General features: G+C 58.4%; 59 protein-coding genes (1 of these 59 cut by a window edge). 41 read left to right on the forward strand and 18 right to left on the reverse strand.

Annotation, left to right across the window (positions count from 1 at the left end):
• Positions 1–642: 642 nt before the first annotated feature.
• The 5 genes from QPM17_RS10940 to QPM17_RS10960 all read right to left on the reverse strand — a co-directional run bounded on the left by QPM17_RS10940 (position 643) and on the right by QPM17_RS10960 (position 5,020).
• Complete coding sequence (locus QPM17_RS10940; protein ID WP_285390765.1) at positions 643–1,494, reverse strand: nucleotidyl transferase AbiEii/AbiGii toxin family protein; 852 nt, start codon at positions 1,492–1,494, stop codon at positions 643–645.
• Positions 1,460–2,515, reverse strand: a complete 1,056-nt coding sequence (locus QPM17_RS10945; RefSeq protein WP_285390766.1) for a type IV toxin-antitoxin system AbiEi family antitoxin — start codon at positions 2,513–2,515, stop codon at positions 1,460–1,462. The genes QPM17_RS10940 and QPM17_RS10945 overlap by 35 nt, the downstream gene beginning before the upstream one ends.
• Positions 2,516–2,813: 298 nt before the next feature.
• Positions 2,814–3,629, reverse strand: coding sequence for a DODA-type extradiol aromatic ring-opening family dioxygenase (locus tag QPM17_RS10950; RefSeq protein WP_285390767.1), 816 nt, complete (start codon positions 3,627–3,629; stop codon positions 2,814–2,816).
• Between the two features lie 17 nt (positions 3,630–3,646).
• Complete coding sequence (locus tag QPM17_RS10955; RefSeq protein WP_285390768.1) at positions 3,647–4,594, reverse strand: glutathione S-transferase family protein; 948 nt, start codon at positions 4,592–4,594, stop codon at positions 3,647–3,649.
• Between the two features lie 3 nt (positions 4,595–4,597).
• A complete protein-coding gene (locus tag QPM17_RS10960; RefSeq protein WP_422732761.1) occupies positions 4,598–5,020 on the reverse strand; it encodes a DoxX family protein in 423 nt (140 codons plus the stop codon).
• Between the two features lie 179 nt (positions 5,021–5,199).
• On the opposite strand from QPM17_RS10960, the gene QPM17_RS10965 reads away from it, so the two are divergent.
• Complete coding sequence (locus tag QPM17_RS10965; RefSeq protein ID WP_285390770.1) at positions 5,200–6,108, forward strand: LysR family transcriptional regulator; 909 nt, start codon at positions 5,200–5,202, stop codon at positions 6,106–6,108.
• A gap of 26 nt (positions 6,109–6,134) precedes the next feature.
• Here QPM17_RS10965 and QPM17_RS10970 read toward each other — a convergent pair whose 3' ends face one another.
• From QPM17_RS10970 to QPM17_RS10980, 3 genes are all read right to left on the reverse strand, one after another.
• Complete coding sequence (locus tag QPM17_RS10970) at positions 6,135–6,344, reverse strand: DUF3565 domain-containing protein (protein WP_285390771.1); 210 nt, start codon at positions 6,342–6,344, stop codon at positions 6,135–6,137.
• A gap of 61 nt (positions 6,345–6,405) precedes the next feature.
• A complete protein-coding gene (locus QPM17_RS10975) occupies positions 6,406–7,551 on the reverse strand; it encodes a putative sulfate/molybdate transporter (protein ID WP_285390772.1) in 1,146 nt (381 codons plus the stop codon).
• Positions 7,552–7,585: 34 nt separating this feature from the next.
• Positions 7,586–8,470 (reverse strand): helix-turn-helix transcriptional regulator, encoded by an 885-nt coding sequence (locus tag QPM17_RS10980; protein WP_285390773.1) that lies wholly within the window; start codon positions 8,468–8,470, stop codon positions 7,586–7,588.
• Positions 8,471–8,584: 114 nt separating this feature from the next.
• Between QPM17_RS10980 and QPM17_RS10985 the strand changes: the two genes are divergently transcribed.
• From QPM17_RS10985 to QPM17_RS11015, 7 genes are all read left to right on the forward strand, one after another.
• Positions 8,585–9,289, forward strand: coding sequence for an ABC transporter permease (locus tag QPM17_RS10985; protein WP_285390774.1), 705 nt, complete (start codon positions 8,585–8,587; stop codon positions 9,287–9,289).
• Positions 9,286–10,029 (forward strand): ATP-binding cassette domain-containing protein, encoded by a 744-nt coding sequence (locus tag QPM17_RS10990; RefSeq protein ID WP_285390775.1) that lies wholly within the window; start codon positions 9,286–9,288, stop codon positions 10,027–10,029. Before QPM17_RS10985 ends, QPM17_RS10990 begins: the two co-directional genes overlap by 4 nt.
• Before the next feature lie 32 nt (positions 10,030–10,061).
• Positions 10,062–10,868, forward strand: a complete 807-nt coding sequence (locus QPM17_RS10995; protein ID WP_285390776.1) for an ABC transporter substrate-binding protein — start codon at positions 10,062–10,064, stop codon at positions 10,866–10,868.
• A 65-nt stretch (positions 10,869–10,933) separates the two neighbouring features.
• A complete protein-coding gene (locus QPM17_RS11000; protein ID WP_285390777.1) occupies positions 10,934–11,803 on the forward strand; it encodes a formate dehydrogenase accessory sulfurtransferase FdhD in 870 nt (289 codons plus the stop codon).
• Positions 11,796–12,383 carry a molybdenum cofactor guanylyltransferase MobA gene (gene mobA / locus QPM17_RS11005; RefSeq protein WP_285390778.1) on the forward strand — a complete coding sequence of 196 codons (588 nt, stop codon included), beginning with the start codon at positions 11,796–11,798 and terminating at the stop codon, positions 12,381–12,383. The genes QPM17_RS11000 and mobA overlap by 8 nt, the downstream gene beginning before the upstream one ends.
• Positions 12,380–12,913: a molybdopterin-guanine dinucleotide biosynthesis protein B gene (gene mobB, locus QPM17_RS11010; RefSeq protein WP_285390779.1), complete on the forward strand. Its 534-nt coding sequence runs from the start codon at positions 12,380–12,382 to the stop codon at positions 12,911–12,913. The genes mobA and mobB overlap by 4 nt, the downstream gene beginning before the upstream one ends.
• Positions 12,897–14,144, forward strand: a complete 1,248-nt coding sequence (locus tag QPM17_RS11015) for a molybdopterin-binding protein (protein ID WP_285390780.1) — start codon at positions 12,897–12,899, stop codon at positions 14,142–14,144. The genes mobB and QPM17_RS11015 overlap by 17 nt, the downstream gene beginning before the upstream one ends.
• Before the next feature lie 16 nt (positions 14,145–14,160).
• On the opposite strand, the gene QPM17_RS11020 is transcribed toward QPM17_RS11015, so the two are convergent.
• The 4 genes from QPM17_RS11020 to QPM17_RS11035 are packed head-to-tail and all read right to left on the reverse strand — an operon-like array spanning position 14,161 to position 18,179.
• Entirely contained in the window at positions 14,161–14,637 is a 477-nt protein-coding gene (locus QPM17_RS11020; RefSeq protein WP_285390781.1) for a DUF6505 family protein, read from the reverse strand.
• Positions 14,634–15,338: a biotin/lipoate--protein ligase family protein gene (locus QPM17_RS11025; protein WP_285390782.1), complete on the reverse strand. Its 705-nt coding sequence runs from the start codon at positions 15,336–15,338 to the stop codon at positions 14,634–14,636. Before QPM17_RS11025 ends, QPM17_RS11020 begins: the two co-directional genes overlap by 4 nt.
• Positions 15,335–16,180 (reverse strand): Mrp/NBP35 family ATP-binding protein, encoded by an 846-nt coding sequence (locus tag QPM17_RS11030; protein ID WP_285390783.1) that lies wholly within the window; start codon positions 16,178–16,180, stop codon positions 15,335–15,337. The genes QPM17_RS11025 and QPM17_RS11030 overlap by 4 nt, the downstream gene beginning before the upstream one ends.
• Before the next feature lie 19 nt (positions 16,181–16,199).
• Positions 16,200–18,179, reverse strand: a complete 1,980-nt coding sequence (locus QPM17_RS11035; RefSeq protein WP_285390784.1) for a 4Fe-4S binding protein — start codon at positions 18,177–18,179, stop codon at positions 16,200–16,202.
• 178 nt (positions 18,180–18,357) lie between these two features.
• Between QPM17_RS11035 and QPM17_RS11040 the strand changes: the two genes are divergently transcribed.
• The 8 genes from QPM17_RS11040 to QPM17_RS11075 all read left to right on the forward strand — a co-directional run bounded on the left by QPM17_RS11040 (position 18,358) and on the right by QPM17_RS11075 (position 25,789).
• Positions 18,358–18,936, forward strand: coding sequence for a DUF3305 domain-containing protein (locus tag QPM17_RS11040; RefSeq protein WP_285390785.1), 579 nt, complete (start codon positions 18,358–18,360; stop codon positions 18,934–18,936).
• Positions 18,936–19,586: a DUF3306 domain-containing protein gene (locus QPM17_RS11045; protein ID WP_285390787.1), complete on the forward strand. Its 651-nt coding sequence runs from the start codon at positions 18,936–18,938 to the stop codon at positions 19,584–19,586. Before QPM17_RS11040 ends, QPM17_RS11045 begins: the two co-directional genes overlap by 1 nt.
• Before the next feature lie 126 nt (positions 19,587–19,712).
• Positions 19,713–20,324, forward strand: coding sequence for a TorD/DmsD family molecular chaperone (locus QPM17_RS11050; protein ID WP_285390789.1), 612 nt, complete (start codon positions 19,713–19,715; stop codon positions 20,322–20,324).
• Positions 20,325–20,649: 325 nt separating this feature from the next.
• Entirely contained in the window at positions 20,650–23,535 is a 2,886-nt protein-coding gene (locus tag QPM17_RS11055) for a formate dehydrogenase subunit alpha (protein WP_285390790.1), read from the forward strand.
• Positions 23,536–23,553: 18 nt separating this feature from the next.
• Positions 23,554–24,162, forward strand: a complete 609-nt coding sequence (gene fdh3B / locus QPM17_RS11060) for a formate dehydrogenase FDH3 subunit beta (RefSeq protein ID WP_285390791.1) — start codon at positions 23,554–23,556, stop codon at positions 24,160–24,162.
• 85 nt (positions 24,163–24,247) lie between these two features.
• Positions 24,248–25,420, forward strand: a complete 1,173-nt coding sequence (locus QPM17_RS11065; protein WP_285390792.1) for a formate dehydrogenase subunit gamma — start codon at positions 24,248–24,250, stop codon at positions 25,418–25,420.
• Positions 25,417–25,542, forward strand: a complete 126-nt coding sequence (locus tag QPM17_RS11070) for a hypothetical protein (protein WP_285391127.1) — start codon at positions 25,417–25,419, stop codon at positions 25,540–25,542. Before QPM17_RS11065 ends, QPM17_RS11070 begins: the two co-directional genes overlap by 4 nt.
• A complete protein-coding gene (locus QPM17_RS11075) occupies positions 25,535–25,789 on the forward strand; it encodes a sulfurtransferase TusA family protein (RefSeq protein WP_285390793.1) in 255 nt (84 codons plus the stop codon). Before QPM17_RS11070 ends, QPM17_RS11075 begins: the two co-directional genes overlap by 8 nt.
• An 89-nt stretch (positions 25,790–25,878) precedes the next feature.
• On the opposite strand, the gene QPM17_RS11080 is transcribed toward QPM17_RS11075, so the two are convergent.
• Positions 25,879–26,655, reverse strand: coding sequence for an FkbM family methyltransferase (locus QPM17_RS11080; RefSeq protein WP_285390794.1), 777 nt, complete (start codon positions 26,653–26,655; stop codon positions 25,879–25,881).
• A gap of 144 nt (positions 26,656–26,799) precedes the next feature.
• On the opposite strand from QPM17_RS11080, the gene phnP reads away from it, so the two are divergent.
• From phnP to QPM17_RS11175, 19 genes are all read left to right on the forward strand, one after another.
• Complete coding sequence (phnP, locus tag QPM17_RS11085) at positions 26,800–27,552, forward strand: phosphonate metabolism protein PhnP (protein WP_285390795.1); 753 nt, start codon at positions 26,800–26,802, stop codon at positions 27,550–27,552.
• Positions 27,553–27,726: 174 nt separating this feature from the next.
• The gene (gene phnC / locus QPM17_RS11090; protein WP_285390796.1) at positions 27,727–28,575 is read left to right on the forward strand and encodes a phosphonate ABC transporter ATP-binding protein; all 849 of its coding nucleotides are present in this window, start codon (positions 27,727–27,729) and stop codon (positions 28,573–28,575) included.
• Between the two features lie 52 nt (positions 28,576–28,627).
• Positions 28,628–29,638 (forward strand): phosphonate ABC transporter substrate-binding protein, encoded by a 1,011-nt coding sequence (gene phnD / locus QPM17_RS11095; RefSeq protein ID WP_285390797.1) that lies wholly within the window; start codon positions 28,628–28,630, stop codon positions 29,636–29,638.
• 88 nt (positions 29,639–29,726) lie between these two features.
• The gene (gene phnE / locus QPM17_RS11100; protein ID WP_285390798.1) at positions 29,727–30,533 is read left to right on the forward strand and encodes a phosphonate ABC transporter, permease protein PhnE; all 807 of its coding nucleotides are present in this window, start codon (positions 29,727–29,729) and stop codon (positions 30,531–30,533) included.
• Positions 30,534–30,626: 93 nt separating this feature from the next.
• A complete protein-coding gene (gene phnF / locus QPM17_RS11105) occupies positions 30,627–31,358 on the forward strand; it encodes a phosphonate metabolism transcriptional regulator PhnF (protein WP_285390799.1) in 732 nt (243 codons plus the stop codon).
• Complete coding sequence (gene phnG / locus QPM17_RS11110) at positions 31,355–31,804, forward strand: phosphonate C-P lyase system protein PhnG (protein WP_285390801.1); 450 nt, start codon at positions 31,355–31,357, stop codon at positions 31,802–31,804. Before phnF ends, phnG begins: the two co-directional genes overlap by 4 nt.
• Positions 31,805–31,807: 3 nt before the next feature.
• On the forward strand, positions 31,808–32,437 hold the full coding sequence (gene phnH, locus QPM17_RS11115) for a phosphonate C-P lyase system protein PhnH (protein ID WP_285390802.1): 630 nt from the start codon (positions 31,808–31,810) through the stop codon (positions 32,435–32,437).
• 2 nt (positions 32,438–32,439) lie between these two features.
• On the forward strand, positions 32,440–33,606 hold the full coding sequence (locus QPM17_RS11120; protein ID WP_285390803.1) for a carbon-phosphorus lyase complex subunit: 1,167 nt from the start codon (positions 32,440–32,442) through the stop codon (positions 33,604–33,606).
• Positions 33,603–34,496 carry an alpha-D-ribose 1-methylphosphonate 5-phosphate C-P-lyase PhnJ gene (locus tag QPM17_RS11125; protein ID WP_285390804.1) on the forward strand — a complete coding sequence of 298 codons (894 nt, stop codon included), beginning with the start codon at positions 33,603–33,605 and terminating at the stop codon, positions 34,494–34,496. Before QPM17_RS11120 ends, QPM17_RS11125 begins: the two co-directional genes overlap by 4 nt.
• Positions 34,493–35,302 (forward strand): phosphonate C-P lyase system protein PhnK, encoded by an 810-nt coding sequence (gene phnK / locus QPM17_RS11130; protein WP_285390805.1) that lies wholly within the window; start codon positions 34,493–34,495, stop codon positions 35,300–35,302. Before QPM17_RS11125 ends, phnK begins: the two co-directional genes overlap by 4 nt.
• A 31-nt stretch (positions 35,303–35,333) precedes the next feature.
• Entirely contained in the window at positions 35,334–36,038 is a 705-nt protein-coding gene (gene phnL / locus QPM17_RS11135) for a phosphonate C-P lyase system protein PhnL (protein ID WP_285390806.1), read from the forward strand.
• Positions 36,035–37,222, forward strand: coding sequence for an alpha-D-ribose 1-methylphosphonate 5-triphosphate diphosphatase (locus QPM17_RS11140; RefSeq protein WP_285390807.1), 1,188 nt, complete (start codon positions 36,035–36,037; stop codon positions 37,220–37,222). The genes phnL and QPM17_RS11140 overlap by 4 nt, the downstream gene beginning before the upstream one ends.
• Positions 37,223–37,232: 10 nt before the next feature.
• The gene (gene phnN, locus QPM17_RS11145; RefSeq protein ID WP_285390808.1) at positions 37,233–37,859 is read left to right on the forward strand and encodes a ribose 1,5-bisphosphokinase; all 627 of its coding nucleotides are present in this window, start codon (positions 37,233–37,235) and stop codon (positions 37,857–37,859) included.
• Between the two features lie 82 nt (positions 37,860–37,941).
• A complete protein-coding gene (locus tag QPM17_RS11150; protein ID WP_285390810.1) occupies positions 37,942–38,988 on the forward strand; it encodes a permease in 1,047 nt (348 codons plus the stop codon).
• Positions 38,985–39,821 carry a transglutaminase-like domain-containing protein gene (locus tag QPM17_RS11155; protein ID WP_285390811.1) on the forward strand — a complete coding sequence of 279 codons (837 nt, stop codon included), beginning with the start codon at positions 38,985–38,987 and terminating at the stop codon, positions 39,819–39,821. The genes QPM17_RS11150 and QPM17_RS11155 overlap by 4 nt, the downstream gene beginning before the upstream one ends.
• A gap of 159 nt (positions 39,822–39,980) precedes the next feature.
• Positions 39,981–40,877, forward strand: a complete 897-nt coding sequence (locus tag QPM17_RS11160; protein ID WP_285390812.1) for a phosphate/phosphite/phosphonate ABC transporter substrate-binding protein — start codon at positions 39,981–39,983, stop codon at positions 40,875–40,877.
• Between the two features lie 57 nt (positions 40,878–40,934).
• On the forward strand, positions 40,935–41,735 hold the full coding sequence (locus tag QPM17_RS11165) for a phosphonate ABC transporter ATP-binding protein (RefSeq protein ID WP_285390813.1): 801 nt from the start codon (positions 40,935–40,937) through the stop codon (positions 41,733–41,735).
• Entirely contained in the window at positions 41,728–42,552 is an 825-nt protein-coding gene (phnE, locus tag QPM17_RS11170) for a phosphonate ABC transporter, permease protein PhnE (protein ID WP_285390814.1), read from the forward strand. The genes QPM17_RS11165 and phnE (QPM17_RS11170) overlap by 8 nt, the downstream gene beginning before the upstream one ends.
• A gap of 23 nt (positions 42,553–42,575) precedes the next feature.
• On the forward strand, positions 42,576–43,802 hold the full coding sequence (locus QPM17_RS11175) for an alpha-D-ribose 1-methylphosphonate 5-triphosphate diphosphatase (RefSeq protein WP_285390815.1): 1,227 nt from the start codon (positions 42,576–42,578) through the stop codon (positions 43,800–43,802).
• On the opposite strand, the gene QPM17_RS11180 is transcribed toward QPM17_RS11175, so the two are convergent.
• Entirely contained in the window at positions 43,799–45,094 is a 1,296-nt protein-coding gene (locus QPM17_RS11180) for a Glu/Leu/Phe/Val family dehydrogenase (protein WP_285390816.1), read from the reverse strand. The genes QPM17_RS11175 and QPM17_RS11180 overlap by 4 nt on opposite strands.
• Positions 45,095–45,364: 270 nt before the next feature.
• Between QPM17_RS11180 and mqo the strand changes: the two genes are divergently transcribed.
• The 6 genes from mqo to QPM17_RS11210 all read left to right on the forward strand — a co-directional run bounded on the left by mqo (position 45,365) and on the right by QPM17_RS11210 (position 51,922).
• Positions 45,365–46,882 carry a malate dehydrogenase (quinone) gene (mqo, locus tag QPM17_RS11185; RefSeq protein WP_285390817.1) on the forward strand — a complete coding sequence of 506 codons (1,518 nt, stop codon included), beginning with the start codon at positions 45,365–45,367 and terminating at the stop codon, positions 46,880–46,882.
• Complete coding sequence (locus QPM17_RS11190; RefSeq protein WP_285390819.1) at positions 46,879–48,048, forward strand: Re/Si-specific NAD(P)(+) transhydrogenase subunit alpha; 1,170 nt, start codon at positions 46,879–46,881, stop codon at positions 48,046–48,048. The genes mqo and QPM17_RS11190 overlap by 4 nt, the downstream gene beginning before the upstream one ends.
• Positions 48,048–48,335 carry an NAD(P) transhydrogenase subunit alpha part 2 gene (locus QPM17_RS11195; protein ID WP_285390820.1) on the forward strand — a complete coding sequence of 96 codons (288 nt, stop codon included), beginning with the start codon at positions 48,048–48,050 and terminating at the stop codon, positions 48,333–48,335. Before QPM17_RS11190 ends, QPM17_RS11195 begins: the two co-directional genes overlap by 1 nt.
• A gap of 2 nt (positions 48,336–48,337) precedes the next feature.
• Positions 48,338–49,735, forward strand: a complete 1,398-nt coding sequence (locus QPM17_RS11200) for an NAD(P)(+) transhydrogenase (Re/Si-specific) subunit beta (protein ID WP_285390821.1) — start codon at positions 48,338–48,340, stop codon at positions 49,733–49,735.
• 9 nt (positions 49,736–49,744) lie between these two features.
• The gene (locus QPM17_RS11205; protein ID WP_285390822.1) at positions 49,745–50,734 is read left to right on the forward strand and encodes an L-threonylcarbamoyladenylate synthase; all 990 of its coding nucleotides are present in this window, start codon (positions 49,745–49,747) and stop codon (positions 50,732–50,734) included.
• 156 nt (positions 50,735–50,890) lie between these two features.
• Positions 50,891–51,922: a lipid A deacylase LpxR family protein gene (locus QPM17_RS11210; protein ID WP_285390823.1), complete on the forward strand. Its 1,032-nt coding sequence runs from the start codon at positions 50,891–50,893 to the stop codon at positions 51,920–51,922.
• Between the two features lie 19 nt (positions 51,923–51,941).
• Here QPM17_RS11210 and QPM17_RS11215 read toward each other — a convergent pair whose 3' ends face one another.
• The 4 genes in view from QPM17_RS11215 to QPM17_RS11230 are tightly spaced (at most 59 nt apart) and all read right to left on the reverse strand, a layout consistent with a single transcriptional unit that may run on beyond the window.
• Positions 51,942–53,744 carry an AMP-dependent synthetase/ligase gene (locus QPM17_RS11215; protein WP_285390824.1) on the reverse strand — a complete coding sequence of 601 codons (1,803 nt, stop codon included), beginning with the start codon at positions 53,742–53,744 and terminating at the stop codon, positions 51,942–51,944.
• The gene (locus tag QPM17_RS11220; RefSeq protein WP_285390825.1) at positions 53,741–54,550 is read right to left on the reverse strand and encodes an ABC transporter ATP-binding protein; all 810 of its coding nucleotides are present in this window, start codon (positions 54,548–54,550) and stop codon (positions 53,741–53,743) included. Before QPM17_RS11220 ends, QPM17_RS11215 begins: the two co-directional genes overlap by 4 nt.
• A gap of 8 nt (positions 54,551–54,558) precedes the next feature.
• Positions 54,559–55,767, reverse strand: a complete 1,209-nt coding sequence (locus QPM17_RS11225) for an ABC transporter substrate-binding protein (RefSeq protein WP_285390826.1) — start codon at positions 55,765–55,767, stop codon at positions 54,559–54,561.
• A gap of 59 nt (positions 55,768–55,826) precedes the next feature.
• On the reverse strand, positions 55,827–56,200 hold the 3' portion of the coding sequence (locus tag QPM17_RS11230) for a branched-chain amino acid ABC transporter permease (RefSeq protein ID WP_285390827.1). Its footprint extends 670 nt past the window's final position; 374 of the gene's 1,044 nt are visible here — the last part of the coding sequence; its start codon lies off the right edge, out of view — the gene reads right to left on this strand; it ends in the stop codon at positions 55,827–55,829.

Below are 56,200 nucleotides of genomic sequence, written 5' to 3' on the forward strand. Positions count from 1 at the left end.
ATGGCTGTTCACGTTGAACCAGAATAGGTGTTCACGTTCGTCCGGAATGGGTGTTCATGATGGGCCGGAATATGCACCAGACAACCCTGTGCCCATAATCGGCTTTAATTGTGCAACTATTGGTTTATAAAGGGTTTTTCAGAAGAGCCCTCGCAACAACTAACTGCTTGAACCGCCTCGTATTACGCCAATCAACACCGTGTTAAAACAGCCCAGATAAGTGCCCTCCGGAGGCAGAGGTCTCAGGTTCGAATCCTGACGGGCGGGCCATATTCCATAGAAGAGCCCACCTCGCGTGGGCTTTTTTATGGAATATTGGTTGCCCGTCGGCTTTGGTGAGAACCTGCGTTCGACAAACTGCGCTAGCAGTTTGGGCGCCGCAGCAAAGCGAAGGCGGGGCGAAGCCCCGAGCAACGCGCACAAAGCGTTGCGAGTCCATCCTGACCTTTCAGGCAATTGCCGAATTTGGCTTTACCTTGAGCCTCTCCCACTAAGTACTGAATAAACTCTACGGGCGGGCAATTATTTTCAAATGGCTCGCGTAAAAACGCAGGCCTTTTAAATAATCCGTAGTTCTTTTCCGAGGGCGTCAGGCACTATTTCCAACCACTCTTGCAGGTGGCTGCGCTCAGAGATTTTGAGTCAATTCCATACATCCGTTACCTCTGAAGCGAAAAGTCCACCAATCAATGCTGAAAAGATATCTGTGGTGGCATTGCCACAGGCATTGCCCGAGTCCCTCACCAGATTGGCCACCAAATCGTCATCCAGCAAGCATTGTAAAAACGCCATTGTTGATTCGCTGGCAATATTTGCAATCTCAGCACCGAGCACGTGAGTTCCTGCCAGCCTCGTGTCCCAGCCATGCGTCTCAAGGACTGCTGCATGCTGTTCGTAAAACCGTTCCATTTGCCCTGGGATGTTCTCGTAATTCGATGCCAGGTAGGCGATATCCGCAGCGTCTTTACGCCTTGTTTGGGCATCCCTTTCTGACCATGCAACCAATTTTAAAAGGGTTAATCCTTGAGGGCTTGCAACAGGTAGCTCCAATTTTGGCTCTTTGTTTACCGTCAACCAGTCAGCATTATCCAGTGCATCCTGAAAACCGACCACGCTCATCTGCACATCCCCAGAAGGCGGCCATGCAATGGTTGAGTTGTCACTTTCAACAGAGCCAAAAGGAAGAATATCAATTGGTGCACCGTGCGGGCCGTGCAAACGATGAGGAAAATTGGTTTTGGTGTAGCCTTCGTGAACCAAGCTGTCTCGAATGCTCTCAAAGCTGGCCCAATCTGGAACCTGCACGGCAAGGTCAATATCCAGTGTTGCTCTTTGGATGGGAGCGCCGTAGGCGTGGTGCATCACCAAATCGCGTGCTGACGCGCCGACAATGATAAATGGCACTCTTTGATCCGAGGCAACACGATTGATGGCTTCGTAGGTATTTAACTGGAGCGGATCAATCTTCCTGGAATCGATCTCTAATCTTGCCATAAAGCCGCTCCGCTGCTTCCAGATTTCGAGGGTCTCCGCTCGCAAGCAGATCTGCATATACAAGAATGTCTGGCGCGACACAGGAATTCTGATACAGGTTATCTGGATCGTAGCGCCAGAACTTCTCGTAAATCTGCAATGTCTCGGACGAATTGACAGTGTTCTCAGGGCTTTTTCGCAGCCTGTGTTCCATCACCAGGTTTTTGAGATTTTGCCGTGGGAGGTAGAGGATGCCTTGTGCTGGAGACAGGTAATTGTCCAATAAAGACGCGCCAACTTCTCCACCCCAGCATCCACCGAAGGCCTCCGGTTTAATTTCCTTCCAGGGCATGTCAGATTTCGCCTGAAACAATCCCATGTCCAGCTCTGGCAGCAATTTTTCCGGGTAAGTCTCAACCCAGCGATCAAGCAACTCCATTGGCGATTCAAGCGACCTTGAGCCTTTTTTCCCATGCTCTCGGACATAGCCCTTGTCTTTCAGGTCGTTCAGAACCCAGCCAATTGCTCCGAGGGAAACATCGCTGGCTTCGGCCATTTTTCGATAGGTTTCTCCAACGAGGTTTGGTTCTATCAGAAAACTGAAGATCAGTTTTAGACCTGATGCGTTGAAGGCTCTGGATATTTTCCGCGGCGAAGTATGGGGAGATGAAGTGCGATTACCTTTTACAAAGACGAAGAAGGTCTTCTGATTCAGGTAGGCATTGCCAGCAGTATCAATGAACTGTACACCAGCATCTCGCAAACGGTCTGCCATATTAGGATTCACGTAGTCAGCAACAAGCAATGCAGGCGAAGGCATTCTTCGAAGCTGAGCAGCAATAGAGCCCACGTTCGACTGCTGCACCCATCGCTTGAACTCGACACTATACTCAACCCCCGTAGAGCCCAACTCGAGAATAGAGCCCTCTGTGTAAGGCATCAGCTCACTCGCGTCACGTTTGTACAGCTCTAAGCCCGTTTCATTATGGAATGCGAGCATGGCCTGATTCAAAAGTTCTCTTTCATTGATTGGTGTTTTCATAGACGCTCCACATCATTGTTCACAAAATAGCACTGTTCATTATTAATGAACAAGAACTTTTGGTGAACATAGATGCAAAGCAGATCTTGCTCGCCCTGTTTCCCAGCCAAACCTCTGCCTTTGCCCATAAATGCAGTGGTTCAATGATTCTGGACACCAACGTAGGTGGTAAGATTGCCACCATAAACGAGGTCTCTGATGACCAGAAAACGACGTTCCTTTACTCCTGAGTTTCTGCCCTATCTCCTCGGCTGTCTTTAATACCTGAAAGCTTATGGAAGTTTGTGCCTTCGGCGGGTTAATCCTGCCCTTCAGCTCTCCAGTAAAACATCCCCGATGTTTTCCCAAGAATGGTTGCCGATATATGCGTGTCACTGGCCCTGTTCGCGAGCCCGTAGCATACATGCAACGGCAGAAGGTGTTCTTCCCGCGGGTGGCAGAAGCGGGCGTGGGGTGCCTGATCCCAGTGAACCAGGCGCTCAGCCCGCTCCGATTCCTTCAGGTTGGTATCGGTGCACGTTTCTTCCAGCCAGTCCTCAAACGCCTGGTTTCGAGCCTGAATCTCCGCCGTGTCTGTCGCGAAAAACGCCTGCATGTTGTGGAACGAAAAACCGGAGCCGATCACCAGCAGGTTGTCGTAGTCCAATGACTGCAAGGCACGCCCAATCGCGAGGTGGGTGCTGGCATCCAGACTGTTGACCAGGGACAGCTGAACGCACGGAATGTCCGCATCCGGATACATCAGTTTGAGCGGCACGAACAGGCCGTGATCAAAGCCCCTTTGCTCATCAAGTCGCGCCGGGATCTCGGCATGCTCCAACGCCTGGCAAACCTGCTTTGCCAGCACCGGCTCACCCGGGCAGGGATACTCTATGGTGTAGGCCTCCGGCGGAAATCCGTAGTAATCGTAGATCAGCTGCGGGTTGGCGCCCGAGGTGACCGTCGGTACTGGTTCCTCCCAGTGGGCGCTGACAACCAGTATCGCCGAGGGCTTTCGAAGCCTGTCGGCAAGCTCCGTGAGACGCTCCACCATTTCACGGTGGCCGGGATCTCCCAGTAGCGGCATTGGCCCGCCGCCATGGGAAATGAACAGCACATCGGTTTCTGTGTTCATGGCGGTTGCTCCTGTGTTCAGAGTTCACCAGGCCCTGCCGGCACAATACCGGTCGGGTTCAGCGCCTTGATGGAGTAATAACCGGCTTTGATGTGATCAAGGTTGACCGTATTGGCAATGCCGTCAAGCGCCAGAATCCGGTGCATGTAGGCGTGCAGGCGCGGCATCGCTCGAAGGGTATTGCGGTTGCACCTGAACAGGCCGTGGTAGGCGGCGTCAAAACGCACCAGGGTCACGAACAGACGTATATCGGTTTCCGTCAGTTGATCACCAAACAGGTACACTCGTCCATCCGCCAGCCGGGACTCCATTTCATCCAGGGCGGCAAACACCCTGTCGTAGGCTTCATTGTAGGCCTGCTGGCTGGAAGCAAAGCCGGCCTGGTACACGCCGTTGTTCAGGTTCGTGTACAGATATTCGTTGAGTCTGTCGATATCCCCTGCCAACTCTTCCGGATACAGATCCGGGCCCTCGTCCACAATCTCTGCAAAGGCATTGTTCAACATCCGCAGAATATCCGCAGATTCGTTATTGACGATGGTGCCGGTGTGTTTGTCCCAGAGCACCGGCACGGTGGCGCGACCGGAGATTTGTGGATCGGCACGGGTATACAGCTCGTGCATATAGCGCGCACCGTTGAGTGTATCCTCCTCCGCGCCGGGGTAGCCGCCAAACTGCCAGCCCTGGTCAGTCAGCCTGGGGTTAACGACGGTAACACCTATCAGGTCCGTGAGGCCTTTTAGTTGCCGGGCCATCAGTGCCCGCGAGGCCCAGGGGCAGATGTACGCCACGTACAGATGATAACGCCCCTTCTCTGCCTTAAAACCACCCACTCCGGTGGGTCCCGGCGCACCATCGGGCGTGATCCAGTTGCGAAAGGGAGAGGCCTGGCGAATAAATCGCCCCGCCTCATCTTTCGCCTGTACCGGCTGCCAGTTGTCTTTCCAGACACCATTTACCAGCATGGTTCAGCCCTCTTTCTGAAACAGATTATCCACTGCAAACCGGCCCGCGCCCTGAATCGCCAGTGCCAAAGAGACCACAAACAGGGTCAGGGCATACTCGTAACCATTGTTGGACATAAACAGACCGTTACCGATGTGAACGGAAAATATGGCCACCAGCATGGTAACGGCCGCAACCAGCGCCGCAGGACGTGTCAGCAGGCCAAGTACCAGTGCCAGACCACCAAAGAACTCGGCGCCGCCGGCCAGTAACGCCATCAGATAGCCGGGCTCCAGGCCGATGCTCGTCAGCCACTGCCCGGTGCCTTCCAGTCCGTAGCCGCCGAACCAGCCAAAGAGTTTCTGTGCACCGTGGGCCGCCAGAATCAGCCCGACCGGTACCCGCAGAATCAGGGCAGCAAAACCACCAGTGGACTGGAACAGCATCTGTGTAATTCTTGAGTTCATGATAGTCACCTCGAATCTTACTCGTTTGGGTTTATCCCGAAGCCTGCGCCTCAGGTGATGGACCTACTGTACTATCACCAAACCAATAGACTAATATGGCTAATGTTGTTTTATTATCAACGTACCATTGATAGTAACCTCGGATACAGGACCAACCAATGGACCGAATCGATGCCATGCGCGCCTTCGTGACAGTGGTGAACGAAGGGACTTTCACCCGCGCCGCAGACCGGCTTGGCCTGTCGCCACAGCTGGTCAGCAAATACGTTTCCCAGCTGGAACAACACCTGGCCGTACGCCTGCTCAACCGCACCACCCGCAGAATTCACCTGACCGAAGCCGGCACCCGCTATCATCAGCGTGCCCAGCAGGTTCTCAACGACATCGACGACATGGAGAACCAGCTCGACGACCTGCAAGCCCAAGCCCAGGGACTGCTACGAGTAAGCGCCCCCGTCTCTTTTGCCATTCGCCACATGGCGCCCCTGCTGAGTGAATTCCAGCAAGCCCACCCGGCCGTCGGCATTGATCTGCAACTGAACGACCGCAAAGTGGATATCGTGGAAGAGGGATTCGATATCGCGCTGCGGATCGGCCACCTCAAAAGCTCCTCACTGATCGCAAAACGACTCGCCCCGGTGAGACTGGTTCTGTGCGCATCGCCGGCCTACCTTGAGCAATACGGCACGCCAGAACGCCCGGAAGAGCTCAGCGACCATCGCTACCTGCGTTACAGTTATATGGACATGGACGCCGGCCACGCGCTTCAGAAATGGCTGCAAGGCAGTGATCGCAAAGACACCGGGGAGATGGTCAGCAACAACGGCGACGTGCTGATAGAAGCGGCGATTGCGGGAGCCGGAATCGCCCTGCAGCCGACCTTCATTGCGGGGGCAGCGATCAGGGAAGGAAAACTGAAGGTTATCCTGCCAGAGCATGAACCAGAGCCCATGGCACTTTATGCGGTGTATGCCCACCGACAATTGCTGGCCAGCAAGGTTCGTAGTTTTATCGACTTTATCGACGGTTTTTTCGGCGAACCGCCCTACTGGGACCGGTTTGAATAACAAACTCCAACGGCAACGCAAGTGAATCACGGCGGGTTATCCGGCGGAGCACCCTCTTCACATTTCCTGCAATCGAGCTCAAACCCCAGCATGGACTTTCTGCCCTCCGCCGAGATGACCCAAGGTCGGTTCACCCAGGGCGGCGTATGGCGCACATGTTGATTGTGGCCACATGCCAGCTGAGCGACCCAGTGATTTTCTTCGTCTTTATGATAGCCAGTGATGGGTTGTTTCATAAGCTCCGGTGGAATTGAAATTCCGGTGAACAGACAGGGATGTGGTTACAAGAAATGTCGCCTAGGCGTCTGTAGCATCTTCGGACGCCACTCCCCTTCCCCGCACCCAGGCAGCCCGAAAGGTCTCAGAAGCCACCCCCGCCAGCAGCCCGAAAAACGGGTCGACCCAGACGGTCACCAGTGCGGTTGCGGCAATGACAGGCCAGCACGATGGTTTGGCGGTCCACAGGCGCTTCGAGAGGGCGAGCTCGACGGCTGCCACGAACAACAGGGCCCCGAGACCGGCCATCGGGATTGCCGCAATCATTGAAAGGCCACCGGGAATAAAGGCGACCAGGAGCAAGCCTGTCCCAAGCAGGACAGGCGCCAGGCCGGTCCGGGCGCCGAACCGGTGGTGCGCGGCCACACCACCCGCTCCGTGGCACATGGGCAATGCACCGAGGGGGACCAAAAAGAGATTGGCCAGGCCCGTGGACACTGACAACCGGGCAGGCGTGACACGGTGTGATTGCTCGCCGAAGTAATCCCCAACCACCAATGCAGTCAGAACGATGGCGTTGGTCAAGGTCAGGGCCAGTTGGGGCAAAACCATCGTGGAAACCGCTTGTTGCCAGTCGTCGATACCTGGTAACTCAGGGAATGAAAATATCACTGAATCAGCGACAGGAAGCATCATTCCCGGCGCCTCCAGCAAAATACCGAGTGCGACAGCGATAATCAGCCCGATCAACGCCGCCGGCCAATTCGGCAACAACTTCAGGGTAATACCCAGTATCGCCAACGTCACTACGCCCAGGGGCAAGGAGGTGTCCATCAAACCGAGACTCATATTCGCCAGCATCAGTCCCAGGCCCAACTGAAGCCCGCTTAACACCGATCGCGGTATAAGACGGGCTGTCCCGTTTATCCAACCGGTCACGCCCAATACCAGCAGTATCACCCCGATCAGCACGCCACTGGCGACCAGGCTCTGGGAACTCACCTGAGTAGTCAGCAACAACGCAGCAACCGCTTTCATGGGCTGCACCGGCACCGGCAGACGGTAATAGAGCCCGGTTGCGATGTAGAACACGGCAAATCCCAGGAGGACCGGTATCGGGGCCAGGCCCGCCAGCCCGATAGCCCCCAGACCCAGCGGGATCAGGGTACCAAGGTCACCCAGTGCTCCACTGGCATCCCGCACCAGATTTTTCTGTACTGAAGGCATGATTAATCCGCCTGTTTGTTGTTATTGTCGCTGTTCAAGCGTTGTAGACGACTTTCCCCAATTCACTGATGTCATAACCGCCAAGCGCCTCGGCGCGCTGGACGAAACGATCACTACCGGCAAACGCCAGCAGCCGCTGCATGGCCGGCTCAAAGTAGTGACGCCGGCGCATGGCCAGATCAAAATGCTCCTGTTGCAGCGGAATAAAAGCCAGGCCCTGGCGCCGCGCTGCAGCTTCGATCCCGACACCGATATCTGCTTCGCCCTGACGAATAGCCAAAGCAAGATCGTCCTCACTGAGAGACGGGTGAGCCGCCCATGCAAGATGCCTGGCGTCGATACGGTGGCGAGCAAGCAGACCCTGCAACAGATGGCTGACGCCGGCATCAGGCTGGCGATGAGCAATACGTATGCCGGGGCTCGCGATGTCCTCAAGTCGTATAATCTGATGAGGGTTATCGGCGGCCAGAAGCAGCCCCTGCTGGCGTTTTGCCCACCGAATCAGCACCAGGTCGCGCATCCCGCTCAACCCTAGCGTAGCAGGATCATTATAGCGCTGGGTTTCCGAGTGCCAGATATGCATCCCGGCGAGCATCGCGCGCCCGTCGACCAATCTTTGCACACCATCGCCGCTGCCCTGACACAGCAAAGCCAGCTCTGCGTTGCTCTCCTTCACTGCCCATTCCAGCAGCGGATCCTGGCTGCCCGCGAGAACCGGCGGAATCGGCGAGCTGACGGCGTCATCGCCCTCCAGATGGTTCATCAACCACAGGTCAATACGCTGGCGGGGAAACAATAGCTTTCCCGTTACCCGCACACAGGGAATAACGCCCTGGCTGACCAGATCATAGACCTTGCGCTCTTTAAGACGCAGATACTCGGCAGCTTCGGCCGTGGTCAGGTAAGCAGGAAGGGGCATCGATCTCTCCTGTGCGGGGAAAGCACATGACTGTTTCTGGCTGCATATATTTCAGCATGCTGTGCAAAGCGTAGTCAGAAACGCCACGATGCTCAATATAAAGGAGGCGCAGTCGTGGAAAAAAATAATAATGCGTTTGATGTGGCGCTGTCGCTACTGTTGAATCTCGACGCTTCGCTCTTTCAGATCGTGGCGCTGTCGCTGCAGGTTTCGATTCTCGCGGTACTGATCGCGGCTGTGCTGGGGTTTCCCCTGGGTGCGGCAGTAGCGCTATGGCGCTTCCCGGGGCGCGGCGCGATGATTGTCCTGCTCAATGCCCTGATGGGGCTGCCACCGGTAGTGGCCGGGCTGATGGTGTATCTACTGCTCTCGCGCGCCGGACCACTGGGTGAGTGGGGCCTGCTGTTTACGCCGGGTGCCATGGTCATAGCGCAGGTGGTGCTGGTGTTGCCGATTCTGGCCGCACTCTCGCGCCAGAAGGTAGAGGAACTTCTGGGTGAATACCGCGAGCAGTTTATTTCCCTGGGCATGTCACGCCCACGAATGATGCCCACCCTGTTATGGGATGCCCGCTTTGCGCTATTGACCATTCTGCTCGCCGGGTTCGGCCGCGCCAGCGCCGAAGTGGGCGCAGTGATGATGGTTGGCGGCAATATTGAGGGTGTTACGCGGGTAATGACCACCTCCATTGTCCTGGAAACCGGCAAGGGCAACCTGCCCCTGGCGCTGGGGCTGGGCATTGTGCTGCTCTTCCTGGTCATGCTGATCAATGCAGGCGCCTACTTGCTGGGCGAACTGACCAGGAGGCGGACCGGATGAGCTCGTTTAACGTTCCTCTACTCGCGTCGTCCACCCTGGTGCCTCCACCGGCGCTGTGCTTTGATGACGTCGCTTTCAGCCACGAGGACAAGGTACTTCTCGGGCCATGCTCATTCAACCTGGATTGCACCGGCCCTACCCTGGTGATGGGCCCCAACGGGGCTGGCAAGAGCCTTCTTTTGCGACTGGCTCACGGCCTGCTCTCGCCCACTCAGGGGCGGGTGGCCTGGTCAGGTCATAAGCGCCCCCGACAGGCAATGGTATTCCAGCAACCGGTGCTTCTGCGTCGCTCGGCCGTGGCCAACCTCACTCACGCGCTGGCAGTGAATAACGTCCCGCGCAGGACACGTGTGAAGCTCGCGTACGATGCGCTTGAGCGTTTTGGGCTCACCGCCTGTAGCAACACGCCGGCGCGCGTACTCTCCGGCGGTGAACAGCAGCGCCTGGCACTGGCGCGCGCCTGGGTGCTTTCTCCGCAGGTGCTGTTTCTGGACGAACCCACCTCCGCCCTCGACCCGGCAGCAATTAAAGCCGTAGAGGCTGCGGTGCGTGAATTCCATCAGCGGGGAACCCGAATCGTAATGACCACTCACGATCTGCATCAGGCCAGACGCCTCGCCGGAGATGTCCTGTTTGTCTCTGGCGGGAAAGTCCGCGAACACACCCCCGCTGAAGCTTTTTTTGACGCGCCCGCCTCGCGAGAGGCGCAGGCCTATATTGCTGGAGAACTGGTCGAGTAAGTCAGCTCTGGACACGACAGGGGACAAACAAAATGAAAAAGATGTTAAGCCTGTTACTCGCCGGTGTGACCAGCATGGGCCTGGCGTTCAACACTTTCGCCGAAGAGTACATCACCCTGGCCTCGACAACCTCGACCGAAAACTCGGGATTATTCGACGCAATTGTACCGAAGTTTGAAGACGCCACCGGCATCAAAGTGCGGGTGGTGGCCGTAGGCACCGGCCAGGCATTTGAAATCGCCCGCCGTGGCGACGCCGACAGTCTTCTGGTGCACGATACCAGCGGCGAGCAACGTTTTATCGAGAATGGTCACGCCAGCGAACGGGCCGATGTCATGTACAACGACTTCGTGTTGATTGGCCCTGCCGATGATCCCGCCAGGATCAGTGGAACGCAAAGCGCCACCGAGGCATTCGCGGCTATCGCCGATGCCGAGGCAACCTTCACGTCACGCGGTGATGACAGCGGCACCAACCGGGCCGAGCTGCGCCTCTGGCAAAACGCCGGCGTCGACCCTGACGGCGACTGGTACCGTGAGCTGGGCAGCGGCATGGGGCCAACGCTCAACACCGCCGCCGCCATGGATGCCTACGTCATGTCGGATCGCGCCACCTGGGTGGCATTTGGAAATCGCCAGAACCTAACGCTGCTTTTCGAGGGCGACGACGTACTGTTCAACCAGTACGGCAGCCTGCTGCTCTCCGAAGACAAGCATCCGCACCTCAAGCACGGTCTGGCCAGGCAGTGGCACAACTGGCTGATATCCGATGATGGCCAGCAAGCGATTGCCGAATTCAGGGTGAAAGGACAACAACTATTTTTCCCGAATGCCAAATAGGCTAATCTCTGACAATCTCCGTAAACATTCCATTCTGCGGCGTCCCTGAAACGGCTATAACAAAAATGATGATTGATCCACTGCTTCCCGATCCCCAAGATCCCCGACTGTCCCGCGCTGTTGAGGGCGTTGATGAACACGGTCAGTCGAAGTCGATCAGCGTTATCGAAGAGCGCCCCCTGACCATCTACCTGAACAGTCAGGAGATTGTCACGGCAATGACCATCGGCGATCACCCGAAATATCTGGCGCTCGGCTTCCTCCTGAACCAGGGAATGCTGAAAGAGACCGACCAGGTCACCGGGATTGATTACGACGAAGAGCTGGAAGTCGTCGTTGTCCGCACCTCAGGTGTCACCAATGTAGAGGACAAGCTGGAAAAGAAAACCCGCACTTCCGGATGCGCCGTGGGCACGGTGTTTGGTGACATGATGGCCGGACTCGACGGATTACAGTTGCCGGACACACCGGTGCACACCAGTACCTTTTACGACCTTTCCTATCAAATCAATCACACCCCCAGCCTGTATATGGAAACCGGCGCCATTCATGGCACTGCCCTGTGCCAGGGGCTCCAGGTTCTGGCCTACATGGAAGATGTCGGGCGCCATAACGCCGTCGACAAGATTGCCGGCTGGATGCACCTGAATAACATCCCCGCAGCTGACAAAGTCCTCTACACCACGGGCCGCCTGACCTCCGAAATGGTCATCAAAACATCCCTGATGGGCATCCCGACTCTGATCAGCCGGTCGGGCTTTACCGCCTGGGGCGTCGATATTGCCCGACAGGTCGGGTTGACGCTGATCGGACGGATGCGAGGCAAGAAATTCACCTGCCTCAGCGGTCAGCACCGGCTGGTGTTCGATCAGGACCTGTCGCAGGTTCCTGATGAAGAAAAGAAAATGCGTCGGAAAGGGGCAGAGCATGAGTGAGTGTGCCGTCATTCTGGCGGGCGGCCAGGCAAACCGTATGGGCGGCGGTGATAAAGGGCGACTGATGCTGGGCGACCGATCGCTGATCCAGCGAGTCATTGAGCGGATCACGCCGCAGGTGGATGCCGTGGTGCTGAATGCCAATGGGGATCTGAGTCGTTTTGATGATCTGGGTTTGCCCGTGGTGGCCGACTCTGTTCCCGGCTATGCGGGCCCGCTGGCTGGCGTTCTGGCGGGCATGGACTGGGCGGCTGAGCAGGGCCATGAGTGGCTGATCAGTGTTGCCGCCGATACGCCGTCATTCCCGCTGGACCTGGCAGAACGCCTGGCCGAAAAGGATACACCGGTGGTGCTGGCCGCCACACCGGACCCGGAACGCGGGAGACTGCCGCAACCGACTTTTGGCCGCTGGCAGGTGGCGTTGCGGCATGAGCTGCGGGCCGCTCTGAACGAAGGCGTACGCAAGATTCGCCAGTGGACGCAGGCTCAGGGTGAGGCGCTGGTGGTTTTTGCAGAGGACGACTTTTTCAACATCAATACACCGGAAGACCTGGCCTGGGCGGAGAAACACCTGAAGTGAACGTCTTAGGCATTGTGGGCTGGAAAAACTCCGGAAAAACCACGCTGGCCGCGGCTCTGATTCGCGAACTGTCCGCCAGGGGATTAACGGTTAACTCCATCAAGCATGCCCACCACACGGTGGATGTGGACCAGCCCGGCACCGACAGTTACAAACACCGGGATGCCGGCGCCCGGGAAGTCCTGCTCGCCGGGGGGCAGCGTTTCGCCATCATGCATGAGCTGCGCGGCGCCAATGAGCCAACGCTGGATGAATTACTGGCCCGTCTGGGGCCCTGCGACTGGGTCGTGGTTGAGGGCTTCAAAACCCATTCACACCCCAAGATCGAAGTGCACCGAAAGGAGAGCTCGCGCGCGCCCCTTTATCCGGAGGACGCGAACATTATTGCAGTAGCGGCAGACTATGCTGCCGATTTTTCGGGGCCTGTTTTCGATGTAAACGACGTTCCCGGAATCGCCGACTTTATTCTGAGCCCAGACAATCATGAACGATACAAACAGCAACGGGATAGCAATGAAACCGCTTCGTAACGACTGCTTTGCCCTGCCACCCGGGGTCAACTGGACGCCGGTGGACGAAGCCCTGGAGCGGTTACGCTCACGCCTGCACCCGGTGGTGGGCGTAGAGCGCGCGGTTCCGCTGTCACAGGTGAATGGCCGAATACTGGCAAGCGACGTTTGCGCACCTCGCGCCCACCCCCCCAGCAACAATTCCGCGGTGGATGGTTATGCTCTCGCGGGACCAATAACCGATGTGCCCTGCGCCCTGCCCCTGATTGATGGCCGGAGTGCCGCCGGGGAACCGTACACCGGCCAGGTCCCCGAAGGACATGCTATCCGCATTCTGACAGGCGCAGTCATACCGGCCGGCACCGATACAGTGGTCCTGGAGGAAGACTGTGAGGTCAAGGACGGGCAGCTGCATCTGAACGGCACGCTGAAAGCGGGCGCTAACGCACGCAAGGCCGGTGAGGACATCCAGGCACAGGAGCGGATACTCACAGCCGCCACCCGCCTGACCCCCACCCAGATTTCCGTCCTGGCCAGTGTCGGCGTCGACTCGGTCGATGTGTTTAAGCGGCTTCGCGTCGGTGTCCTGTCCACCGGTGACGAAGTGAAGCCTGTCGGGTCAGCGGTCACCGATTGGCAGATTTACGATGCCAACCGTCCCATGCTGAGCGCTATGGTCACGCAGCTTGGCTATCAGCTGGTGGACCTGGGCCATGTACTGGACCGGGCCGAGGACGTGAAGGAAGCCCTGGAGCGTGGCGCTGAGCAATGCGACCTGATCCTGACCAGTGGCGGCGTTTCCGCAGGGGACGAGGATCATGTGTCGAAAACCCTCAAAGCCCATGGCGAGATAAGCAACTGGCGCATCGCGATAAAACCGGGCCGGCCGCTCGCGCTGGCCATGTTCCAGGGGACGCCCGTGGTGGGCTTGCCGGGAAATCCGGTTGCCGCCTGGGTCTGCGCACTGCGTTTTGGCGCGCCGGCGATGGCGCTACTGGCAGGGGGGGAATGGTTCGAACCCCGGGGCTATGTCATGCCCGCCAGCTTCTCCAAAAACAAGAAGCCGGGGCGCAGCGAGATGTTGCGGGCGCGGGTCCGTGACGGGCAGGTTGAGGTATTCAGCTCGGAAGGCTCGGGCCGGGTGACCGGCCTGGCCTGGTCCGAAGGTCTGGTGGAGCTGGACGAGAGCGCCCGGCAGATCGAGCCGGGGACGCCCGTGCGGTTTATCCCCTACAGCAGCTTCGGGCTCTGATGCCTTCAGAGATTACTCATTCGTAGCCGCCGTGTACGGCAAAGGCCTCCAGCGAAGCATCTTGTGGAGCGCGGGAGCGGTAGGTTTCCTCAACACCCAGCTCGGTCAGTGAACGGCTGACCATCAGCAGGGTATTTTCTTCGAAGTCCTCGCACATATTGCGCATCTGGTCGATTTCCTCGCAGGCGACGGGGTAGGCAGCGTCGATATCCGGAGCGCCGTAAACCTCGACAAAGGTTTGCGCCAACGTCTGCTGCAGCTGCTCCAGTTCGGCTTCGGTAATGTTACAGACACCCACGAAACTGGCGCGGCCACCCGACTCTATGCTGTACCAACCGTTGGTAAAGGCCTGACGAGCCTTTCCCTTCAGGTCGGCTTCGGTCCAGTTCGAGAACTCGAACCCGCCCGAAATGGCCCATTCGCCGCTGGGGGCAGGCTGTTCGTAAACATTCTCATCGGAAATATCCAGTCGCAGGGTTCGGGCCAGTTTCATGTGTGCTCCACGAATTCAATCAAACTCACTGTTTCAGTCATGACATCCTGGCGCAACAGCATCCGGCCTTTCTCATCCAGCCCGACAAAAATGCCGGGTCTTGGTTGCTCGATCATTTTGCCCAGGGTGTCGCAGCGTGGCCGCCATTCATTGTGTACACGCTCGAACCCGCTGTCCATGAAATAGGTCAGCCACAGAAGCGTGTGTTTGGACCAGCTCTCCAGCAACGCCATGGGCTGGACATCGCTGCACCCTTCTTCCAGCAGACAGGTTTCATTCGGGTTCTGGCCTGGCTCATCATTCGCAGGTAAGAACGGCACTTCGATACCGATAACCAGCCACCTGGGCTGCACTTTGGGATCTGACACATCCGTGGCAAAACGAACGCGACCGCATACCGCACCATTGACCTTGATGCGATCGGGCCATTGAAAGTGCACGGGCACTTCGGGCGGGGCCAGTGCTCCAAGACTCTCGGCCAGACCGATCTGGGCCACATAGACGGCCTGAATGGCTTCTTCCAGAGGCGTTTCCGGCGCCAGCACCAGAGCCGCGCGCAGAGTGTCGGTGGTCTCAGAGTAAAAAATTGTGCCGGAATCGACCCCTGCAATAGCTTGGCTAACGGCCTTGTTAAAAGGGTCCGTGTGCCTGGGCACGGACTGGCCCGACAGTAACGGCGGGAATTGAGGTGACTCGATCATCGGATGGCCTGTGCGTATACATCGGAGGCGACGATTTCATCGGCGATGCGCTGGAAGGATCGCGACTGAGGGCTCTCCGGTTTTGACACCACAATCGGAACGCCGCCGTCCGAGCCAATCCGGATATCCAGATCGAGCGGAATTTCACCCAGGAAGGGCGCTCCCAGCTTTTCTGCTTCAGCCCGGGCACCGCCGGAACCAAAGGGGTGATGTTCTTTTCCACAACCGTCACAGACAAAAGAAGCCATGTTTTCGATCAGGCCAAACAGCGGCACGTCCATCCGGTTGAACATATCAATACCCTTGCGCGCATCCATCAGGGCAATGTCCTGGGGCGTCGAGACCACTATGGCTCCTGCAACGAAGAATTTCTGGCTCAGGGTCATCTGCACGTCACCGGTACCCGGGGGCAGATCCACCAGCAGCACGTCCAGCCGGCCCCAATCCACCTGATTCATCATCTGCTCCAGGGCTCCCATCAGCATGGGCCCGCGCCACACGATGGCTTCGTCATCCGGGGCCATCAGCCCCAGTGACATCAGGGTCACACCGTGATTGCGCAGGGGCAGGATGGTATGCCCGTCAGGGCTGGACGGCCGGCCCGAAACACCCAGCATGCGCGGCTGGCTGGGCCCGTAGACGTCGGCATCCAGCAAGCCCACTTTGAGGCCTTTCGAGGCCAGCGCAACCGCCAGATTGGACGCCACTGTCGATTTGCCGACGCCGCCCTTGCCCGAGGCAATGGCGATGATACGGTCAATGCCCTTCGGGTTTTTGTCCTGCGGCCGGGGCGCGTCGGTACCGATCAGGTTGGATTTTCCGACTTCGGTGTACTGAACCATATTGTGTCCTGCTTGGTTTTTAGCTGTCCAGGTAGTCGTCACTGGTGCGAACCCGGGGGCGCTGGCCCCCGGCCATGGGCGCGGTATCCCCATGGAACTGGGCATTGACGCGACAGTCATCACACATCTTGATGAGCTGGACATTATCAGACTTGCTGTACATCCAGTGCTTGTTTTCCAGCTTTTCAACGATCCGGTTAATAGTGCTGGCGACACCAAAAGGCCTGCCACACTTGATGCACTCGAACGGATCTTCACCGTGCAATGCCCGGGCACTCAGGGCGTCTTTCGACACATCCAGCTGGGGCACCAGGGTAATGGCCGTCTCCGGACAGGTGCTCTCGCAGACGCCGCACTGAACGCAGGCGTTTTCCGTAAACTGAACCTCCGGCCGGTCCGGATGATCACCAAGGGCGCCAGTTGGGCACAGCGATACGCAGGCCAGGCAGAGGGTGCATTTGTCGGGGTCGATCTCAATGGCACCATAGGGTGCGCCCGCTGGCAGGGGGATCGGTGCTTCGAGCCTGTCCTCCATGGCGCCAACGGTGACTCGCGTGATGTCACGGCGGCCACCGACCAGCAAAACCGGTTCACTCACTCGCCCGGCGTTGTCCCCGGCCTCACCAAGCTCCTGGGCTTCGATCACCCGCACCCGGCTGGGAGAGTTTCTGGTACCTGTAAGCATGGCCTGCGCCAGCTCAACTTCCGCAGCAACTGCGCGGCGGTCGATTTCGGTATCCGCCAGGATCAGGACTTCGGCATAACCCGCGCCGAACGCGGCCATAATCTCTGCATGGCCGATACGGTCGACTTGCTCCAGCCCCAGCGGAATCAGATCGTCTGCCAGTCCATCGTGGTACCGTGCCAGGTAAGCAATGGCATCAGCACCGGCGCCCAGGGTATGAATAACCAGGCGCGGGGATTCCCCGGTATGCTCGCGATAGACCCGCGCCATAACGTCCATGGCCTGGGTGATGGCCTCGAAGGGGGTTTCGTTCATAGTGATGGCTGAGGTCGGGCAGACCGCCGCACAGGTCCCGCAGCCGGCGCAAATATCAGAATCGATCTGCACATGCTCCCCGAAAGAAAAAATCGCCTCGGTGCTGCAAACGTCCAGACAGCGGGTGCAACCGGTCTGGTTCGCCCGGGAGTGTGCACACAGGGAAGGTTCCAGGTTGAAATACACGGTTTTCTCAAACTCGCCGACCCGGTCCCTGGCTGTCAGGGCAATACGCTCCAGCTCTCCGGTTTTGGCCGGATCTGCCCAGAAGTAGCCGTTGCGCTTTTCATAGTGGGGAAACGCGGGCGCACCGCCACGCAAATCGATAAACACGTCGCACTCGCTGCGGGCAGTGGTTTTGACCTCACCATACCCAAGGGCGCCACGGCCTGCGGGATTCAGAGCCTGAAGCTTTGCAAACTCCAGGCTGAAGTTACCCAGTGCGCCCTGGGCACCCGTCAACTGGCCTCTGGCCAGGTCGTAATTGGCGGAGGGCAGCTGTATTGGCCCCGCATCATTCACGATACAGGTAACACCCAGTTCGTCCTGTACCAGCTCGGCCATCCTGATGGCCTGCTCGGTGGTGCCGACAATGCAACACACCCCGCTGGACTGAATCGTTTTCACGGGCGCCACGGGAGCCGGCAGCTGAGCCGCGGCCATCAGGGCCGCCTGCTTGGCGTGCAAACGCGCAGGTTTTGCGCTCGATGCACTCCAGCCTGCGCGATCCCGGATGTCGATGGTACTCAGCGGAGCGGACTGCCCGGTTTCGGCCTGGACGTCGTCGCTCAGGCGCTCGAACAACGCGGCCTGTTGGCGGCAGGCAATGAGCACCTCATTACTGCCGCTCAGGTGCTCGGCCGCAATCGTCATATCTGTACCGCACAGTTGATCCACCATGATCACCTGCTCAGCTGCCGCGGCCGTTTGCAGTGCCTCAGGATCAAGAGACTGGGTTTTGTCGCAGGAACATATCAGTAGAGTTTTGTGTGGGCTCATCAGAATTCTGCTCTTCTAGTTATTGTTATACGTACACGTATTCAATGCCGTTCTATCGAGGATGCCACACCCGTTTGTCCTTCGACAATTGAATAATTGGCTAATTGTTGGCGCTCTGCTAGCTTCATAGTAGAGGGAGCCGCCATAAGCCGCATGAAGCGCAGTATAGAGAGCTGTCATGAGTCGTAACGTAGCTAGTTGGAAGCGCGAGCTGAAAGTCGGGGCCGTCGTTCGCCGGTCCCCTGGCGTGACGCAATGGGCGCGTGAGATCTGGAAGCCAGTGGCTGTTATACCCGGCGCTCCAGAGGCATTCTGGAAAGAGCTGGTCCGCGATGGCGAGGTCGTCGATTACCACGCGGGCACTGTGGCGATGGAATTATATCGCGCCGACGTAGAAGGTTACCTGGTATCCCTGAATATGGCCTCCCCCTCCGTGTGGGTGGTAATGGACAGGGACCAGACCAGCCAGTCTCCTTCGGGATGGGTTGTCAGCACCGTTACCGCCAGTGCCCATGAAGCGCTTGACGCTCTGGACAGTGGCGAAAGCATTGTCGAGGCGGTGCCGATTCCCGAGTCCATGGCGGCCTGGATCAAAGAATTTGTCGACATGCACTATGTCGAAGAGCCTTTCAAGAAGCGTCGCCGTGACGAGGTCCGTGTTGATGGTAGCGAGGACGGCAAAGGCGATGCTCGTATTCGTCAGGAAAGCGACGTTTTCCGCGCCCCCTCTGACATGAAAAAACCGAGAGTGCACTGATGGCTGAATCACGATTACAGCGTTGGTCACGCAGAAAAACCGGCGCCAGCAAAGAGGCCGAGCTCCCCCCTCCTTCGACTATTGAGCCCGAGCCATCACCCGAAGAGCAGGAGCTTGCCATCAATGAAGCCCTGCCGGAACGCGAGGTACTGGAAAAGTACGATCTGCCCGACCCGGATGCCATCGAACTGGGTACCGACATTACCGGGTTCATGCGAAAAGAAATTCCGGAACTCCTGCGCCGCAGGGCCCTGCGCTCACTCTGGAAATCCAATCCCGTACTGGCGGTGCTGGATGGACTCAATGATTACGATGAAGATTTCACGGACGCCGCTGTTGCGACCAACGCCATGAAAACCCTGTACAAGGTGGGGCAGGGTTTTGACAGAATACCAGCTGTTGATGACAAAGCTGATGATCAGTCCGGGGATCGGATTCAGAGGCAGGCCGGGGAGCTTGAAGCTGCTGCGCCTGCAGTAGGGGTAGCTGAAAAAGCGCAGGATGAACACGAGCTGGCGGAGAAACCCGAGACCGGAATCGCCGCGGAGGCCACGACCATGGTTGGCCATGGGGACGCCGGGGCACCGCAGGCCGGGACTGAGGCGGAATCGGCGCCACGCTACCGCCCACGAATGCGTTTTGATCATTAGTTTTGGCTATCAGAAGCGATTGAAAGTGTAATTGCCCCCGCACCTGTTTGGGCGTATAAATAATGAACAGGTGTACATAAATTAATGTCGTATCAAGCAAACAACAATAACGTAAAGGACAGAGATTTGAACAACACCGCTGAAGTTCAGTGCCCTCGCTCAATCACCGACGAAGAGCGCGCCCGAGCCCAGATGTATCAGTTGCTCGGTGTCCTGCTGAGCGGCCCGCCTTCAAGCGAGCTTCTTCAGGGGCTGGCATCCCTGCAGGGTGACGACACCACTCTGGGGTCCGCCTCCAGGACACTGGCTGCTCTTGCCGAACGCACCTCACCCGAAGACGTCAACCGGGAATACAACAATCTCTTCATCGGCGTTGGCCGTGGTGAACTACTCCCTTACGCCAGTTATTACCTCACCGGTTTCCTGAACGAAAAGCCACTGGCGGATCTGCGCGGCGATCTGATGGCCCGGGGCATCAAATCCAGTGACGACATCAAAGAACCTGAAGACCATATCGGCACGCTGTGTGAAATCATGGCAGGCATCATTACCGGCGAGTTCGAGTGCGACAGCGGTCTGTCTTCACAAAAAACCTTTTTTGACGCGCACCTGGCAAAGTGGGCGGCGTTGTTTTTTACCGATTTGGAGAGAGCGCAAACCGCGATCTTCTATGCGCCTGTTGGCTCGCTGGGGCGGGCTTTCATGGCTGTAGAGACCGAGGCGTTTGCACTTCAATAACCGGGATCTGCTTGATCCCTCAACCCGGGTGGAGGTGTCCTATGGACAGCCAACAGCGTGATAACAGCCGTCGCCGCTTCTTGCGGATGGCAGCAACAGCAGTTCCAGCTGCCGTTGCCGTGGCAGTAGCACCGAACGCCGCAGCCGAGGTCGTCTCTGAAGACGCCCCCAAAAGCAGCGGTCTACGTGACACTGAACACACACGTAAGTATCTGGAATCGGCTCGCTTTTGAGGAAGCGTGAGTCATTCAAGGTTGCGAAAGGCTCTTGGGTGACCGCATTTCCGGGAAAACGAGAAGAATAAAAAAAGAGAGAGGTACGAGACATGTTGAGGAAGAAAACCAACGGGGTAGCGAAAGGCTCCCGTGCTGGATCTTTACTTTCATCCCTCGCTGCAACGACCATGGACCGCAGGGGGTTTCTGACGGCCTCCGGCGTCGCAGTGGGAGGCCTGGCGGCTTTGTCGCTGCCGTCGACGCGCGTCAGGGCTGCAACCCCATCAACTGAGGGTGGCGAAGTCGTTCGCAAGAAATCGGTGTGTACACACTGCTCGGTCGGCTGCACGGTCGAGGCTGAGGTTCAGAATGGTGTATGGACAGGTCAGGAGCCCGGCTGGGACAGTCCCTTTAACATGGGCGCTCACTGTGCCAAGGGCGCCTCGGTGCGAGAGCACGGTCACGGTGAACGCCGTCTGAAATACCCCATGAAAATGGTCGGCGGCCAATGGCAGAAAATTCCCTGGGATCAGGCAATCAACGAGATCGGCGACAAGATGTTGCAGATCCGCGACGAAAGCGGCCCTGACTCGGTCTACTGGCTGGGAAGCGCAAAGTTCAACAACGAACAGGCGTATCTGTTCCGTAAATTTGCGGGCTACTGGGGCACCAACAATGTTGATCACCAGGCCCGCATCTGTCACTCAACGACGGTCGCCGGCGTAGCCAACACCTGGGGCTACGGTGCGATGACCAACTCGTACAACGATATCCACAACTCCCAGGCGATCTTCCTGATCGGCGGTAACCCCGCAGAAGCGCACCCGGTGTCGCTGCTGCATATCCTCAAAGCCAAGGAACAGAACAACGCGCCGCTCATTGTCTGTGATCCACGCTTCACACGCACTGCTGCTCATGCCGATGAGTACGTGCGCTTCCGGCCGGGTTCAGACGTCGCGCTGATCTGGGGCCTGCTGTGGCACATCTTTGAAAATAGCTGGGAAGACAAGGAGTTCATCCGCACCCGGGTGTACGGCATGGACGACATCCGCGAAGAGGTGAAGCGCTGGAACCCCGAGGAAGTGGAGCGCGTTACCGGGGCACCCGGTGCGCAACTCGAACGTGTCGCACGTACTCTGGTCAACAATCGCCCGGGTACCGTGATCTGGTGCATGGGTGGCACCCAGCACACCAACGGCAACAACAACACCCGTGCGTACTGCGTATTGCAGCTGGCACTGGGTAACATGGGCGTCCCCGGCGGCGGTACCAACATCTTCCGCGGTCACGACAACGTTCAGGGCGCCACAGATCTGGGCGTCCTTGCCGATACCCTGCCGGGCTACTACGGCCTGGCTGCTGGCTCCTGGGCTCACTGGGCCCGCGTCTGGGAAGAAGATCTGGATTGGCTGAAGGGCCGCTTTGCGACCTGGGACAAAGATGGCAAGTCCCGCGCGATGATGAACGAGAAAGGCATTCCCGTGTCCCGCTGGATCGACGGTGTTCTGGAGGCCAAGGAGAACCTGGGACAGCCCGACAATACCCGGGCGATGGTTCTGTGGGGCCACGCCCCCAACTCGCAGACCCGTATGCTGGAAATGAAGGAGGCCATGGAAAAACTGGACCTGCTGGTCGTCGTGGATCCCTTCCCCACCGTGTCAGCGGTGCTGCACGATCGCAAGGAAGGCGCCTATCTGTTGCCTGCAACAACCCAGTTCGAGACCTCAGGCTCAGTCACCGCTTCAAACCGGTCGCTCCAGTGGCGTGAAAAGGTCATGGAGCCGCTGTTTGACTCGAAGGTCGATCACGAAATCATGAAGCTGTTTGCGGACAAGTTCGGTTTTACCGATCGCATGTTCCGCAATATTGCTATTGAAGGCGACGAGCCGGTCATCGAGGACATCACCCGCGAATTCAACCGCGGTATGTGGACCATCGGCTACACCGGGCAGTCACCCGAGCGCCTGAAAAAGCACATGGCGAACCAGCACCACTTCGACAAGACCACCCTGCGTGCAGTCGGCGGTCCGTGCGACGGTGATATTTACGGTCTGCCGTGGCCGAGCTGGGGTACAGCCGAGATGAACCATCCCGGAACTCCGAATCTGTACGATATGTCCCTGCCGGTGTCCAAGGGCGGCCTCACCTTCCGTGCCCGTTTTGGTGTCGAGCGCGACGGCGAGAACCTGCTGGCCGAAGGCGTCTACTCGAAAGACTCGGACATCAAGGACGGCTACCCTGAGTTCACCATGCAGATGCTGATGGACCTGGGCTGGGATGGTGACCTCACGGCCGAAGAGCGTGCCAGTATTGACGCGGTTGCCGGCCCCGAGACCAACTGGAAGACGGACCTGTCAGGCGGTATCCAGCGTGTTGCCATCAAGCACGAGTGCGCACCCTTTGGTAACGCCAAGGCCCGCGCGATCGTCTGGAACTTCCCGGATCCCGTACCGCTTCACCGCGAACCGCTGTACACCAATCGTCGCGATCTGGTCAAAGATTACCCGACCTACGAAGACAAGCACTTCTGGCGCGTCCCGACCCTGTACGAGTCCATTCAGAAGAAGGACTTCAGCAAGGACTTCCCCCTCATCCTCACCTCAGGCCGTCTGGTTGAATATGAGGGTGGTGGTGACGAGACCCGCTCGAACCCCTGGCTGGCGGAACTGCAGCAGGACATGTTCATAGAGGTGAATCCGTACGATGCGAATAACCTGAACATTCGTGACGGTAACGACGTCTGGGTTTCCGGCCCTGAAGGCGCACGCATTAAGGTGAAGGCGATGATCACAGAGCGCGTCGGCAGAGGCGTGGTGTTCATGCCCTTCCACTTCGGTGGACACCTGGAAGGCAAGGATCTGAGGGACAAGTATCCCAAGGGCGCCGACCCCTATGTTCTGGGTGAATCTTCCAACACGGTTCAGACATACGGGTATGACTCGGTCACGCAGATGCAAGAGACCAAGTGCACCCTGTGTTCGATCATGCCGGCATAACAATAAGAGGTGTACAACATGGCACTTGAAGGACAAGCACGAGCAAAGTTTCTTTGCGATGCCGAGCGCTGCATTGAATGTAATGCCTGCGTAACAGCCTGTAAGAATGAACATGAGGTCCCCTGGGGTATCAACCGTCGACGTGTGGTGACCATCGAAGATGGTAAACCTGGCGAGCGTTCGATCTCGGTTGCCTGCATGCACTGTTCAGACGCGCCCTGTATGGCCGTCTGTCCAACGGACTGCTTCTACCAGACCGAAGACGGAATCGTATTGCATTCCAAGGATCTGTGTATTGGTTGTGGGTATTGCTTCTACGCTTGCCCCTTCGGCGCGCCCCAGTTTCCCCAGGCGGGCAACTTTGGCAGCCGGGGCAAGATGGACAAATGCACGTTCTGTGCAGGGGGTCCTGAGGAAGACAATTCGACAGCCGAATTCAACAAATACGGTCGCAACCGTATAGCGGAGGGCAAACTGCCGATCTGTGCGGAAATGTGCTCGACCAAAGCGCTGTTGGCCGGTGATGGCAACGACGTGGCCGATATCTATCGCCAGCGCGTGGTGAACCGGGGTTTCGGTTCAGGCGCCTGGGGATGGGGCACAGCCTACCAGAAGAAGGGCGCTTAGATCGGCCTGATCGTTCCGGGGCCCTTGGGCCCCGGAATTCATTGAGGCAACGAGTTCTTTCTGTTGATTCCGTTGGAGTGCTCTCATGAATTTTAAGATATTCGGTGCCGTCGTCTTTGCACTGACGACACTGATGCTCAACCCTGCCTGGGCACAAGATGCCCCTGAGGTTGATCGGACAAGTACCGGGGGTGCTCAGACCCTGGAAGATATCATGGCCCGTCAGAAGCAACTGGAAGTTGACGAGTCGTTCCGGTCAGAAAACACTGGTGACCCCGCCAACGCTGCTCCGATCAGTGAGCAACTGGGCACTCTTGGTGGACGCTCTCAGGCTGACAGCTGGCGAGGTGTCCGCTACAACGAGATTGACCTCAGCACAGAGGTCAGCGGGCCTGCGGTTGACGTCCTGATCCAGGACGGAGGCATGCCCTGGTACCAGTTACGGGAAGGACCAGTCATAACCTATGGCGGCGGCGCCATCCTGGGCTTTGTGCTACTGCTGGTGGTGTTCTACTTTATTCGCGGCAAGATCAGGATCGACGGCGGCCCTTCGGGCACCAAGATCGAGCGGTTCAAGGCCATCGAGCGCTTTGGCCACTGGTTGTTGGCTGGCTCGTTCATCGCGCTGGCCCTCACGGGGCTGATCACCCTCATGGGACGCAGTTTCCTGATCCCTGTGATAGGGCAGGAAGCCTTTTCCACACTGGCGGTTGGCTCCAAGTGGCTGCACAATAACATTGCCTGGGCCTTCATGTTGGGGCTGGTGATGACATTCGTCATGTGGGTGGCACACAACATTCCCAACAAACTGGACTGGCAGTGGCTTAAGGCGGGGGGCGGTATCTTTACCAACTCCCACCCTTCATCGAAAAAGTTCAACGCCGGCCAGAAGATTGTTTTCTGGACCGTGATGATACTGGGCCTATCAGTCTCCCTGTCGGGTCTGTCGCTGTTGTTTCCCTTTGAGATGCCCATGTTCGCCGGGACTTTTGAGGTCATGAACAGCATTCTGGGAACCGATTTCCCGACCGCCCTGGCGCCCCACGAAGAGATGCAGTATGCCAACCTCTGGCACTCGATTATTGCCTTCGCGATGATGGTGGCCATAATCGCACACATCTACATCGGCACCGTCGGTATGGAAGGTGCCTTCGATGCCATGGGCAACGGTCAGGTTGATCTGGAATGGGCTCGCCAACACCACGATCTGTGGGTGGAAGAGCGTCTGGGCAAACAGGACAAGGGAGAATCATCGTGAAAGTCATGATTGCCGGATTTATCGCAGCCTTGGTGATCGCCGCCCTCGCCCCGGTCGTTCTGAATCAGTTCGGGTGGTCTTCAGCCGAGCAATACAGCAGTGAGAGCGTGCGGCTTGACTGATCATCAATCAGAAGCACATCAGGAGGTATACCAGATTGATGCTGTCGGTCTGGTGTGCCCCCTGCCCATTCTGCGCCTGAAAAAACGCACCCGGGATCTGCCTGGCGGCACGCAGGTCGAGTTTCTCACCGACGACCCCAGCGGCCGCCGGGACTTACAGGTATTGTGTGAACTCACTGGTCACAGGATTGAGTGGGTTCGCGAAGAGGATGCTGGCATTCTCCGTTATAGGATCCGCCTGGCGTAGCGGTCAGCCGAGAAAACCCGGTGCAGTACCCGCCCACCCTGCGGGGTATTTCTGAATCTGAGACATCCGCTTCCCCTCCACGTCATTCCCTATCGCTTCGGCGCTGAGGTGACGAGCCGGGCATAAATATCCCCCGAGGCGATTCCCTCAGCTCCCGCATCAAGCCATTGCCTGAGCGACTCCGGAGCCTGCCATGAAGACCAGATAAACCGGCGTTGCTCGCCGGCAATAACATTGAACTCGTGCCGGCCCAGCCGCTCCATTTCCTCCAGGCATCGCACTGCCTGATCCAAGCTGCCGTTCACGAATTCGAAAGACAGTGCCGGCAGCGGCTGGCTCAACCCCGCCAGCACCTCCACCTCAAAGCCTTCCACATCGATCTTGCAGAAGCTGGGCTGGCCAAATTGACGTATCAGATCGTCCAGGGTGGTAACCGTCACGGTGACCGAGTCCTTCCAGCGCACGTGCCGGAAACCGGCAGTTGTTGTACGCAGGTGTTCGCGCCAGCGGCTGTCCAGTGAGGCCACAGTGGGATGACGCAAGCTCAGCGCCAGTTCGGCGTTGCCCTGGGCCCGCCCCGCCGCCAGTGGCAGGCACACTATTTCCGGCTGATGCCGCGTCAGCCGCCTTAACCAGCGCAGCAATTGTGGTTGTGGCTCCAACGCCACTACCCGCGCCCCCAACTCGGCAAACGCAGAGCTGCGGTCCCCCAGATGGGCGCCGATGTCAAATGCCAGGTCCCCGGGCCGGATGAATTCACTGTAGAGTCGGCGTAAAGACCTCTGGCGCCCAGGGCGTCGATATATAACCAGGGAACGTAGCAGTCCCAGACCGCGGTTCAGTTGATCGGTAATGGCGACGCGCACGGTCACCTCCTTTTGCGTTCAGCCCCGAGGGTGAAATGATCTGGGCCTGTCACATTGGCTTAACCCTTGCCAGTTAACATCCGAATACAATTCTGTGCAAACCTCTGAAACACACCCGGATGGCACACTTACTGGAAGCAACCCATGCGCATCACCTTCCTCGGAACAGGAGCTGCCGGTGGCATACCACTTTTCGGCTGCGAATGCGCCGCCTGTACAACCGCCAGAAAAAACCCTGCCTTTGCACGAGAGCCCTGCTCGGCCCTGATCGAATCCGGAGCCACCCGCATTCTGATTGACGGCGGCCTGATGGATTTACATAAACGCTTTGCCCCGGGCGAGCTTGATGCCATCGTGCTGACGCATTTTCACCCAGACCATGTACAAGGGCTGTTTCACCTGCGCTGGGGCAAAGCACCAAGCATCCCGGTGTTTATTCCACCCGACCCTGAAGGTTGCGCAGATCTTTTCCGCCACCCCGGCATACTGAATTTCCGCCCTCAAAAGGCGTTTTCCGCATTTCAAATCGGACCATTAAAGATCACCCCGGTACCGTTGATTCACTCGAAACCCACTTTTGGCTATGTCTTCGAGCTTTTGAACGGACCTGCTTTCGCCTACCTGACCGACACTCGCGGCCTACCCCGGGAATCCCGGAGTTTTTTACAGACTGTGAAGCCTGCAGGGCTGGCCATCGACTGCTCGTTTCCGCCCTGCGATCAACCTAGAGGCCACAACGACTGGACCCTGGCCCTGGATTGCATTGACGCCGTGGGTCCCGATCGGGCATGGCTGATTCACCTCAGCCACGAGCTGGATAACTGGCGGCTGAGCACGAATCCCGAGTTGCCAGCAACGATCGGGATTGCCCACGACGGTGATCGGGTGGATCTGTGAACGAAGCCGCGCTGGCGCTCACCTGCTGATACTGGGCGCCTGGGCCTCCCCCTCCTCAGTTTCACGTTCTCGTCTTTAAACCTTCAACTGCCTGTCACCTGAGCGACATCGAACGGTCACACCTGCAACAGACACTGTCTATACAAGTTGAAAACACGACAGTGGAGGCGCTTCATGGAGCCCGAGATTCAGATTCAAGGCTTGTCAAAGACATTTGGCAAAAACAAAGCCAATGATAAAGCCCTCAAGAACATCAGCCTCTCTATTGAATCCGGCGAAATGGTAGCCCTCATTGGCCCCTCCGGGTCCGGCAAATCGACACTCCTTCGTCATCTCGCAGGTCTGAGCTGTGGCGATGCCGACAGCGGCGAAGTTCGCGTACTGGGGCAGCCCGTGCAATGCAAAGGTCGACTGTCTGCGGATGTCCGCAAAACCCGGGCACGAATCGGCTATATCTTCCAGCAGTTCAACCTTGTCGGTCGCATGAAGGTCATGACCAACGTACTGGCCGGCGCATTGGGTCGCGTACCCGGTTGGCGGGGCTGTCTCGGTCTGTTCACTGCCGAGGAAAAGGCTCTGGCACTGAAATGTCTGAACCGTGTCGGAATGGATGCCAAGGCAAACCAGCGGGCGTCCTGCCTGTCTGGTGGGCAGCAACAGCGCGTTGCAATCGCCCGCACGCTGACCCAGAAAGCCGAAGTGATTCTTGCCGACGAGCCCATTGCTTCACTCGATCCTGAATCGGCCCGGCGGGTGATGGAAATCCTTGCTGACATCAACAATCAGGATGGTCGCACCGTCGTGGTGACACTTCATCAGGTGGACTATGCCCGCGAGTTCTGTCGCCGTGCGGTGGCACTGAAAGCTGGCGAAATCGTGTATGACGGCCCCTCGGAAAACCTGACGCCAGCCCTGTTAGCCAGCATTTACGGCACCACCTCGTTCGATGTTGATGGCGAACCGGTCAAGAAAAGAAAGATACCCAAAGCCGCCAAAGGGTTTGCCCTGGCACCCGCCAGCTGACCCGGAGAACTGCCCGGCACGTTTGCCAACCCCTAAAACTGAGGAAACAACCATGATCAAGCAATGGATTACCCGCCTTACTCTGGCTGCCGCGGTCACCGTCAGCGCAACCGGCGTTCAGGCAGAAGAGCAGAAGACCCTCAATTTCGGCATCATTTCGACCGAATCCTCCAGCAACCTGAAAAACGTCTGGGAACCGTTCCTCGAGGACATGTCAGCCAAGCTGGACATGGAGGTGAAAGGTTTCTTCGCTCCGGACTACGCCGGCATCATCCAGGGCATGCGTTTCGACAAGGTCGACATTGCCTGGTACGGCAACAAGTCCGCCATGGAAGCGGTCGACCGTGCCGGTGGCGAGGTTGTGGTTCAGACCGTGGCGGCCGATGGCTCCCCCGGCTACTGGAGCCTGATGATCGTTCACAAGGACAGCACCCACCTGAACACCGTTGAGGATGTGCTCGCCAACGCCAAAGACCTCACCTTCGGTAACGGCGATCCCAACTCCACGTCCGGTTTCCTGGTGCCGAGCTACTACATCTTCGCGAAAAACGGCGTGACCCCGAAGGAAGCCTTCAAACGCACCCTGAACTCCAGCCACGAAACAAACGCCATGGCCGTGGCCAACAAGCAGGTAGACGTGGCCACCTTCAATACCGAGAGCATGGAGCGTCTGCAGATCAACTTCCCGGACAAAGCCGACAACCTGAAAGTGATCTGGAAATCACCGCTGATTCCATCCGACCCGCTGGTATGGCGCAAGAACCTGCCCGCGCAAACCAAGCAGAAAGTCTATGACTTCCTGATGAGCTACGGCACCACCGGCGATGAAAAAGAGCTGAAAATCCTGGCCGACCTGCAATGGGCACCATTCCGCGCTTCCAGCAACGACCAGCTGATCCCCATTCGTCAGCTCGAGCTGTTCAAACAGAAAGCGTCCATTGAGAACGACGACAACTATTCAGCGCAGGAAAAGAGCCAGAAGCTGGCTGAAATCGAAGCCCAACTGGCCGGCCTGGATCGCCGCCTTGCGGCCCTCGACGCAGCCCGCAAAGAGTCTGACTAAAGAGCCTCCGGGCTGGCCAAAAAGGCCAGCCCTCTGTGCACCGGGGGCATCACAGCCATTCCAGACGTAAAGGCCACAGGCAACTCTCATGCAGAGCGCATCGACACATTCAAACCTTTCCGACGGTCAAAACAACCTGCTGTCGCGAAACTGGACGAGTTTGCTGGGCTGGGGCATAGCCGGCGCAGTGCTGGCCTGGTCCTGGGGCGGCGCGGAAATGAATCCGGCTGCCCTGTTTGCCGACGGCAATAACATGGCCGTGTTTGCCGCCGATTTCTTTCCACCGAACTTCCATGATTGGCGGCTCTACCTGAGCGAGATGGTCACCACTGTCCAGATCGCCATCTGGGGAACCGTGATGGCAGTCATTCTGGCCATCCCCTTCGGAATCATGTCTTCGGAAAACCTGGTGCCCTGGTGGGTCTGCCAGCCGGTCCGGCGACTGATGGATTCGTTCCGCGCCATCAACGAAATGGTCTTCGCCATGCTGTTTGTGGTGGCCGTGGGGCTGGGCCCTTTTGCCGGGGTAATGGCGCTGTTCATCCACACAACGGGGGTTCTGGCAAAACTGTTCTCCGAGGCGGTGGAGGCCATTGACCCGGGGCCGGTAGAAGGCGTTCGCGCCACTGGCGCCAGCGGGCTTCAGGAAATTATTTACGGCGTCATCCCTCAGGTTCTGCCGCTGTGGATCTCCTACTCGCTGTACCGGTTCGAATCCAATGTCCGCTCCGCCACCGTGGTCGGCATGGTGGGCGCCGGCGGCATCGGCGTCATTCTCTGGGAAAGCATGCGCGGGTTCCAGTTCGCTCAGACCTGCGCAGTGATGATCATCATTATTGTGGTGGTGACCTCACTGGATATCGCGTCCCAGTGGATTCGCAAACGCTTTATCTGAGGTTGCTCTGTTTCTTACCCGGCCTGACACCTCCGGGAACCCGCCCAGGCGGGGTTTTTAATCTGCCAAGTTGTCTAGACAAGAGGAAAACCGATGGCCGTATACGAAGACGTTGCACAGACTCTGGAGCAGGAGATCCGCCAAAACCTGGCTTGCGGAGATTACCTGCCATCCGAGGCTGAGCTGGCGAGGCGCTTCTCGATCAACCGCCATACCCTGCGCCGGGCGGTAGATCAACTGGTGGAGGCCGGCATGTTGCTACGCCAGCGGGGCAAGGGAACCCTGGTGGTCGAGCATGCGCTGGAGTACAACATCGGCGCTCGGGCGCGCTTTAGCGAAGCCCTGGAAGCCCTGGGCCATGCAACGTTCAGTGAAGTCATTAGCCGCCGTGTGCTGTTCGCCGACGAGCGTTTTTCACGCGCAAGCGGTATGCCCGCCGGTACACCCATCCTGCAAGTGGACACCCTGCGCAGTGTGGATGGAAAGCCGGCCAACCTGATCAGTCACTACCTGCGGCGAGAGGCGTTTCCCGGCCTAGAGCTCAATTATCGCGGCGGTTCCCTGCATGCCCATATCGAAGAGCACCACGGGATCAAACTGCTCCGCAAGCAGGCCTTGATCAGCGCAACCCTGCCCAACCAACGGGAAGCGGATTTTCTGCAATATCCCAGACACATGCCGGTGCTGGTAGTGAAGTCCAACAATGTTCGCGCCGGCACGGACGAGGTGCTCGAGTACAGCATCTCCCGCGGCCGCGCGGACTGTTTCGAGTTCAGGATCCAGCCCCGGATCACCGATTTACCTACGGGAGAACCCAGCCCATGACCGATGCCACCCCGGAGATCACCGACCGTCAATTCTGGATGTCGGTCCTGGCAAGGGCTGACCTGAGCGATCTTGAATCCTACTGGCAAAACCTCTCACACCGACCTGAGTACCGCCACCTGCGCAAACCGGAAATCGGTATGGCCATGGTGCGTGGCCGTGCCGGCGGTACGGGTTCGCCGTTTAACCTGGGCGAAGTCACGCTAACCCGATGTGTGGTGGAGCTGAATGCCGGCGTTCAGGGCTTTGGCTATGTCACTGGCCGCAGCCGGCGTCACGCTGAACTGGCGGCGCTGTTCGACGGCCTGATGCAGGAAGACAGCCGCCAGCACGGTCCTGCCCTGATCCAGCCGCTTTACAAACAATGGATGGCACGCCGTGAGCAGGTCTCCCGCAAAGCTGCCGCCACCAAAGTGAACTTCATGACCATGGTCAGAGGGAGCTAGCCAATGACTACGAACAACGAGAGTCGGCCATCTGTGACGTCAGCCCTCTCACTGGCCGGGCTCTGCGCCGGGTTCGACGATCCGGTCCAGCAGTCCCAACAGGTGTTTCGTCGTGCACTCACCGCGCTCTCAGAGCCCGGGACGCTGCAAACCGTTCCCGTGAGCGACGCGCCCGAGCGCATAAACATCGCCTCCTATCAGCTGTGCCTGGCACTACTGGATGCGGAAACCCCCTTGTGGATTGCCCCGCCACTGCGGACCGATGCCCTGGTGAGTGCGCTTCGCTTTCACTGCGGCTGCCGGATTGTGGACCAGCCGGAGCAGGCCGAGTTCGCCCTGACATCACCGGATTTTGACGACGACCTGAGTCAGTTTGCCCAGGGGAGCCATGAATACCCGGACCGCTCCACCACGTTGATCGTCCAGGTGGAAAGCCTGGACGCAACCGCCAACTGGACCCTGAGCGGCCCCGGAATTGACGGCATGCGCAAGGTCGGAATCGCCGGTCTGGACGCGCGCTGGCCAGCCATGCTCAGCGATAACCGCCGTCGCTTTCCCTGTGGCGTCGACCTTCTGTTCACCGCGGGAACTGGCCTGATGGGTCTGCCACGCACCACCCGAGTGGAGATATAACCATGTACGTAGCTGTCAAAGGTGGCGAAAAAGCCATCGACCAGGCTCATAGCTGGCTCGACGAAACACGTCGCGGCGACACCTCCCTACCTGAACTGAGCGTTGCCCAGATTCGCGAGCAGATGGGGCTGGCGGTGGATCGGGTGATGACCGAGGGCTCGCTCTACGATCCGGAACTCGCGGCACTGGCGCTCAAACAAGCCAGTGGCGATGTTATCGAAGCCATATTCCTGCTGCGGGCCTACCGCACCACGCTGCCGCGTTTTCTGGCGTCCTGCCCGGTAGAAACCAACAAGATGGCCATCCGTCGCCGCATCTCGGCCGCCTATAAGGATCTGCCCGGCGGCCAGGTACTCGGCCCCACTTACGACTACACCCACAGATTATTGGACTTTACCCTACTGGCCAATGGCGAGCGCCCGACAACACCGCCGGCGGACGAGACGGTGGGAGATTGCCCGCGGGTGCTGGATTTCCTCAACAGTGAGGGGCTGATTGAACGCGAGTCCGTGGAAACCGAAGAACCGTCCGATCTCACCCGCCAACCGCTGGATTACCCCGCTAACCGGGATCTGCGCCTCCAGGCCCTGGCCCGTGGCGACGAGGGCTTCCTCCTGGCACTGGCCTATTCCACCCAACGTGGGTACGGCCGCAATCATCCCTTTGCCGGTGAGATCCGCCAGGGCGAAGTGGCTGTGGAAATTGCGCCGGAAGAACTGGGCTTCCCCGTGATCGCCGGGGATATCCGGGTGACCGAATGCGACATGATCAACCAGTTCAGTGGCACGGAAACCGAAGCCCCACGCTTCACCCGTGGCTACGGCCTGGCGTTTGGCAACTCCGAGCGCAAGGCGCTGGCCATGGCGCTGGTGGATCGGGCACTGCGGGCACGGGAGCTTGGCGAGGATGTGGTCTCGCCGGCCCAGGACGAGGAATTCGTGCTCGCCCACTGCGATAACCTGGACTCCTCGGGTTTTGTCTCTCACCTGAAACTGCCCCACTACGTGGATTTCCAGTCCGAGCTGGTGTTGTTGCGACGGCTGCGCAAAGAGTTCGAAGAACGCAAATCAGGTGGCCAGGGCCCACATGCCGAACCGACAGCTGAACCCGGTCTCAGTGACGAACCCAACGAGAATACCCAGCAACTCCGGGAGGCTAACCAGGCATGACCACAGCATCCCTTAACCAGCACACTGACACCCGGGCGGATAACACCGGCTACAACTTTGCTTACCTCGACGAGCAGACCAAACGGATGATTCGCCGCTGCCTGCTCAAAGCCGTGGCCGTGCCCGGCTATCAGGTGCCCTTTGGTGGCCGCGAGATGCCCTTGCCCTACGGCTGGGGCACCGGTGGCATGCAGGTTACCGCCACTGTGATCGGTAGCGACGACGCCCTGAAAGTGATTGACCAGGGCGCAGACGACACCACCAATGCCGTCAGCATCCGGCGCTTTTTCGCCCGCACCGCAGGCGTCGTTACCACCGAATCAACGAGTGAGGCCAGTGTCATCCAGACCCGTCACCGGATACCGGAAACGCCACTCTCCTCAGGTCAGATCCTGGTCTATCAGGTGCCGATTCCGGAACCCCTGCGCTTTATCGAGCCGCGTGAAACCGAAACCCGGAAGATGCATGCCCTGCAGGAATACGGGGTGATGCACGTAAAACTGTATGAGGACATTGCCCGCTTCGGGCACATCGCCACCACCTATGCCTATCCAGTCAAGGTCAACGGGCATTATGTGATGGACCCCTCACCGATCCCCAAGTTCGACAATCCCAAGATGCATGGCAGCCCGGCCCTGCAGCTGTTCGGCGCCGGCCGGGAAAAACGCATCTACGCGATTCCGCCCTTCACCCGGGTCGAAAGCCTGGACTTCGAGGATCACCCCTTCGAGATCCAGGGTTGGGATCAGACCTGCGAGTTCTGCGGTTCGGACCACTCCTTTCTCGATGAAGTTGTCACCGACGATGAAGGCGGGCGCATTTTCATCTGCTCTGATACCGACTATTGCAACCAGCGCCTCAATACTGGCGCGAGTAAGGAGGCCGTATGACCAACACCGCATTGGCGGCATCTCACGAGGACCCGGCCGAGCCGTTGCTGACCGTGAGCAACCTGCGCAAACTTTACGCGCCCGGCAAGGGCGTTGACGGCGTTGACTTCGAACTCTGGCCTGGCGAAGTGCTGGGCATTGTCGGCGAGTCCGGGTCCGGCAAGACCACTCTGCTGCAGTGCCTCTCCGGGATGCTGACGCCCGACTCCGGTCGGATCGAATACACCGGCAAGCAGGGCGACAAACTCGACATCTATGGTATTACCGAAAGCCAGCGGCGACTGCTGTTGCGCACGGACTGGGGCATCGTTCACCAGCACCCCCGGGACGGCCTGCGCATGGGCGTCAGCGCCGGCGCAAACATCGGTGAGCGGCTGATGGCCATCGGCGAGCGGCATTACGGCACCTTGCGCTCAACGGGAGAAACCTGGTTGCGTGAAGTGGAGATCGACACCGCCCGCATCGATGACCTGCCCCGCACATTCTCCGGCGGCATGCAGCAGCGCCTGCAGATTGCCCGCAACCTGGTCACTCGGCCGCGGCTGGTGTTCATGGATGAGCCCACCGGCGGGCTGGATGTCTCGGTTCAGGCCCGCCTGCTGGACATGCTTCGCAACCTGGTGGTGGACCTGGGCCTGTCAGTGGTGCTGGTCACTCATGACCTTGCCGTCGCCCGCTTGTTGTCACACCGACTCATGGTCATGCGTGGTGGCAAGGTGATTGAGCAGGGCCTCACCGATCAGATCCTGGACGACCCCCAACACCCATATAGCCAGCTGTTGGTGTCCTCGGTACTGACCCCGTGATACCGCACTCTGATCTAACTGGAGAACTGTAATGACAGTCATGATCCAGGTTACTGACCTGAACAAACGATTCACCCTGCATAACCAGGGCGGCGTTTCCTATCCTGTGCTCACCGATGTGTCCTTCGACGTCAACGCTGGCGAATGCGTGGTACTCGACGGCCGCTCCGGCTCCGGAAAGAGCACCCTCCTGCGCTCGCTCTATGCCAACTACAAGCCCCAGTCCGGCCAACTCCATGTTCGGCACCAGGGCGTGCTGGTGGACCTGGTCACGGCAACACCAAGGCAAATCCTCACCATCCGGCGGCAAACTCTGGGTTATGTCAGCCAGTTCCTGCGGGTGATTCCCAGGGTATCCACCCTTGACGTGGTAATGGAACCACTGCGGGCCCAGGGCGTCGACCGGGATACCTGCCGTGAAAAAGCCTCCGGATTACTGCGCCAGCTGAACATACCGGAAACCCTCTGGCACCTGGCGCCCTCGACATTTTCCGGGGGTGAGCAGCAACGGGTCAATATCGCCCGGGGCTTTGTCGTTGACTACCCCATCCTTCTGCTGGACGAACCCACTGCCTCGCTGGATGCCGACAACTGTGCTGTGGTGATGTCGCTTATCCGGCAGGCCCGGGAACGCGGCGCGGCGATTGTAGGAATCTTCCACGATGCCGGGCTCCGCGACCAACTCGCTGATCGCCGGATACCCCTGACCAGCCCTGCAAAGGAGGAAGCCGCATGAGCGCCATGGACCTGACCCTTGAGCGGCCGCAACTTGAGAGCAATGAATTGCTGCTCACCAATGCCCGCATCGTCACGGAAAAGGAGGTCTTTACCGGTACCCTCAAGGTCCGGAATGGGTTGATCAGCACTCTGGAGCGGGGCAACACTTCCATAACCGGAGCCCTCGACTGCCAGGGGGCCTACCTGATCCCGGGGCTGGTGGAACTGCATACTGACAATCTGGAAAAGCATTTTTCGCCGCGACCGGGTGTGATCTGGCCCAGCCATCCGGCTGTGCTGACCCACGATGCCCATATTGTATCGTCCGGCATTACCACCGTGTTCGACGCGCTGTCTGTCGGTGACGTTGTCGATGACAGCAACCGCCTGGCTCATCTGAGAACCCTCATTGACGCCCTTGCCGAAACCCGGAAGGCGGGAATGTTGCGGTCTGATCACCTGTTACACCTGCGCTGCGAAGTCAGTTTTGGCGAAACCCTGCAGCTGTTCGAGGGCCTGGCCGACCACTCCCTGCTCCAGCTTGTCTCGGTCATGGATCACACGCCTGGGCAGCGCCAGTTTGTGAGGGAAGACAAGTATCGGCAGTATTACCAGGGCAAGCACGGCCTCAGTGATTCCGAAATGGATACCTTCACCCGCAAACGCAAGGAGTCCGCCCTCCTGCACAGCGACCGCAACCGCAAGGCCATCGTTGCCATCTGCCAGGCCCGGGGAATCCCGCTGGCCAGCCATGATGATGCAACCCTGGACCACGTTACGGAATCAGCGGAATTCGGCATGCGTATTGCGGAGTTTCCCACCACCCTGGAAGCGGCCAAAGCATCCCACGACCATGGACTGCGGGTATTAATGGGCGCGCCCAACATCGTTCGTGGCGGCTCCCACTCCGGCAACATTGCAGCCGCCGACCTGGCTGCTGCCGGAGTGCTCGACATCCTGTCATCGGATTACTACCCTGCCAGCATGCTGGACGCGGCTTTTCGCCTTGCCGCCATGGAAGACAACAGTTACGACCTGGCGCGAGCCATTGCCACTGTCACGGCAACCCCGGCAAGATCCGCCAATCTCCATGACCGCGGCCTGATCGCACCTGGCAAACGGGCAGATCTTGTGCTTGTGGAGCCCAGAGGTCAGTTGCCGGTCATTCACAACGTCTGGCGAAGTGGCGAGCGGGTCTACTGAGGAGCTGAAGATGTCAGGATCAAGCAGTCAACGGACCATCGAGGCCGGCTCCGGTCGCCTGTTTTACCTGATGGGAGCATCAGGCGCCGGCAAGGACACGCTGCTGAAAGGCTGCAGAGATCGCTCTGACAACGAGTTCAGCCCGCTGGTGGCCCACCGCTATATTACCCGGGAGCCGGATGGCGGCACCGAAAGTCATGTCTGGCTTTCGGACGCCGAGTTCGAGCAACGGGTGGCAATGAATGCCTTTGCCATGCACTGGTCCGCCAATGGTTTCCGCTATGGCATCGGTCGGGAAATCGATCATTGGCTGGCCGAGGGTGGCCAGGTGCTGGTCAATGGCTCCCGCGGCTATCTCGATGAGGCGCGGTCACGTTATGGCAGCATGCTCATTCCGATACTGATCAAAGTCGATCCGCACCGGCTGCAACGCCGCCTTAGGCTACGGGGACGGGAATGCGCAGAGGAGATCGAAGCCCGGACCCGCCGTGCCCGGGAACTGGAGCAACAGCTTCCTCCGGACTGCCTTGTGATCGAGAACAATGGCAGCGCTGAAGAGGCCATCTCGAGACTGCTGAGAGTAATCGCTGAACAGCAAACCAGCCACACGACTTGCTACGTCCACAAGGCCCCATAACCTCGACAGGAAAATTGGCAACAATAAATATTTACAAAACCAGTCTTTGGCCAATTATAACCAGTAAATTAGGGATTTAGTTATGCAGGACGTCAACGTCACGGTCACCATGGGTCAGGGGCTGAACCGGGCCTGGAAGGAGTACCGGGTCTGGCTGGCGTCGGTGGCGATCATCACGCTGTTGGCCATGTTCGATGCTGAGCAGGCGCTGGATAGCGTCGTTTTTGCGGCCAACGCACTTCTCGAGACGGCGCCTTTCCTCGTGCTTTCCATCGCCGTTGCGGCCTGGGCTTCAGCAACAGGCGCCGACAATCTTATTGCACGAGCCTTCACCGGTGCGCCCGGGATGATGATCCTGATGGCGGCGATAGCCGGTGGCATCTCGCCCTTCTGCTCCTGCGGCGTGATACCGCTGATTGCGGCATTGCTTGCCATGGGGGTACCGCTGTCCGCAGTGATGGCGTTCTGGCTGGCGTCCCCGGTGATGGACCCTTCCATGTTCGTGCTGACCACCGGCGTTCTGGGCCTGGAATTTGCTATTGCCAAAACACTGGCTGCCGTAGGCCTGGGCCTGTTCGGTGGCTGGGTCGCACATCTGTTGAGCCGTGTGGGCGGTCTGGCAGAACCTCTACGTGTGGGCATTGGCGACGGGGGCTGCGGCGGAAGCAAGATTCGAGCGCCCAAACCAGTCGTCTGGCGATTCTGGGCAGAGCCTGAGCGCCGCGCAAGGTTCGGCCGGGAGGCGTCGAACATCACCCTGTTTCTGGCGAAATGGCTGCTGCTTGCTTTCCTGCTGGAGAGCCTGATCCTGGCTTTCGTACCTGTAGAAACCATCACTTCGGTTCTCGGTGGCGCGGGAATAGGACCCATTGCCCTTGGCACTCTTGTCGGGGTGCCCGCGTACCTTAATGGTTATGCCGCACTGCCACTGGTTGGCGGCCTCATTTCCCAGGGCATGGCGCCCGGCGCGGGGCTGGCATTCCTGGTGGCTGGGGGCGTGACATCGCTTCCTGCAGCGCTTGCGGTCTGGGCCCTGGTAAAACCCCGCGTTTTTGGCCTCTATCTCGCGCTGGCACTGATCGGCGCCTTTCTTTCAGGGATCGTCTTCCAGCTATGGAGCATGACATGACGGCTATCATTATCGAGGTTTTGAATGTAATACCAGGCTCTTTCCTGATGGCGCCAGCCGGCATTACGACACGTCACGACACGGTCAACTCGGCCAGCGTAAAAGGCGCGCGAATTGTGAACGTATTGATGGAGCCCGAGCTGGGGTTAGGCGCTCTGCTACTTGAGGCAGAGGGCGAATCTGTCCAGCTTGCTCATCGGGTTTCTCCGGCCCCGCCAACGGCGGCCTACCCCGAGTCAGCGTTTGTACCTCGCCGCAATCGCTACACCGAGGCGTCGGACGAGCTGGCGTTTGCCAGCCGTGAAATCGCGGCCGCAGCCGGTGGCGGTCTCGAGGGCATCAAGGCGCTTGTGGCTGAGGCGGAGTCCCGGTTCACCTACGCCCATCCGGAAATACGGTTCAATGATGGGACAGAAAGGGTTCCCTACCTTTCCTGCGGGCTGACGCCGGGCTCCTGTATCGATATCCACACCTACCTGGTCGCCAGCCTTCGAGCCGCGGGGTTTGAAGCCGGTTACGTTTACGGTTATTTCTTCTCCCAGGAGCGCGGCGGCCTGACCAACGACATGCATTGCTGGGTGATCACCAGGCACAACGGAGAAATACTGGAGTGGGACGTTGCTCACCATATGAAAGCGGGGTTGGGGAAAACCCGCCCTTGCCTGAACCCCCGTCCGGGACATCGGGTGGCTTTCGGCCATTCTCTGGGACATCGCTACACGACAGGCCAGGGCCAGTCGATTGACCTCAAGCTGCTCGCCGGACCGCTTGCCCTTTCGGACGCCGGCACTTGGGATAAATGTCGCCTAAGAGCCCACTCAACACACGATTGAGTGAATAGAGTCGGTATTGATTTCGGTACCGCCAAAACCTCGTCTTAAGGGGACCACCATTCATTAAAGTGCCACACAGTGTTCACATCTTGTTCACCCCTCTGTCATGCCCACTCGCTAGTCTAGACAACTATCATCCAACGAGTGGAGAAGTTACCGATGTTCAAGAACCTGTACCGATGTCTATCCCTGGTGCTGTTATCACTTGCCTTGATCGCTCCAGCGGTCCAGGCACAAACCGTCAAATTGGCTGTAACGGACCTCGTGGGGCTTGAAGAATTACAGCGGGAATTTGGCGCCTTTCGGGACACCCTGTCGAAAGCCTCGGGCTACGACATCGAGTTCCTGCCGGTAACCAATCGCACAGCAGCAGTCGAAGCTCTGCGGTTCAAACAAGTCGACTTTGTCCTCACCGGCCCGGCTGAATACGTGGTTATGCAGAACCGTGCTGATGCGAAAGTGGTGGTCGGTTTTTCCCGCCCTGACTACTTCGCGTTGATTGTGACGCTGGCAGAAAGTGGTTTCACCTCGGTCACTGACCTTGTGGGCGAGCGTGTCGCTATGGGCAGCGTTGGCTCAACCTCTCGCCATCTCGGACCTATCCAGGTGCTGGCCGATGGCGGAATTTCACCAATGGATGATCTGGATATCATCCATACGAAGGTTCCCATCCTGTGGGAATCATTGAAAAAAGGAGATGCTGCAGCGGTTGGCATGAACCACACCGAGTTCCGCAGACTTCGCCAGCAGGAGATGGATAAGGGCGGCTTGCAGCCCGGTGCCTTTCGCGTCATCGCCCGAGGGCGTGACCTTCCGAATGACCTCTTGATGGCGGGCAGCCACGTAGACCAGGAAGTCATCGATCGGATGCGCGATGCCTTCGTCAATCACTCGGACGAGTTGATCAATTCTATCGTCAATGGCGGTGGAACCGATGTCGACAAATATACGGGCATGCGTTTCATCAACAACATCAAGGACAGTGACTACAACTACGTCCGGTCGATGTACTCCACCATAGGTTATCCCGAATATTCCGATTTTGTCGGCGACTAAGAGCGCCTCATCGGAAGGGACAGTGTCTGTCCCTTCCGAACTCAAGGACAACTCGAAATGACCAGTCTTGCATCTCCTCTGTTACAACAGGCAGTTGTCAGTGACCAGTCCACCGCGAGTTCGCTGCAAGTGCAGGGTCTCACCAAACGGTTCCATGGCACTACCGCACCGGTTTTCAAGAACGTCTGCTTCAACATCTACAAGGGCCAGTCGGTGGCGCTAATCGGTGCGAACGGCGCGGGAAAGAGCACTTTGTTGCGCTGTTGCGTCCGGTTAATCGAACCTGACGAAGGCAATATCCTTCTATCTGGCGAAACTCTGTCCAGTAAAAAAGGACGCGAACTCAAGAAAGCCCGTAATCGGGTAGGCTTCGTGTTTCAGAAGCATTGCCTGGTGCCCCGCCTGTCGGCACTTACCAATGTCCTTCATGGCAACCTTGCTCATCGCTCGGGCCCCCGGAACTGGTCGCAATGCTGGGCCCGGCAGGTGGACCGGGATCGGGCCCTCCATTATTTGGACCAGGTAGGGCTGGCAGACCTCTGGCACAAACGTTGTGACCAATTATCCGGAGGCCAGGCGCAGCGCGTTGCCATTGCCCGCGCACTGATGCAGGAACCGAGCATTCTTTTTGCTGATGAGCCTACCGCCAGTCTGGATCCCAAATCCGGTCAGGTCATCATGGAGTTATTCGCAAAGCTATCCAGGGCACAAAATCTGACGCTGTTCTTTGTCTCCCATCATGTTGAACACGCCCTGCACTACGCAGACCGTATTATCGGGTTGCGAGACTCCGAGCTGCAGCTTGATTGCGCAAGCGGAACAGAGACTACCGTCAGTTTGAGAGGCTTTTATGCCTGAGCTACACCTTACCAAAGACGTTAAAGCCTCCTTTCCCCCACGCTTTCAGCGCCCAAGCTGGCTCGGCACTGCCCTGTTTGCGCTGTTCCTTGGTTTTTTCCTCTGGTCACTGGCCGGCGCAGGCATGTCTATCGGCGATCTGGTACGAGGTTTACCCAACATGGGTACGATCGCAGGCGAGATGTTCCCACCTGCCACTGACCGTGCCGGCCCGATCATGGAGGCCATTCTGGTTACCTTTCAGATGGCTCTGGTGGGCACCGTGATCGGCGTCGTCCTGAGCATACCCATGGCTCTTTTGGCCGGCAGGAACACGTCGCCACACCCCTTGGTTCGGCATGTGACCCGTTCAATAATAAGCTTTCTTCGCACTGTCCCGGACCTGGCATGGGCGTTGTTTTTCGTAGTCTCCGTTGGTCTCGGACCCTTTGCCGGAACACTCACGATTATTGTCGATACCATTGGCTTTTGTGGTCGCTTCTTCGCCGAAGCCATGGAGGAGGTCGATCCCGGCCCCTCGGAAGCCCTCGACTCTATCGGTACCAGTCCGCTCGATCGCATTGCTGTCGTCCAGATTCCCGGGGCCTTACCCAGCATGATCAATACAAGTTTGTTTTCGCTTGAGAAGGCAGTGCGTTCCTCCGTTGTGCTGGGCCTGGTTGGCGCTGGCGGTATAGGCGCCGAACTGGCGGTATCGATGGAAATGTTCCGCTACGACCAGGCTGCATACATCATTTTGATGATCTTCATTCTGGTATACGCAGTAGAGCATCTGTCTTCCCGTTTGCGGGAAGGCCTGATGCACCAAAGTAAGTAAAGCATTCTTTATGGAGTTACCCAATGCAAGACTCAAGCAGCGAACCGAGTTCCATGCCCCCAAACACCAGTATGCTGATCGACAATATCAACGTTCTGACCAGTGACGGCTGGCTGGAAAACAGCTGTGTAGAACTGTCTGAGGGCAAGATCCTGGCCATAGGCGCTGACGTCGATGTTTCTGCCAAGGTAATGCTGAACGGGCGTGGGGGCTATCTTCTGCCCGGCATCATAGACCTGCACGGCGACGCCTTTGAGCGGCACATAACGCCGCGAGCCGGTACGGCTTTCCCGCTCGACCTTGCGCTGGCCGCCAACGACGCCAGTCTCATCGCCAACGGCATAACCACTTTTTACTACAGCATCACCGATGGATTTGAACCCGGGCCTCGCAGCCGCGAAACAGTTCGTCGCCTGCTGCTTGCACTGGAGCACTTGATGCCCCGGTTCAGCTGTCAGGCACGGGTGCACATCCGCCATGAAAAGGTGAACACCGAACTTCATGACGAACTGATGGGCTGGATTGCCGAGGGTCGTATCCATATGTTGTCCCTGAACGACCATTTACCCGAACTGGATAATCCGGCCGCCACTGAACGTTATCTCGCCGGGCTTCGGCGACGCGTGACCATGGATGAAACTGAAACAGGGCATTTCCTGGAAAGCCTGCAGAACCGAAGGAACCTCGGCGAAGACCAGGCATATGAGTTGGCACGACAGGCTCGTCAGGCCGGTGTCAGCCTGTCCTCCCATGACGATCATGGCCTTGAAGATGTTGAGCGCAACCGAATCCTGGGGACATCAATTTCTGAATTCCCCATGGACGCAGAAACCGCAAAGGCGAGCCAGGAAGCGGGCGTTGCAGTACTCATGGGCGCGCCCAACCTGGTTCGCGGCGGATCCCATGTCGGGGCCATCAGTGTCAAGGATGCCATCGCGCAGAATCTGGTGAACATTCTGTGCAGTGATTACCATTATCCCAGCCTGTTTCGCGCACCTTTTGTCGCGGCTGAGCATGGGCTGATGCCGCTTGCACAGGCATGGAAAATGGTCAGCGAGAACCCGGCAAAAGCAGCCGGCCTGGGTACAAGCAAGGGGCGCATAGCCCCCGGTTTTGACGCCGACCTGTTGCTATTAAGCGAGCTCGATGGCTCGCCGCTTTCCCTGCAGACCACACTGGTGGATGGGGCACCCGTTTTCCAACGCGGCAAAACCCGATCAAGTGCCCCGCCTGTAGCGGTTCAATGTTAGTCATTGCGAAAATACCGCTGGGTGCCACTGCTGGCGATGGCCTCTGCAATGCGTTCAACACTCTGCAGGTAGGCAGCGACGCGGTAATCGATGTTTTCCTCTTCCGCACGATCAAAGCAAAGCTCGGCCTGACCCACCAGTTGCTCCGCCAGGCGCTGGTTAATATAGCTTTCAGGCCAGTAGTCGCCAGTACGGTTCTGTATCCATTCCAGGTAACTGACGATCACGCCCCCGGCGTTGACCAGAACGTCCGGCAGCACAGTGATTCCCTGACTGGTCAGGCTCTTGTCCGCGTCAGCAGTTACCGGACCATTGGCGATTTCCAGGATGGCGCCGGCACGCACCCGGTCCACGTTGCCAGTGGTAATGGCACTTTCCAGCGCCGCCAGCACCAATACATCCACATCCAGCGCCAGCAGATCGTCCTGACTGATCTGGTCGACATCCGTTTCAGTGCATACTGACGATTCGCAGTAGACCATGCCCTTGAGTTCGCGAGTCTGATTCTTGTGGCGCCAGATGGGCTCGGGATCCAGACCGCCACTGGCGTGGATTGCGCCTTTGGAGTCAGATATCGCCACTACGCGATAGCCCGCTTCCTGTGCCAGGCGCGCGAAGTGATAACCGGCGTTGCCGAAGCCCTGCACCGCTATGGTCATGTTCTCAGGACGCTTGCTCTGGCGTTTGGCCCAGGCCCCCAGAACGTAGAGGGCACCGCGACCGGTAGCCGCGGTGCGGCCTGCCGAGCCACCCATCGTGAGAGGTTTACCGGTAATGATGTCTGGCACTTTCTGGCGGGTGATTTCGAAATACTCGTCCGCCATCCACCCCATGATGGTTTCGTTGGTATTGACGTCTGGCGCCGGAATGTCGAGGTTCGGCCCGATGACATCGTAGAAGGCACGGATGTAGCCCCGGGAAAGCCGCTCCAGTTCCAGCAGCGAGAGAGATTTCGGATCTACCTGGACACCGCCCTTGGCACCTCCAAACGGCAGGTTGACCACGGCGCACTTGAGCATCATCCAGAAGCTCAGGGTAGCGACTTCGTCGGCGTCGACATCGGGATGGAAGCGTATCCCCCCCTTGCTGGGTCCGCGGCACTGATCGTATTGGGCACGCCACCCCGGGAAAACCCGTAAACTACCGTCGTCCATACGAACGGGAATGGCGGCCTGGTGAATGCGCCTGGGTTGCTGGAGTTGATGGCGAACATCATCGTCCACATCAATACGGTCGAAAATATCCACCATGCGGGACTGCGCATCACTCAACAGGCTTTTCTCTTCGGCCATAAAAGGCCCTCCTGAGCTGATAAAAAATTCGCTCTGGCTTCGAGAGCATCTCATGCCAGACAGTATTGTAAGTTTTCCCTCTGCCTCCAAGTCAGAATAGCCCAGTACGTCAACCATATCCCCTGCGACACCGCGATATCGACCAGTCGATGCCGCCCACATCCCTCGGTTTTTTCGATCCATAGCTATTCAAAAACCTGTTCTTTTACGACCTGTCATTAGACTAAGGTATGCCCCCCTTTATCCGGGCACTACCCAAAAGGTCACGATATGGCGAGTCACCACACTGATATCCTGATGATTGGCGGCGGCATCATGAGCGTTACGCTCGCTTCGCTGATCAGCCAGCTGGATAACTCAAGGTCAATCACCCTGGCCGAGCAATCCGGCCAGCTTGGCGAAGAGAGCTCCGATGCCTGGAATAACGCGGGCACCGGTCATGCCGGTTACTGCGAGCTCAATTACACGCCCCAGAAATCGGACGGCACGGTCGACATCGAGCGCGCACTGAAAATCAACGAACAGTTCGAGGTGTCTCTGCAGTTCTTGAGCTCGCTGGTTGATCGCAAGGTGCTTCCCCGGGCGGACCGCTTTATCCGCAACGTCCCTCACTTAAGCTGGGTCCAGGGAGCCGATGCATGTCAGTATCTGAAAAAACGACATGTGGCGCTCCAATCACACCCACTGTTCGCGGCCATGGAGTTTTCCAGCCGGCCGTCCAACTTGTCGGACTGGTTGCCCCTGGTGACAGGCTCGCAATCCTCCATTGTGCCCACCGCAGCCACCCGTGTTGCCCACGGCAGTGATGTGAACTTCGGCGCCCTGACCCGCCTGCTCGGCCATTCCCTTGCGCAGCAGAGCAACACTGATATCCGCCTGAAAACCCGCGTTACCAATCTCACTCGCAAACAGAAGACCTGGATAGTCACATTGCTGGACCTTGAGTCCGGAAAGACAACTGAGCTGACCGCCGATTTCGTGTTCGTCGGTGCCGGCGGTGCTGCGCTGCACTTGTTGCAGAAATCCGGTGTGCCCGAAGCAAAGGGCTACGGCGGTTTCCCGGTTTCCGGACTGTGGCTGGCCTGTGAAGATGCAGCGCTGGCAAGGGCCCACAACGCCAAAGTGTATAGCCAGGCGCCGGTGGGCGCGCCACCAATGTCAGTGCCACACCTCGATACCCGCTTCATTGATGGCAAACCCGCCCTGCTGTTCGGGCCGTTTGCGGGATTCACCACCCGCTTCCTGAAAGCGGGTGGGGCGTTCGACCTCGTCAGATCGGTCCGCGGCCATAACCTGCAGAACCTCATGGATGTGGCCGTAGCAAACTGGCCGCTGACCCGCTATCTGATCAGGGAAGCCCTCAGTTCCATAGACTCCAGGCTGGACCAACTCCGAAAATTCCTGCCGGATATGCAACCGGAACAATGGCGCCTGCGCCAGGCCGGCCAGCGCGTCCAGATCATCAAATCCAACAGTCGTAACCGCGGTACGCTGGAATTCGGCACAGAAGTGCTGACGACAGCCGACCGATCAATGGCAGCCCTGCTCGGTGCATCTCCCGGCGCCTCCACCTGTGTATCCGCGATGCTGAACGTGATCGAACGCTGCCTGCCGGAGCTGGTCACCGGGCCGCGCCTGGAAACCCTGCAAACGCTGATTCCCAGCTACGGTCAGCCCTTACAGGAGGACACCGTGCTGCTGGAAAACGTTCGCCAGTACACCTCCAACACCCTGGGCCTATGGCCCACCCCCTCTCAATTAACCCCTGGACGGAGCATTTCCGCATGATGATTGGTATTCCCCGGGAGAAACTGGCTGGTGAAAACCGGGTCGCAATTATTCCCCCAGGCGTAACGCAACTGATGGAATCCGGCTACGAAGTGGTCGTGGAGAGCGGTGCGGGCCTGGCTGCCCACTTCACGGATGAAGAGTACCGCCACTGCGGCGCCATCATCGCGGATGACGCCGAGGCGCTCTACCGGCAGTCTGACATCATCCTCAAGGTGCGGGCGCCGGAGCCGGATGAAGCTGCCCTGATCCGGTCTGAGTCCACGCTGATCTGCCTGCTCGATCCCTGGTTTAACCGGCCTCTTCTGCAGCAACTGGCTGACCAGTCCGTGCAGGCCTTCGCCCTGGACCTCGTACCACGTACAACCCGCGCCCAATCCATGGACGTACTCAGTGCCATGGCCGGAATCACCGGCTACCGCGCAGTGCTCAGTGGCGCCATGGCTCTGCCGCGATACTTCCCGATGCTGATGACCGCCGCCGGCACCATCCACCCGGCCCGCGTGCTGGTTATCGGAGCTGGTGTGGCTGGCCTGATGGCCATTGCTACGGCCCGTCGCCTGGGTGCCGTGGTAGAAGCCTATGACCTGCGCCCTGAGGTCAAAGAGCAGGTAAACAGCCTGGGGGCGGATTTCATTGAAATTGAGGTTCCACAACCGGCGGCCTCTGGCAACGACGGTTACGCCAAAGCCCAGAATGCCGAATTCTATGCTGCCCAACGGCAGCAGCTCGCTGACTGCGTGGCCCGGGCAGATCTGGTGATCACCACCGCATCGATACCGGGTAAACCGGCGCCAAAACTGATTGATCGCGACATGATCCACCGCATGAAAAGCGGTTCCGTCATTGTCGATCTCGCCGCTGACAAAGGTGGGAACGTTGAAGGTACCGTTCTGAACAAGAAGACAGACCTGGATGGCGTCACCCTGGTGGGTCACGCCAACCACCCTTCGAGGGTGCCGGTGCACGCCTCGCAGCTTCTCACCCGAAACATTACCGGCTTCCTGCTGAATATGACCAGCGAAGGACGCTTTGAACCCGACCCGGAGGATGACATCGTCGCCGCAACACGAGTCGTCCATCAGGGGCAGATCCTGCATGGCCAGGAGCCCCGGAAAACGACTGCTCCGGAAACCACGGAATCGGACGCTGAGGAAACTGCCTGATGGAGATGTTTGTTCTTAGTTTCACTATTTTCATTCTTGCCCTGTTTGTCGGCGTCGAGCTGATCAACAAGGTCCCGCCGACCCTGCATACGCCGCTGATGAGCGGCACCAACGCCATCTCCGGTGTTGTCATTGTTGGCGCCATCATCAGTGCCGGCAGTACCGATCTGTCACCCAGCGTGGCGGGGGCTCTCGGATTTGTTGCCGTTACCCTGGCCAGCATCAACATCGTGGCCGGCTTTCTGGTAACAGACCGGATGCTCAACATGTTCAAGCGGAAGGGATAACCATGTTTGCACTGATCAACTTCTCTTACCTGGCGGCTGCCATCTGCTTCATTCTCGGCATCAAAGGCATGACCAAACCCAGCACCGCCGTCCGGGGTAACCAGCTCGCGGCCGTCGGTATGCTCATCGCCGTGATTGCCGCGCTGCTGCATAAGGAAATCATCAATTACGCGACCATCATTGCGGGCATGTTGTTGGGCGCCGCCATTGGCGTCTGGCTGGCAAAGCGCACTGCCATGACACAGATGCCGGAACTGGTGGCCAGCCTTAATGGTGTTGGCGGTGCGGCTTCCGTCACGGTCGCCACCAGCACCTGGCTCCATGCCCTGGCTACCGACAACCTTGGCACCACCGGCTGGACCGTGGCGATTCTGGTATCCATTGTAATCGGCGCGGTGACACTGTCCGGCTCGCTGGTCGCGGTACTCAAGCTGCACGGCAGTATCGGCGACTCCGGCAGGAACAGGGCCTGGCAGTTGATCGCCCTGCTTGCGTTGATTGCCGTTGTTGGCGGCAGCGCCCAGTTTGCCACCGGCACTGGCGCCCAGCCGCTCGCGCTGGCAGCGCTGGTTGGATTGTGTCTGATTCTGGGCGTTGGCCTGGTGCAGCCGATCGGGGGTGCTGACATGCCCGTGGTTGTTGCCCTGCTGAACGCCTACTCGGGTCTCGCCGGGGCTGCCACCGGCTTTGTACTGGACAACCAGGGGTTGATCATCACCGGCTCACTGGTGGGCGCCTCCGGCCTGATTCTGACGGCGGTCATGTGCAAGGCCATGAACCGGTCACTGCCAAACGTGCTGTTTGGGGGCGCTTTTGGTCAGAGCGGAAGCGGAGCCAAAGCGCAGGATGAGGGAGATTTCTACGCTGGCAAGGTGAAGTACGCCACCGCCGATGAACTGGCTTTGCTGCTGGATAGCGCCCGCAAGGTGGTCATGGTCCCCGGCTACGGTCTGGCCGTGGCCCAGGCCCAGCATGCGGTCAAAGAGCTGGCGTCCCAACTTGAAAGCCGTGGCGCCAGTGTCAGCTATGCCATCCACCCGGTTGCAGGCCGGATGCCCGGACACATGAACGTGTTGCTGGCGGAAGCCGAGATACCCTATGACCAGCTCAAGGACATGGATGCCATCAACCCGGAACTGCCCCAGGCCGACGTGGTCATCGTTCTCGGTGCCAACGACGTGGTCAACCCGGCGGCGGCCGAGGAACCCAGCTCCCCAATCTACGGTATGCCCATACTCAATGTTCACAAGGCAAAAACCGTGGTCGTTGTGAAGCGCAGCCTTTCACCCGGCTTTGCAGGTATCCCCAACAGCCTTTTTATCAAGGATAATAGTCTGATGCTGAAAGGCGATGCCAAGGATGTTCTGCAAGCGACAACCCGGGCCATCAAAGATTTATAGAGGCTGATCATGATTGAGCTAGATGCCGGAACACCAGGTGACGTCGAACACGCCGCCAGCCTTCTCCGCCAGGGCCACATTATTGCCATCCCGACCGAAACGGTCTATGGGCTCGCGGCGGACGCAGGCAACCCGGCAGCGATAAAAAAGGTCTTTGAGGCAAAACAGAGACCGATCGGGCATCCCCTGATCGTACACCTGTCGGACCCTGAGCGGATTCACCAGTGGGTGGATCGGGTACCCGACTTTGTGTGGCCGCTCATTGAGGAATACTGGCCCGGCCCCCTGACCATACTGTTGCCAAAAAAGTACGGTGTGAGTGACTTCATTACCGGTGGTCAGCCCGGGGTGGCCTTAAGAATGCCGGCCCATCCCGTTGCACTGGAGACCCTCCGTCTGTTGGGCGGGGATATTGTCGCCCCTTCTGCCAACCCCTATGGCAGAATAAGCCCAACCTCGGCCAGCCACGTCCTCAGGGGAATGGCCGGCAGAATCCGGGCGGTTCTCGATGGCGGCAACTGCTCCGTGGGCATCGAATCCACCATCCTTGATCTGACCGGCGAAGTGCCCTCCATCGCCCGCCCTGGCGTGATCGGACGAAGCGAACTTGAGCGTTTCCTGGGCATGTCGTTCCCGGACCACGCACCAGCCAAGCGAGCCGTGCCCGGAAACGTCAAACATCACTACCAACCGGTCACCCCCACCATCGGCGTGCCACCAGAGCGTTTTCCAGAGGCGTTGCCCGAGTTAACCGGGAATACCGGACGAACAGGCGTTATCTGGTGGCAATCACCCCCTCCGGAGTCTGCGGTCACCGAGTCAATCCGCCTCGGTGACAATCCCGAGGACTATGCCCGCATGCTCTACACCGCCATGCATGCCATGGATCAGGCGGATCTGGCCCGTATCATTATCGAACTGCCACCAAAGACCGAGCCATGGCTGGCCATTCACGACAGGCTGGGTCGCGCCTGCACGCAAAGCTCGGGCGCCGATTAAGCAACAGCCACATAAGCCATGATTTCCACCGGGAACGACCTGGCCATTGGCATCAATCGGAATCTGGGCGGCAGACAGATTACCCTATGCGGTCGCTATCGCCGTCTGCCCAGGCATTGGAACGGGTTATACTGCAACGTTTAACAGGAGTGACCAATGCCCCCTAAGCTGCCCCCGCTTTCGGAACAACTGTTACGCCCGACCCTGGTGACTCTGCTGAAGAGCCTGACATTCTCCGTATTTGCCGTTACCGCTCAGGCCGACACATTCAACATTGTCTGGGACAATGACCTGTTTACCGGTATGGACAGGGGATACACGAATGGTCTGAAGCTCTCCTATCTCACAGCCACAGCCGATGACCCGCAAAGAAAATCGTCCAGACTTGCAGAAGGGGCGAGAGATTCTTTTGATTTTCTGCCAGGCCTGGATTCCGTGACGCAGGATCATGCGCTTGCCTTCAGCATGAGGCAACTGATGGTCACCCCGGCGGATATCACCGCACGCGAGCCCCGATTGGACGATCTTCCCTATGCGGGCTTCCTGTTGGCCGGCACCACATTATGGAGCTGGGACGCCAGCAATATTACCGGATACGGTGTCCACCTCGGAGTGGTGGGGCCGGAAAGCGGCGCAGAGGCGTCCCAGAAATGGGTGCATAAACTGACCGGAAGTAAAACTCCGAATGGCTGGGACCACCAGCTTGGAACGGATGTGATTGGAGGTGTGCAGGCGGAACACGCCAGAAAAGTCATGCAGAGTGGTTCACCGGACAGTCTGAAGCAGGAAGTCTCAGTCCTGGGCTCAGCCATAGTGTCCAGCTTCAGAACCAGCGGCAGGGTCGGGCTGGTCTGGCGTATCGGAAAACATCTGCCAATGAATTTCGTACCCGATTATGCGGGCACGGCCTCCACCATCGGCCTACCCGGCGCTTTGAACGAAAACAGGCAGGGATGGTCCGTGTTCATTGGCATGGGGCTGGAATATGTACCCTATTCCTATCTGGATAAAAATTCAGCTCCCTCCCAGTTCGACGAAAGCCTGATTCAGGGCCTGGCTGGCATTGGCGGCACATGGCAGTGGAACCAGCTACAACTGGCACTGACTCTACGGGCGACCACCGGCGAAAAAGAGACCAACAAGGATAATTTCAACTATGGCACCCTCTCGGTGACATGGGCTCTGTGATGCTTTCAAAGGATGGTTTTCAGGCATAAAGCGACTCAATCACATCCGTGTATTTTTCGTAGATTTTGCTCCGCCGCACCTTCATGGTGGCCGTCACCTCATCATCGTCATGGTCGAGCTCCTTGGTGAGCAGGTGGAAGCGTTTGATCTGCGCCACCTGGGGCAGTTGCTCGTTGCCTTTGTTCACTTCCGCCTCAATCAGTTCGTTTACCCGCTGCTGCTCGGTCAGGCTGCGGAAGGTGGTATAGGCAATCCGCTCCTGCTCGGCCCACTTGGCAACCGTCTCAAAGTCGATCTGGATCAGGGCAGAGACATACTTCCGGGCCTCACCAATCACAATGCATTCCTTGATGTAGGGGCTTGCCTTGATGGTGTTTTCGATTTCGGTGGGGGAAAGGTTCTTGCCCCCGGCGGTAATGATGATGTCTTTCAGGCGATCAACAATCTTGAGCTGGCCGTCCCGCCATTCGCCCACATCACCGGTGTGCAGCCAGCCGTCTTTCAGGGTTGAAGCGGTTGTTTCCTTATTCTTGTAATAGCCCTTGAACATGCTGCCACCGCGCATGATGATCTCGTTATGCTCGCCAAGTTTCACCTCCACCCCGGCAATAGCAACCCCGACGGTGCCAAGATGCACGTTATCCACTGGTTGGGCGGTTGCAACGCCTGTGCTTTCCGTCTGGCCATAGACTTCCACCAGAGGAATCCCCATGGTCCGGAAGAATTCCAGAATGCCAGTGGAAATGGGGGCAGCACCGGTCATCGCGAGGGTGCACCGGCGCAGGCCAATGAAATTCTGCAATGCCCGGAAGACCAGCCAGTAGCTGAGGCTGTAGAGACACTTTTCTTTCAGGCTCCACTGCGCCCGGGGCCGGGTAGCGGTGGGCGAACATACCCGGATCGCCCAGTTGAACAGCGCCCTCCGGAAGCGTCCGGTTTCCTGGATCTTGATATAGATGGAGGAATGCAGCTTTTCCCATATTCTTGGCACCCCAAGGAAAAACGTCGGTGCAATTTCCCGCAAATCCTCCTGGATGGTTCGCAGGCTCTCACCAAAGCTGACGGAGCTGCCCGCGTAAATCGGCGCAATGTTGGTGACCGCCTGCTCTGCCACATGGCATAGCGGGAGGTAGGAAAGACAGGACCCATGCTCGTCTGCCTGCAACAGCTCAATAAGCCCCGGTGCAGCCGCATGAAGGTTACCCCAACTGATCATGGCGCCCTTGGGCCGACCGGTGGAGCCGGACGTGTAGATCATCAAAGCGGTGTCGTCCATCTGCTGGCCATCCAGCAGTTCGTCCGTCAGCCCGGGGTGCTCTTTCTCGAACTCCCGGCCTCTGGCCTCGATATCCTCGAATGCCGTCGGTGGCTCCGGATAATAACCAAGCCCCTTCATATCAATGGCGATGGTGTACTTCAGCTTTGGCAGGTCGGGCCAGGCTTCCAGTACCTTGTCGGTCTGTTCCTGATCCTCACACACCACGATTTCCGCATCGCTGTGCTCAAGGACGTAGGCCACCTCGTTCCACGGACTGGTGGGATAGACGCCCACACAGATGCCGCGGGCGATACCGATACCCATCTGGGCAATAACCCACTCCACCCGGTTTTCCGAGATAATGGCCACATGGCCACCTTCGTTGAGCCCCAGCGCGCGGAGTCCAAGCCCGAAATGCCGGGCACGCCGATAGTAATCCTGCCAGCTGTAGGCCTGCCAGATGCCGAAGTCCTTCTGGCGCAGTGCCAGCGCCCCGGGCCGCTCTCTGGCGTGAGCCCGCAACATCTGGGTGAGGGTCAGATCAGGTATGGAAGGTGTTGTCATGAAAGCCACCGTTTACGGCGTTTGTAATGCTTGATGTCACGGTAACTGCGGGTTTCGCCTTCCTTGCCTCCCACCCCGAGGTAAAACTCCCGGACATCCTCGTTGGCGGTCAGTTTGTCTGCCGGCCCGTCAATCACGATCTTGCCGTTTTCCATGATGTAACCATAGGACGCGATCGCCAGAGAAACGGCCGCGTTCTGCTCTACCAGCAGAATCGCAGTGCCCTGCTCCCGGTTAATCCGCGCCACGATGGTAAAAATCTCCTCCACCAGCAATGGCGCCAGACCCAGTGAAGGTTCATCCAGCATGATCAGCTTCGGTTGGGCGATCAGTGCCCGGCCAAGAGCCAGCATCTGCTGTTCGCCACCAGACAGGTACCCCGCCAGCTGTTTGCGACGTTCCTTGAGCCGCGGAAAATAGGTGTAAACCAGTTCATAGCTGTCACTCAGGGACGGCTTGTTGCCAGTAAGTGCATAGGTAGCGGCAACCAGATTCTCTTCCACCGTCAGGTCTTCAAACACGCGACGACCTTCCATCACATGAAAGAGTCCGTTGCGCACCAGTTTTTCGGGCGGCGTCCCCTTCAGGTCCTTGCCCCGGAAACGGACTTCACCGGCAGTCACTTCACCGTCTTCCAGGGACAGCAGGCCGGACACACTTTTCAGTGTGGTGGACTTGCCGGCGCCGTTGGAGCCAAGGAGCGCCACAATGGCCCCCTCCGGCACCCGCAGCGACAGGCCCCGGAGGACCTGCACCGACTTATTATAGACCACCTCGATGTTATCGATTTCCAGTAAGGCTTCCATACAGCCCCTCAGTCGAGGTGAATCCAGTCCGATACCGGCTCGTAACGGCCTTTTTCGGCATTGACCCGCCAGATACGGCCGACCGGGAAGGACATGTCCCTGACGGTTACCGGAATACCGATGATGCCGCCGGTGTCCCAGTCCTCGATGGAGGCCAGTGCCTCGGCCATATTGTCACCAGTCAGTTCCTTGCCAGCGTCAAGGGTGCGCTTGACCACTTCGGTCCACACCATGGCGTTGAACCAGGCCTGCATGTAGCCGGTCGGGCGGTAATCAGCCTCCGGGTCGCTCTTCTCGGCCTGAGCCCTGAGTGCGTCCAGCATCGGCCCGCTTTCTTCGCTGTCATAGTAGTTGTAGGGCATAACACCCATGTAGCCGTCCGCATCCGCGCCCATCTTGTCGATGATCAGCTTGTCCGAAGACCAGAAGGTACCCATGAATTTGGTATCCAGCCCCATCTGGCGCATCTGCACCATGAACTCGTTGATCGGCGACAGAACGTAGCCGTGGAACACCACGTAATCCGGGCGGACCCGGCGCAGCTTCAGGATTTCAGAGGACACGTCCACGCTGCCAGGTTTGGTGACGATGTCCTCAACCACCTCGATACCCAGCTCGGCGGCACGGGCCTTGCCATTCTCGATCGGGTCCTTGCCAAACTCGGTGTCGCTGTAGACAAAGGCCACCGTCGGCATGTCCCCACCTTCACCCTGGGAGGCGATGTATTCCAGGATAATGCCGAACATCTGGCTGTAGTTGGGTCCCGGGATAAACTGATAGGGGTATTGCTCGTTATCCGTCAGTGCAGTCGCGAAGGACGCTCCGCTCATCAGGGTATTGCCCTGGCTGTTCAGCTCCGAGGCGATGGCCTTCATGAACCCGGTACTGTCCCCGTAATAGGTGGCCGGTGATTCACTGCCGGAAATTTTCTTGAAGGCAGCCACCGAGCGGTCCACTTCATACGCAGTATCTTCCATCACGTACTTCACCGGATGGCCATTGATACCACCCTCGCTGTTGATCCAGTCGGTGTAGTCGGTCAGCCCCGCATGGATGTGAATCCCGGCAAAGGCAAACACCCCGGACAGCGGAATGGAGCCACCGAACACGATGGGTTCCTTGTCCTGGGCCATGGCCGGAGCCGCCACTGTTAATGCAGCGACCAGGCCGCCAAGCCCGGCAAGCCTGCGTCCTTTGTTAAGTATGTTTCTGAACATGTTTCTTCTCCTTGCTGCTTCTTGTTGTTGGTGATGCATCGGTTCTCACTGAAACACGGTTAATTCCTGAATGGCCACAGGTGAAAGAAACGGCGGATGCGGTGCCATATCTCCGCAAGGCCATGGGGTTCGAAAATCAGAAAGCCCACAATCAGGGCGCCGAAAATGATCTCCAGCATGGGCGACATGAATACAGGGGCGTTTGGATAGAAAGGCGTCAGTGCGGAGGTCAGCAGTTTCAGTGCTTCCGGCACCAGCGTCATAAAGGCCGCGCCGAGTATGCCCCCCAGCAGGTTACCCATGCCTCCCACAATGACTGCTGCAAGGTAGAAGATCGACATGGACAACGGAAAACTCTCCGGCGTTACCACACGGTAGAAATAGGCGAACAGGCCTCCGGCTATGCCCGCGTAGAAGGAGCTCAGCGCAAAGG

Source organism: Marinobacter azerbaijanicus, assembly GCF_030250645.1.
GTDB lineage: Bacteria > Pseudomonadota > Gammaproteobacteria > Pseudomonadales > Oleiphilaceae > Marinobacter > Marinobacter azerbaijanicus.

Excerpts from the sequence above, each read along its gene's own strand:
- QPM17_RS10990 (WP_285390775.1), top strand. The coding sequence starts at position 9,286 with ATGAGCTCGTTTAACGTTCCTCTACTCGCGTCGTCCACCCTGGTGCCT.
- QPM17_RS11025 (WP_285390782.1), bottom strand. The coding sequence starts at position 15,338 with ATGATCGAGTCACCTCAATTCCCGCCGTTACTGTCGGGCCAGTCCGTG.
- QPM17_RS10965 (WP_285390770.1), top strand. The coding sequence starts at position 5,200 with ATGGACCGAATCGATGCCATGCGCGCCTTCGTGACAGTGGTGAACGAA.
- QPM17_RS11180 (WP_285390816.1), bottom strand. The coding sequence starts at position 45,094 with ATGGCCGAAGAGAAAAGCCTGTTGAGTGATGCGCAGTCCCGCATGGTG.
- QPM17_RS10960 (WP_422732761.1), bottom strand. The coding sequence starts at position 5,020 with ATGCTGTTCCAGTCCACTGGTGGTTTTGCTGCCCTGATTCTGCGGGTA.
- QPM17_RS11015 (WP_285390780.1), top strand. The coding sequence starts at position 12,897 with ATGAAACCGCTTCGTAACGACTGCTTTGCCCTGCCACCCGGGGTCAAC.
- QPM17_RS11165 (WP_285390813.1), top strand. The coding sequence starts at position 40,935 with ATGACCAGTCTTGCATCTCCTCTGTTACAACAGGCAGTTGTCAGTGAC.
- mqo (WP_285390817.1), top strand. The coding sequence starts at position 45,365 with ATGGCGAGTCACCACACTGATATCCTGATGATTGGCGGCGGCATCATG.
- QPM17_RS10995 (WP_285390776.1), top strand. The coding sequence starts at position 10,062 with ATGAAAAAGATGTTAAGCCTGTTACTCGCCGGTGTGACCAGCATGGGC.
- QPM17_RS10955 (WP_285390768.1), bottom strand. The coding sequence starts at position 4,594 with ATGCTGGTAAATGGTGTCTGGAAAGACAACTGGCAGCCGGTACAGGCG.
- mobA (WP_285390778.1), top strand. The coding sequence starts at position 11,796 with ATGAGTGAGTGTGCCGTCATTCTGGCGGGCGGCCAGGCAAACCGTATG.
- QPM17_RS11190 (WP_285390819.1), top strand. The coding sequence starts at position 46,879 with ATGATGATTGGTATTCCCCGGGAGAAACTGGCTGGTGAAAACCGGGTC.
- QPM17_RS11030 (WP_285390783.1), bottom strand. The coding sequence starts at position 16,180 with ATGGTTCAGTACACCGAAGTCGGAAAATCCAACCTGATCGGTACCGAC.
- phnD (WP_285390797.1), top strand. The coding sequence starts at position 28,628 with ATGATCAAGCAATGGATTACCCGCCTTACTCTGGCTGCCGCGGTCACC.
- QPM17_RS11150 (WP_285390810.1), top strand. The coding sequence starts at position 37,942 with ATGCAGGACGTCAACGTCACGGTCACCATGGGTCAGGGGCTGAACCGG.
- QPM17_RS11200 (WP_285390821.1), top strand. The coding sequence starts at position 48,338 with ATGTTTGCACTGATCAACTTCTCTTACCTGGCGGCTGCCATCTGCTTC.
- QPM17_RS11020 (WP_285390781.1), bottom strand. The coding sequence starts at position 14,637 with ATGAAACTGGCCCGAACCCTGCGACTGGATATTTCCGATGAGAATGTT.
- QPM17_RS11225 (WP_285390826.1), bottom strand. The coding sequence starts at position 55,767 with ATGTTCAGAAACATACTTAACAAAGGACGCAGGCTTGCCGGGCTTGGC.
- QPM17_RS11065 (WP_285390792.1), top strand. The coding sequence starts at position 24,248 with ATGAATTTTAAGATATTCGGTGCCGTCGTCTTTGCACTGACGACACTG.
- QPM17_RS11040 (WP_285390785.1), top strand. The coding sequence starts at position 18,358 with ATGAGTCGTAACGTAGCTAGTTGGAAGCGCGAGCTGAAAGTCGGGGCC.
- QPM17_RS10975 (WP_285390772.1), bottom strand. The coding sequence starts at position 7,551 with ATGCCTTCAGTACAGAAAAATCTGGTGCGGGATGCCAGTGGAGCACTG.
- QPM17_RS10940 (WP_285390765.1), bottom strand. The coding sequence starts at position 1,494 with ATGGCAAGATTAGAGATCGATTCCAGGAAGATTGATCCGCTCCAGTTA.
- QPM17_RS11195 (WP_285390820.1), top strand. The coding sequence starts at position 48,048 with ATGGAGATGTTTGTTCTTAGTTTCACTATTTTCATTCTTGCCCTGTTT.
- QPM17_RS11155 (WP_285390811.1), top strand. The coding sequence starts at position 38,985 with ATGACGGCTATCATTATCGAGGTTTTGAATGTAATACCAGGCTCTTTC.
- fdh3B (WP_285390791.1), top strand. The coding sequence starts at position 23,554 with ATGGCACTTGAAGGACAAGCACGAGCAAAGTTTCTTTGCGATGCCGAG.
- phnE (WP_285390814.1), top strand. The coding sequence starts at position 41,728 with ATGCCTGAGCTACACCTTACCAAAGACGTTAAAGCCTCCTTTCCCCCA.
- QPM17_RS10950 (WP_285390767.1), bottom strand. The coding sequence starts at position 3,629 with ATGAACACAGAAACCGATGTGCTGTTCATTTCCCATGGCGGCGGGCCA.
- QPM17_RS11220 (WP_285390825.1), bottom strand. The coding sequence starts at position 54,550 with ATGGAAGCCTTACTGGAAATCGATAACATCGAGGTGGTCTATAATAAG.
- QPM17_RS11175 (WP_285390815.1), top strand. The coding sequence starts at position 42,576 with ATGCAAGACTCAAGCAGCGAACCGAGTTCCATGCCCCCAAACACCAGT.
- phnG (WP_285390801.1), top strand. The coding sequence starts at position 31,355 with ATGACCGATGCCACCCCGGAGATCACCGACCGTCAATTCTGGATGTCG.
- phnF (WP_285390799.1), top strand. The coding sequence starts at position 30,627 with ATGGCCGTATACGAAGACGTTGCACAGACTCTGGAGCAGGAGATCCGC.
- phnK (WP_285390805.1), top strand. The coding sequence starts at position 34,493 with ATGACCAACACCGCATTGGCGGCATCTCACGAGGACCCGGCCGAGCCG.
- QPM17_RS10980 (WP_285390773.1), bottom strand. The coding sequence starts at position 8,470 with ATGCCCCTTCCTGCTTACCTGACCACGGCCGAAGCTGCCGAGTATCTG.
- QPM17_RS10970 (WP_285390771.1), bottom strand. The coding sequence starts at position 6,344 with ATGAAACAACCCATCACTGGCTATCATAAAGACGAAGAAAATCACTGG.
- QPM17_RS11000 (WP_285390777.1), top strand. The coding sequence starts at position 10,934 with ATGATGATTGATCCACTGCTTCCCGATCCCCAAGATCCCCGACTGTCC.
- QPM17_RS11035 (WP_285390784.1), bottom strand. The coding sequence starts at position 18,179 with ATGAGCCCACACAAAACTCTACTGATATGTTCCTGCGACAAAACCCAG.
- QPM17_RS11140 (WP_285390807.1), top strand. The coding sequence starts at position 36,035 with ATGAGCGCCATGGACCTGACCCTTGAGCGGCCGCAACTTGAGAGCAAT.
- phnP (WP_285390795.1), top strand. The coding sequence starts at position 26,800 with ATGCGCATCACCTTCCTCGGAACAGGAGCTGCCGGTGGCATACCACTT.
- QPM17_RS11210 (WP_285390823.1), top strand. The coding sequence starts at position 50,891 with ATGCCCCCTAAGCTGCCCCCGCTTTCGGAACAACTGTTACGCCCGACC.
- phnE (WP_285390798.1), top strand. The coding sequence starts at position 29,727 with ATGCAGAGCGCATCGACACATTCAAACCTTTCCGACGGTCAAAACAAC.
- QPM17_RS10945 (WP_285390766.1), bottom strand. The coding sequence starts at position 2,515 with ATGAAAACACCAATCAATGAAAGAGAACTTTTGAATCAGGCCATGCTC.
- phnC (WP_285390796.1), top strand. The coding sequence starts at position 27,727 with ATGGAGCCCGAGATTCAGATTCAAGGCTTGTCAAAGACATTTGGCAAA.
- QPM17_RS11045 (WP_285390787.1), top strand. The coding sequence starts at position 18,936 with ATGGCTGAATCACGATTACAGCGTTGGTCACGCAGAAAAACCGGCGCC.
- QPM17_RS11205 (WP_285390822.1), top strand. The coding sequence starts at position 49,745 with ATGATTGAGCTAGATGCCGGAACACCAGGTGACGTCGAACACGCCGCC.
- QPM17_RS11120 (WP_285390803.1), top strand. The coding sequence starts at position 32,440 with ATGTACGTAGCTGTCAAAGGTGGCGAAAAAGCCATCGACCAGGCTCAT.
- phnN (WP_285390808.1), top strand. The coding sequence starts at position 37,233 with ATGTCAGGATCAAGCAGTCAACGGACCATCGAGGCCGGCTCCGGTCGC.
- QPM17_RS11055 (WP_285390790.1), top strand. The coding sequence starts at position 20,650 with ATGTTGAGGAAGAAAACCAACGGGGTAGCGAAAGGCTCCCGTGCTGGA.
- QPM17_RS11215 (WP_285390824.1), bottom strand. The coding sequence starts at position 53,744 with ATGACAACACCTTCCATACCTGATCTGACCCTCACCCAGATGTTGCGG.
- phnL (WP_285390806.1), top strand. The coding sequence starts at position 35,334 with ATGACAGTCATGATCCAGGTTACTGACCTGAACAAACGATTCACCCTG.
- QPM17_RS11160 (WP_285390812.1), top strand. The coding sequence starts at position 39,981 with ATGTTCAAGAACCTGTACCGATGTCTATCCCTGGTGCTGTTATCACTT.
- QPM17_RS11125 (WP_285390804.1), top strand. The coding sequence starts at position 33,603 with ATGACCACAGCATCCCTTAACCAGCACACTGACACCCGGGCGGATAAC.
- phnH (WP_285390802.1), top strand. The coding sequence starts at position 31,808 with ATGACTACGAACAACGAGAGTCGGCCATCTGTGACGTCAGCCCTCTCA.